Annotated in this window: 53 protein-coding genes, 1 tRNA gene, 1 pseudogene and 1 other annotated feature (2 of these 56 only partly in view); of the genes and pseudogenes, 26 read left to right on the plus strand and 29 right to left on the minus strand. The window is 49.7% G+C overall.

Annotation, left to right across the window (positions count from 1 at the left end; translation table 11 throughout):
- The 4 genes from H6F90_RS22340 to H6F90_RS22355 all read right to left on the minus strand — a co-directional run.
- A protein-coding gene (locus H6F90_RS22340) for an MBOAT family protein (RefSeq protein WP_190554363.1) crosses the window boundary here: on the minus strand, positions 1 to 843 show its 5' portion. The gene continues 621 nt to the left of window position 1, outside the view; only the first 843 of its 1,464 coding nucleotides appear in the window; its start codon is at positions 841 to 843; its stop codon lies off the left edge, out of view.
- A gap of 141 nt (positions 844 to 984) precedes the next feature.
- Complete coding sequence (locus H6F90_RS22345; RefSeq protein WP_190554364.1) at positions 985 to 1,413, minus strand: acyl carrier protein; 429 nt, start codon at positions 1,411 to 1,413, stop codon at positions 985 to 987.
- Positions 1,382 to 3,190, minus strand: a complete 1,809-nt coding sequence (locus H6F90_RS22350) for an acyl-CoA dehydrogenase family protein (protein ID WP_190554365.1) — start codon at positions 3,188 to 3,190, stop codon at positions 1,382 to 1,384. Before H6F90_RS22350 ends, H6F90_RS22345 begins: the two co-directional genes overlap by 32 nt.
- A gap of 61 nt (positions 3,191 to 3,251) precedes the next feature.
- Positions 3,252 to 5,084, minus strand: coding sequence for a fatty acyl-AMP ligase (locus tag H6F90_RS22355; protein ID WP_190554366.1), 1,833 nt, complete (start codon positions 5,082 to 5,084; stop codon positions 3,252 to 3,254).
- A gap of 988 nt (positions 5,085 to 6,072) precedes the next feature.
- On the opposite strand from H6F90_RS22355, the gene H6F90_RS22360 reads away from it, so the two are divergent.
- From H6F90_RS22360 to H6F90_RS22375, 4 genes are all read left to right on the plus strand, one after another.
- Positions 6,073 to 7,683, plus strand: a complete 1,611-nt coding sequence (locus H6F90_RS22360; protein WP_190554367.1) for a dolichol-phosphate mannosyltransferase — start codon at positions 6,073 to 6,075, stop codon at positions 7,681 to 7,683.
- A 25-nt stretch (positions 7,684 to 7,708) separates the two neighbouring features.
- Positions 7,709 to 9,475, plus strand: coding sequence for a glycosyltransferase family 39 protein (locus H6F90_RS22365; RefSeq protein ID WP_190554368.1), 1,767 nt, complete (start codon positions 7,709 to 7,711; stop codon positions 9,473 to 9,475).
- Positions 9,476 to 9,485: 10 nt separating this feature from the next.
- On the plus strand, positions 9,486 to 10,712 hold the full coding sequence (locus tag H6F90_RS22370) for a glycosyltransferase (protein ID WP_190554369.1): 1,227 nt from the start codon (positions 9,486 to 9,488) through the stop codon (positions 10,710 to 10,712).
- 186 nt (positions 10,713 to 10,898) lie between these two features.
- On the plus strand, positions 10,899 to 12,683 hold the full coding sequence (locus tag H6F90_RS22375; protein WP_190554370.1) for a glycosyltransferase: 1,785 nt from the start codon (positions 10,899 to 10,901) through the stop codon (positions 12,681 to 12,683).
- A gap of 10 nt (positions 12,684 to 12,693) precedes the next feature.
- Here H6F90_RS22375 and H6F90_RS22380 read toward each other — a convergent pair whose 3' ends face one another.
- Positions 12,694 to 13,305 (minus strand): adenylate/guanylate cyclase domain-containing protein, encoded by a 612-nt coding sequence (locus H6F90_RS22380; protein WP_190554371.1) that lies wholly within the window; start codon positions 13,303 to 13,305, stop codon positions 12,694 to 12,696.
- A 54-nt stretch (positions 13,306 to 13,359) separates the two neighbouring features.
- Entirely contained in the window at positions 13,360 to 13,689 is a 330-nt protein-coding gene (gene trxA / locus H6F90_RS22385) for a thioredoxin (RefSeq protein ID WP_190554372.1), read from the minus strand.
- A 215-nt stretch (positions 13,690 to 13,904) separates the two neighbouring features.
- On the opposite strand from trxA, the gene fabG reads away from it, so the two are divergent.
- Both fabG and H6F90_RS22395 read left to right on the plus strand, forming a co-directional pair.
- Positions 13,905 to 14,675: a 3-oxoacyl-[acyl-carrier-protein] reductase gene (fabG, locus tag H6F90_RS22390; RefSeq protein ID WP_190554373.1), complete on the plus strand. Its 771-nt coding sequence runs from the start codon at positions 13,905 to 13,907 to the stop codon at positions 14,673 to 14,675.
- A 242-nt stretch (positions 14,676 to 14,917) separates the two neighbouring features.
- Entirely contained in the window at positions 14,918 to 15,505 is a 588-nt protein-coding gene (locus tag H6F90_RS22395) for a rhomboid family intramembrane serine protease (protein WP_190431204.1), read from the plus strand.
- Positions 15,506 to 15,593: 88 nt separating this feature from the next.
- On the opposite strand, the gene H6F90_RS30850 is transcribed toward H6F90_RS22395, so the two are convergent.
- A complete protein-coding gene (locus tag H6F90_RS30850; RefSeq protein WP_242024593.1) occupies positions 15,594 to 16,586 on the minus strand; it encodes a YsnF/AvaK domain-containing protein in 993 nt (330 codons plus the stop codon).
- A gap of 430 nt (positions 16,587 to 17,016) precedes the next feature.
- Here H6F90_RS30850 and H6F90_RS22405 point away from each other — a divergent pair, with 430 nt between their 5' ends.
- Both H6F90_RS22405 and H6F90_RS22410 read left to right on the plus strand, forming a co-directional pair.
- Positions 17,017 to 17,340, plus strand: coding sequence for a hypothetical protein (locus H6F90_RS22405; RefSeq protein ID WP_190554374.1), 324 nt, complete (start codon positions 17,017 to 17,019; stop codon positions 17,338 to 17,340).
- A 21-nt stretch (positions 17,341 to 17,361) separates the two neighbouring features.
- The gene (locus tag H6F90_RS22410; protein WP_190554375.1) at positions 17,362 to 17,901 is read left to right on the plus strand and encodes a GIY-YIG nuclease family protein; all 540 of its coding nucleotides are present in this window, start codon (positions 17,362 to 17,364) and stop codon (positions 17,899 to 17,901) included.
- Positions 17,902 to 18,030: 129 nt separating this feature from the next.
- Here H6F90_RS22410 and rplL read toward each other — a convergent pair whose 3' ends face one another.
- From rplL to H6F90_RS22465, 11 genes are all read right to left on the minus strand, one after another.
- A complete protein-coding gene (gene rplL / locus H6F90_RS22415; protein ID WP_190431207.1) occupies positions 18,031 to 18,420 on the minus strand; it encodes a 50S ribosomal protein L7/L12 in 390 nt (129 codons plus the stop codon).
- A gap of 95 nt (positions 18,421 to 18,515) precedes the next feature.
- A complete protein-coding gene (gene rplJ / locus H6F90_RS22420) occupies positions 18,516 to 19,052 on the minus strand; it encodes a 50S ribosomal protein L10 (protein ID WP_190554376.1) in 537 nt (178 codons plus the stop codon).
- Positions 19,053 to 19,121: 69 nt separating this feature from the next.
- Positions 19,122 to 19,274: a sequence feature (ribosomal protein L10 leader region), on the minus strand.
- Positions 19,275 to 19,338: 64 nt separating this feature from the next.
- Positions 19,339 to 20,055: a 50S ribosomal protein L1 gene (gene rplA, locus H6F90_RS22425; RefSeq protein ID WP_190431209.1), complete on the minus strand. Its 717-nt coding sequence runs from the start codon at positions 20,053 to 20,055 to the stop codon at positions 19,339 to 19,341.
- Positions 20,056 to 20,123: 68 nt separating this feature from the next.
- Complete coding sequence (gene rplK, locus H6F90_RS22430) at positions 20,124 to 20,549, minus strand: 50S ribosomal protein L11 (protein ID WP_190431210.1); 426 nt, start codon at positions 20,547 to 20,549, stop codon at positions 20,124 to 20,126.
- Between the two features lie 7 nt (positions 20,550 to 20,556).
- Entirely contained in the window at positions 20,557 to 21,150 is a 594-nt protein-coding gene (gene nusG, locus H6F90_RS22435) for a transcription termination/antitermination protein NusG (RefSeq protein WP_242016747.1), read from the minus strand.
- A 50-nt stretch (positions 21,151 to 21,200) separates the two neighbouring features.
- On the minus strand, positions 21,201 to 21,422 hold the full coding sequence (gene secE, locus H6F90_RS22440; RefSeq protein ID WP_190431212.1) for a preprotein translocase subunit SecE: 222 nt from the start codon (positions 21,420 to 21,422) through the stop codon (positions 21,201 to 21,203).
- 235 nt (positions 21,423 to 21,657) lie between these two features.
- Positions 21,658 to 21,730, minus strand: a tRNA-Trp gene (locus H6F90_RS22445).
- A gap of 92 nt (positions 21,731 to 21,822) precedes the next feature.
- Entirely contained in the window at positions 21,823 to 22,185 is a 363-nt protein-coding gene (gene rplS / locus H6F90_RS22450) for a 50S ribosomal protein L19 (protein ID WP_190431213.1), read from the minus strand.
- Positions 22,186 to 22,268: 83 nt separating this feature from the next.
- Positions 22,269 to 23,126 carry a metal ABC transporter permease gene (locus H6F90_RS22455; protein ID WP_190431214.1) on the minus strand — a complete coding sequence of 286 codons (858 nt, stop codon included), beginning with the start codon at positions 23,124 to 23,126 and terminating at the stop codon, positions 22,269 to 22,271.
- A gap of 27 nt (positions 23,127 to 23,153) precedes the next feature.
- A complete protein-coding gene (locus H6F90_RS22460) occupies positions 23,154 to 23,990 on the minus strand; it encodes a metal ABC transporter ATP-binding protein (RefSeq protein WP_190431215.1) in 837 nt (278 codons plus the stop codon).
- 21 nt (positions 23,991 to 24,011) lie between these two features.
- A complete protein-coding gene (locus tag H6F90_RS22465; RefSeq protein WP_190554377.1) occupies positions 24,012 to 25,082 on the minus strand; it encodes a metal ABC transporter substrate-binding protein in 1,071 nt (356 codons plus the stop codon).
- Between the two features lie 417 nt (positions 25,083 to 25,499).
- On the opposite strand from H6F90_RS22465, the gene H6F90_RS22470 reads away from it, so the two are divergent.
- Complete coding sequence (locus tag H6F90_RS22470) at positions 25,500 to 28,334, plus strand: pitrilysin family protein (RefSeq protein WP_190554378.1); 2,835 nt, start codon at positions 25,500 to 25,502, stop codon at positions 28,332 to 28,334.
- Complete coding sequence (gene map, locus H6F90_RS22475) at positions 28,309 to 29,250, plus strand: type I methionyl aminopeptidase (protein ID WP_370588072.1); 942 nt, start codon at positions 28,309 to 28,311, stop codon at positions 29,248 to 29,250. The genes H6F90_RS22470 and map overlap by 26 nt, the downstream gene beginning before the upstream one ends.
- Before the next feature lie 286 nt (positions 29,251 to 29,536).
- Here the strand turns inward: map and H6F90_RS31625 are convergent.
- Positions 29,537 to 29,630: pseudogene (locus H6F90_RS31625) on the minus strand (S-layer homology domain-containing protein); the annotation flags it as partial.
- Between the two features lie 388 nt (positions 29,631 to 30,018).
- Here H6F90_RS31625 and H6F90_RS22485 point away from each other — a divergent pair.
- Positions 30,019 to 30,501, plus strand: a complete 483-nt coding sequence (locus tag H6F90_RS22485; RefSeq protein WP_190554379.1) for a hypothetical protein — start codon at positions 30,019 to 30,021, stop codon at positions 30,499 to 30,501.
- A gap of 96 nt (positions 30,502 to 30,597) precedes the next feature.
- On the opposite strand, the gene H6F90_RS22490 is transcribed toward H6F90_RS22485, so the two are convergent.
- Positions 30,598 to 30,819, minus strand: coding sequence for a hypothetical protein (locus tag H6F90_RS22490; RefSeq protein ID WP_190554441.1), 222 nt, complete (start codon positions 30,817 to 30,819; stop codon positions 30,598 to 30,600).
- On the opposite strand from H6F90_RS22490, the gene dusA reads away from it, so the two are divergent.
- Positions 30,818 to 31,801: a tRNA dihydrouridine(20/20a) synthase DusA gene (dusA, locus tag H6F90_RS22495; RefSeq protein WP_242024596.1), complete on the plus strand. Its 984-nt coding sequence runs from the start codon at positions 30,818 to 30,820 to the stop codon at positions 31,799 to 31,801. The two genes, H6F90_RS22490 and dusA, sit on opposite strands and share 2 nt — an antisense overlap.
- Before the next feature lies 1 nt (position 31,802).
- Here dusA and H6F90_RS22500 read toward each other — a convergent pair whose 3' ends face one another.
- Positions 31,803 to 32,567, minus strand: coding sequence for an alternative oxidase (locus tag H6F90_RS22500; protein ID WP_190554381.1), 765 nt, complete (start codon positions 32,565 to 32,567; stop codon positions 31,803 to 31,805).
- Between the two features lie 368 nt (positions 32,568 to 32,935).
- On the opposite strand from H6F90_RS22500, the gene H6F90_RS22505 reads away from it, so the two are divergent.
- Both H6F90_RS22505 and H6F90_RS22510 read left to right on the plus strand, forming a co-directional pair.
- Positions 32,936 to 34,198: an HhoA/HhoB/HtrA family serine endopeptidase gene (locus H6F90_RS22505; RefSeq protein WP_190554382.1), complete on the plus strand. Its 1,263-nt coding sequence runs from the start codon at positions 32,936 to 32,938 to the stop codon at positions 34,196 to 34,198.
- Positions 34,199 to 34,347: 149 nt separating this feature from the next.
- On the plus strand, positions 34,348 to 35,337 hold the full coding sequence (locus tag H6F90_RS22510) for an AEC family transporter (protein WP_190554383.1): 990 nt from the start codon (positions 34,348 to 34,350) through the stop codon (positions 35,335 to 35,337).
- 20 nt (positions 35,338 to 35,357) lie between these two features.
- Here H6F90_RS22510 and H6F90_RS22515 read toward each other — a convergent pair whose 3' ends face one another.
- A complete protein-coding gene (locus H6F90_RS22515) occupies positions 35,358 to 36,710 on the minus strand; it encodes an efflux RND transporter periplasmic adaptor subunit (RefSeq protein ID WP_190554384.1) in 1,353 nt (450 codons plus the stop codon).
- A gap of 347 nt (positions 36,711 to 37,057) precedes the next feature.
- Between H6F90_RS22515 and H6F90_RS22520 the strand changes: the two genes are divergently transcribed.
- On the plus strand, positions 37,058 to 38,188 hold the full coding sequence (locus tag H6F90_RS22520; RefSeq protein WP_190554385.1) for an EndoU domain-containing protein: 1,131 nt from the start codon (positions 37,058 to 37,060) through the stop codon (positions 38,186 to 38,188).
- Between the two features lie 250 nt (positions 38,189 to 38,438).
- On the opposite strand, the gene H6F90_RS22525 is transcribed toward H6F90_RS22520, so the two are convergent.
- The 3 genes from H6F90_RS22525 to H6F90_RS22535 all read right to left on the minus strand — a co-directional run bounded on the left by H6F90_RS22525 (position 38,439) and on the right by H6F90_RS22535 (position 42,191).
- Positions 38,439 to 39,944 carry a M16 family metallopeptidase gene (locus H6F90_RS22525; RefSeq protein ID WP_370588073.1) on the minus strand — a complete coding sequence of 502 codons (1,506 nt, stop codon included), beginning with the start codon at positions 39,942 to 39,944 and terminating at the stop codon, positions 38,439 to 38,441.
- A gap of 66 nt (positions 39,945 to 40,010) precedes the next feature.
- The gene (locus tag H6F90_RS22530) at positions 40,011 to 41,639 is read right to left on the minus strand and encodes an insulinase family protein (protein WP_190554386.1); all 1,629 of its coding nucleotides are present in this window, start codon (positions 41,637 to 41,639) and stop codon (positions 40,011 to 40,013) included.
- A gap of 258 nt (positions 41,640 to 41,897) precedes the next feature.
- Positions 41,898 to 42,191, minus strand: a complete 294-nt coding sequence (locus tag H6F90_RS22535; protein WP_190554387.1) for a hypothetical protein — start codon at positions 42,189 to 42,191, stop codon at positions 41,898 to 41,900.
- A gap of 322 nt (positions 42,192 to 42,513) precedes the next feature.
- Between H6F90_RS22535 and H6F90_RS22540 the strand changes: the two genes are divergently transcribed.
- From H6F90_RS22540 to plsY, 4 genes are read left to right on the plus strand one after another with little or no spacing between them, the layout of a single operon-like run.
- On the plus strand, positions 42,514 to 43,311 hold the full coding sequence (locus H6F90_RS22540) for an MlaE family lipid ABC transporter permease subunit (protein ID WP_190431231.1): 798 nt from the start codon (positions 42,514 to 42,516) through the stop codon (positions 43,309 to 43,311).
- Between the two features lie 50 nt (positions 43,312 to 43,361).
- Positions 43,362 to 43,760, plus strand: coding sequence for a DUF3119 family protein (locus H6F90_RS22545; RefSeq protein ID WP_190554388.1), 399 nt, complete (start codon positions 43,362 to 43,364; stop codon positions 43,758 to 43,760).
- Positions 43,761 to 43,785: 25 nt separating this feature from the next.
- Positions 43,786 to 44,862, plus strand: a complete 1,077-nt coding sequence (locus tag H6F90_RS22550; protein WP_190554389.1) for a DUF3086 domain-containing protein — start codon at positions 43,786 to 43,788, stop codon at positions 44,860 to 44,862.
- Positions 44,863 to 44,905: 43 nt separating this feature from the next.
- Complete coding sequence (gene plsY, locus H6F90_RS22555; RefSeq protein WP_190554390.1) at positions 44,906 to 45,601, plus strand: glycerol-3-phosphate 1-O-acyltransferase PlsY; 696 nt, start codon at positions 44,906 to 44,908, stop codon at positions 45,599 to 45,601.
- Here plsY and H6F90_RS22560 read toward each other — a convergent pair.
- The 4 genes from H6F90_RS22560 to crtO all read right to left on the minus strand — a co-directional run bounded on the left by H6F90_RS22560 (position 45,598) and on the right by crtO (position 49,543).
- Entirely contained in the window at positions 45,598 to 45,894 is a 297-nt protein-coding gene (locus H6F90_RS22560; RefSeq protein ID WP_190431235.1) for a hypothetical protein, read from the minus strand. The two genes, plsY and H6F90_RS22560, sit on opposite strands and share 4 nt — an antisense overlap.
- Positions 45,895 to 46,069: 175 nt before the next feature.
- Positions 46,070 to 46,441: a hypothetical protein gene (locus tag H6F90_RS22565; protein WP_190431236.1), complete on the minus strand. Its 372-nt coding sequence runs from the start codon at positions 46,439 to 46,441 to the stop codon at positions 46,070 to 46,072.
- A gap of 108 nt (positions 46,442 to 46,549) precedes the next feature.
- Positions 46,550 to 47,683: a saccharopine dehydrogenase family protein gene (locus tag H6F90_RS22570; RefSeq protein ID WP_190554391.1), complete on the minus strand. Its 1,134-nt coding sequence runs from the start codon at positions 47,681 to 47,683 to the stop codon at positions 46,550 to 46,552.
- A gap of 165 nt (positions 47,684 to 47,848) precedes the next feature.
- Positions 47,849 to 49,543 (minus strand): beta-carotene ketolase CrtO, encoded by a 1,695-nt coding sequence (gene crtO / locus H6F90_RS22575; RefSeq protein ID WP_190431238.1) that lies wholly within the window; start codon positions 49,541 to 49,543, stop codon positions 47,849 to 47,851.
- Between the two features lie 654 nt (positions 49,544 to 50,197).
- Between crtO and H6F90_RS22580 the strand changes: the two genes are divergently transcribed.
- The 7 genes from H6F90_RS22580 to H6F90_RS22610 form a co-directional block, all read left to right on the plus strand.
- Positions 50,198 to 51,241: a hemerythrin domain-containing protein gene (locus tag H6F90_RS22580; RefSeq protein ID WP_190554392.1), complete on the plus strand. Its 1,044-nt coding sequence runs from the start codon at positions 50,198 to 50,200 to the stop codon at positions 51,239 to 51,241.
- A 123-nt stretch (positions 51,242 to 51,364) separates the two neighbouring features.
- Positions 51,365 to 51,841: a hemerythrin domain-containing protein gene (locus H6F90_RS22585; RefSeq protein WP_190554393.1), complete on the plus strand. Its 477-nt coding sequence runs from the start codon at positions 51,365 to 51,367 to the stop codon at positions 51,839 to 51,841.
- A gap of 200 nt (positions 51,842 to 52,041) precedes the next feature.
- Positions 52,042 to 52,410 (plus strand): VOC family protein, encoded by a 369-nt coding sequence (locus H6F90_RS22590; protein ID WP_242024594.1) that lies wholly within the window; start codon positions 52,042 to 52,044, stop codon positions 52,408 to 52,410.
- A gap of 288 nt (positions 52,411 to 52,698) precedes the next feature.
- Positions 52,699 to 53,442 (plus strand): Crp/Fnr family transcriptional regulator, encoded by a 744-nt coding sequence (locus H6F90_RS22595; RefSeq protein WP_190554394.1) that lies wholly within the window; start codon positions 52,699 to 52,701, stop codon positions 53,440 to 53,442.
- 178 nt (positions 53,443 to 53,620) lie between these two features.
- Positions 53,621 to 54,610: a hypothetical protein gene (locus H6F90_RS22600; protein ID WP_190554395.1), complete on the plus strand. Its 990-nt coding sequence runs from the start codon at positions 53,621 to 53,623 to the stop codon at positions 54,608 to 54,610.
- 40 nt (positions 54,611 to 54,650) lie between these two features.
- Positions 54,651 to 54,878 (plus strand): hypothetical protein, encoded by a 228-nt coding sequence (locus tag H6F90_RS22605; RefSeq protein WP_190554396.1) that lies wholly within the window; start codon positions 54,651 to 54,653, stop codon positions 54,876 to 54,878.
- Between the two features lies 1 nt (position 54,879).
- Positions 54,880 to 56,432 carry the 5' portion of a polyamine aminopropyltransferase gene (locus tag H6F90_RS22610; RefSeq protein WP_190554397.1) on the plus strand. 67 nt of this gene lie beyond the right edge of the window, so 1,553 of the gene's 1,620 nt are visible here — the first part of the coding sequence; its start codon is at positions 54,880 to 54,882; its stop codon lies off the right edge, out of view.

Below are 56,432 nucleotides of genomic sequence, written 5' to 3' on the forward strand. Positions count from 1 at the left end.
GGTATAAGGAGCCAGGAAATTGGTAGTGAGCTTGACTCCTACAAACTTGGCCAGACCCAAGGCCATAAAGCTGTAGCCAGCGAAGTCAAAATAAATCCTCAAAGTAAAGAGATAAGCCGAAAACCAGACTAGCCAAGCATTACCTGTCTCTTCTAGGTCGATATAGGGAGAGATGTTATCGGCAAGGACAAATTTCATGAATAGGCCAAGGGAGAGCCAACGTAGACCTGCCTCAAAGTTATCCAGCGTGAATTTAAAGCGAAACGCTTCAATTTGGGGGAAGAAATCGGCTCGGCGTTCAATCGGACCTGCAACAACTTGGGGAAAGAAGGAGACAAAGTTGACATAATCAACGATTCCAATGGGGCGCTTCTTCTTGCTGGTAAAAGAGTCAACCACAAAGGCAACCATCTGAAAGGTATAGAAGGAGAGACCCGGTGGAATCGCTCCCATGCCTGGAATTCCACCTTGCGCCTGCCAACTAGTAGCAACCCCCGGTAATAGTAGCCCTAGGACATCCTCTACAAAGAAGTTGAGGTACTTGAAGTAAGCAAGGATGGCAATATCGATCGCGACTAAACTAGTGGCAATCATCTTGGCTTCCCATCCTTGGCGACGTAGCATCAGCCGTACCAGGATGTAGTTAAAAATAAGTTCGCAGGCAAAGATGATAAAGCTAGAGCGCGAGGCATTGACAAACAGGAACAATGACATCGCCGCTAAGCCAACACTGTCAAAAGAACCTCGCCACAGGTTGAAGTATTGGCCAATCCAGCGAACCGTGAAAAAAGGAATACTAAAAAGTATTAATACCCACCAGAAGGAGAACTCTGAGAAGTTCAATTAACCCATCCTCCCCAAGCTGCAATTTATCCGTTCCCAACCTTGACCAAGCTTGATTCAGCGATTGATCAGTAGAACCTGAGAGAGCCTCAATCACGCTTGATTTTCATCAGCCACCCATTCAGGCTCTCTGGTCGTCAATTAGCTACCACTGATGCGGTTCCACAAACCACCCCAACCAGAAGACTTCTCGGCTTTTTCTGGAGGCGCGTTGAGGGCTGGCTCGGCTTTAGCGGTGTTCAGTGCTGTGGCTACATCAAACTCCTGCACCAAGAAGGTTGCGGCTTTTTCAACAGTGGGGTAATCCCATAGCAAGGTAGAAGGAAGTTCCAGATCTAGCCAGTCTTCTAACTCTCCTACCAGCGTGACCGCATCAATAGAGTCTAGACCATAGCGGGTGAGCGGCTCTTGCACCTTAATGTTTTTGGGATCAAGAGATAGCTGCTTGGCCAATTGGCTGACTAGCCACTGTTGAATCGCTTCAGTTGGAGAAGTCTCGATCGCTTGGCTGTCGTCTGAAATAGGACTCAAAACTTCGCTAGGCTTGTAGCTGGAGTTCTGAAGTTGCATCGGTTTGATCCCCTTGTACTTTGGATGTTGCTAACTGAAAAGGAACAATAGAGAAGAGTTTGTCTTCTTGGTAGAGCCGTAGTAGCTCTTGCGCGATCGCTTCATCGTTAATCCGAGAAGCAAGACTGTGAGCAGGGCGGAATTTCAGCGCCAAGCGTCTGAGACAAAGCGCTAGCCATTCTCCCTGAGCAAAAAAGGTACCGAGATGATGGCGGTTGTGGAGCCACATCTGCACACAAGCGGCACCTGCATGTAAGGCGCAATAATGTTTTGCTAGGTCAAATAGTTCTGGCGATTGGTCATGCCCAAACTCAAACGTAGAATGCTCCAAGCTGTGGTCGAGGGTATTGAGTTCCTCTAACAGGAGATGCGTGAAACCTCCGATTTGCTCTAATACCGCTGGTGTGAGATCAGCATCTGTCTCCAAGGTTTGTAGTTGTGTCAGCGCTAGCTCCAGACCTTGTAAGACATCATCTGCACCCCGACTAAACAGCTCCAGTTTGCGACCGTCAAAGGTAGGCACTGGCTGATCTAAGGAGAAACAAGTAGCTAGGCGAGCTTGCAGTGCTTCTAAGTTTTTACCGCGTTGGCGCGATCGCTGTTTTGCTAGTTGGCGTAATTGCAGCAGCAGTGCATGTAAGTTTACGACCGTACTGCCGTCAAAAACGCTGATGATGGCGTTGTCTCTGACCACTTTTTGGAAGATGCCCCAATCATGAGCATCCCGCATGTAGTAGCGCGCCCCTAGTACTACGGAAACATCCGCTACCATGCTCTCTAGCTGCGTCGTGACAAAGTATTTCACGACTGCTGACCAAACGCTAAACTGCTCAGGCACCACATGGAAGCCTCTAGCAGCACCGATAGTGGCGCAATCGCAGATCAAGATATCTAGAAAAGTATCCACCAGAGTTCGCCGAGGCTGCGGCATGTCAAAAACTGTTTTGCCATACAGCTGGCGGTTCAGAGCGAAGTTGAGTGTGGTTCTCAGCGCAGTATCTGCGGCTCCTTGGGAGAAAGCGGCGCAGAGAGCCCGAGTCACCTGAAATCCTTTCAGCGCCCATTCTAAACCTGCACCTTCGGCCCCGATGCGGCTGGAATCTGGGATAAAGCAGTCCTTGAAACCAATACCGCTCATGTCAGAACCACGAATGCCGTGGGTCAGGATCTTGGGCAGGTTGTAGTAGGAGTTGGGATCGAGTTGGCTTTTCTCCACCATGAACAGCGATAAACTGCGGGCTCCACCGGATTCATCGGTTTTAGCCAAGACGAAGGAAATGCCGGAGATGGTCGCTCGGTTGATCGGCCACTTCTCCCCATTCAGGAGATAACCGCCTGGAACCTCAGTAGCGCGTACATCACTGCCGACCAAATCACTGCCGTGGGCGCGTTCTGAGTAGGCGAGGCACATCGCGCCGTTGTGGTCTTTGATAAAGCTGGCTAACCGTTGCTTTTGTTCCTCAGTGCCTGCCATCCAAACCAGATAGGACCAGAACAAGGTAGTGAAGCTAATGGAGGTCGTGAGATCCCGTCGAGACATGACGCGAACGAACGCGACAAACTCCTCAAAAGAGGTGAACTCGCCGCCGCATTCGGTTGGGATGTAGTAATGATTGAGTTTCCAGTTGTAGAGCCAGTTGAGCAGAGCTTCAGGAAATTCTTCTTGCTCGTCTAGCGCTACAACCTGTTGAAAAGACATCACGCTATCTGGATTGCCAGGATCTCCGAGATCTCGTTCCAGGGCTTCCGCGACCCAGTATTGTTTGAGTGAATGCATGACATTCTCCTTGGAGCGATCGCAATGTGAGCAGAGGCTACAGTAGAGCCGTAGCCAGGATTTAGTGAGTGGTTTGAATGCGCTGAAGGAGAGAGTTGACATCTCCTTGCAAATGGCGGAAGTTAGACCGAATTTGGGGATTCTCGCTCCAGTCTGCTAAGACTTCTAGTTCTCCAGCCAAGAAGCTAGACCGACAAGCTTGGCGTTGAATCTTGCCGCTGGAAGTTTTGAGGATATTGCCTGGTTTGACGAGGACAACCGCATAAACTTGCAGCTCATGTTGCTCCGCGATCGCCTGCCGAATTTCAGCAATGACTTCATCGGCATCCAGGTTTTGAGCTTGCCGCTCAACTTCTTGCACTACAACCAGCCGTTCTTCTCCCTCCAACTGGACGGAGAAGGCTGCACCATAGTCAGGGCGCAGAGCTGGGCTTACTTCTTGCACGGTCCACTCAATGTCTTGGGGATAGTGATTTGTACCTCGGATGATGATCAGGTCTTTGATGCGACCCGTGATGAATAACTCCCCATTTTGCATAAACCCTAAGTCGCCGGTGCGGAGGAAGGGGCCTTCTCCGGTGTCCTGCAAGTAAGCCTGGAAGGTCGCTTTGGTTTCGTCGGGACGTTGCCAGTAGCCTTGAGCAACACCGGGATCTGAGACCCAGATTTCGCCGACTTCGTCCGCTGCACAACGAGTTAGGGTTTGGGGATTGGCGATCGCCACTTGAGTCTCACAGACTAAACGCCCACAACTGGCGATCGTCCGGACTCCTTCTGTTTGGGTCGGTGGTGCCAGCACGATGCGATTTTTCTCGATCGCGGTAGCCTCAACCGTACAGATGACAGGCGATGTCTTAACAGGACTGGTGGAAACGAGCAATGTGGCTTCCGCTAGTCCGTAAGCGGGCGCAAACGCATGCCACTGAAAACCGCAGGGAGAAAATGTTTCATAAAAACTTTCCATGACTCTGGGATTAATCGGTTCGGCAGCGTTGCCTGCTCCCTGCCAACTGCTGAGGTCTAGTGTTTCTAGTTGAGTGGAAGTGACTCGCCGCACACATTGGTCGTAGGCAAAGTTGGGGCCTTGGCTATGGGTGGCTCCATACCGTGAGATGGCTTGCAACCATCGGACAGGCTGTTTAATAAAGGCAAACGGCGACATCACATAACAAGGCGTGCCGTTGTAGAGCGGCTGGGTCAACCCTTCCACCAAACCGTAATCATGGAAATAGGGCATCCAAGTGACGGTCACACTCTCCGGGGTATATCCACAAGCTCTTTGCAGATATGCCGAGTGAAACATGAGATTCTTGTGGCTGATCATCACCCCTTTGGGTGTAGAAGTCGAGCCAGAAGTATATTGCAGATACGCGAGTGTGTCGCTTTCAACTTCGGGATCTCGCCACTGCTCTGCCAAGGTGAGATCAACCTGCTCGGTGTCGATCCACCGCATACTTTGAAACTCAGGAAACTCCAACCCTGCATTAGCCAAGATGTCGAGGATACGACTAGTCGTCAGCACCACCGAAGCTTGAGCATCTTTGACGATCGCTCGTAATCGTGGCAGTGTGCGCTTAAGGCGGCTACCGTCCGGAGGCGGAACGGGGATGGCAATTACGCCTGCGTAGAGACACCCACAAAAGGCTGCGATTACTTCTAAGCCTTGAGGATAGAGCAGTAAAGCTCGTTCTCCCTGAGCTTGGTGCTGTTGTAGCAATGCTCCGATGGCGCGGGCTTGGCGATCCAGTTCGGCATAAGTGAGGGTAGGTCCTGCCGTTTTGCCATCAATCAAAAATGTGTAAGCCTGACCTTCGGGCTGTTGTTGCGATCGCCAACGCAATAACTCGATTAGTGTAGAAAACTCAACGATGGGTTGAGAAAGACATTGGGTCATCTCTAGACTCCGCAAGGATAGAAACCAACTCTAGGGAGTTCCTCGGTGACGCTCTGGCCAAAGTTGGAATTTTAAGCTTTTTATTATGTGAATTTACTTAAGCCTTACAGTGAACAAGACCTAAGTTGCTTCTCTAAGTAGATACTGAACTTACGTGCAGATACTGGCATACCAAAACTAGCGATCGCCAGTCTTTTAGATTAGATTTATCAAAAAAAAATTTTTTCATACTTCTAAAGAGTGAGATATTGCCTCAGTGAATCCTCCAAAATGCTGGTTTTGGGGCAATCTGAGTTCAACCAGAAATCAAATTTTGCTTAAAAGAAATATAAAGTTTCTGTATAGTTACCGAATTTTGTGGTCGAAAGTACAGTTAACTCTGCTAAATACATGCTCAGAGTAGATAACGAATCCTCGGTAATTACGTAAACATTTCTTAATCAAACAGTGCCGATCACCTGAGATGGGTATCTTCTCAGCCTGGCGATCGCCCACTTGAGCCTAAAATCGCTTAGGAAAAGCCCTGCTCTAGCTAGTAATACGGCTTTTAGTGGCTAATCAGCTCACCTGGCTGGAGCTAAATCTCTATTTAATTTTCAAGTTGCAGTAAAAGTACTTAGGTTTTTAGCTTAACCATGAAGCCTGTCTGAAGCGCGCCTTTCCGGCTGTTGTCACTACAACAAAATTGCACTTCCAGCCAGCAATTAAACAAGTACTTAGCACAGCAGCCGTAAATTCACTAGGTTCTCTATCCATCGATAAAGACCGAGGAAAGAGATGTTGAGCGGCAAAGCAGCCTAAGTGATTCCAGTCCTGCCTTTCCGGTCAAGGTGCAGTTTTAACGAACCTCAAACTTGCTAACTGAGATCAGCTATGTCTACCAGCGATAGATACCCCAGTGTGATCAGCTCTATTTCGCAAAACATGAGTTTTCTGATTTACCAGCAAACCGAACCCTAACGCTAAGGCCCCCTTAGGTAAGGCAACCATGAAAATCCCGCGCTTTAATCTCCCACTCACAATCATTTTTATCGGTATTTTATTTTCTTTATGCCTGCAAGCTCTGGTACCCAACGATGTCTTTTACAGCGGCGATGGTGGGCTTAAAGCTTTATTGGCACAGCAGTTTAGCGCTGGAAAGCTCCACTTTGATCTCCGCTTACCAGCAAATAATTGGATAAAGAACCTTTGGGATGGTGGACTGTATCCTTTTCGGCCTCCTTTTGTCTACAACGTAGAAAGCCGTTACTTTATTACATTTCCTTTCACATTTCCTCTGATTACTGCGCCTTTTCACGCTTTGTTTGGGTTTAGAGGTCTTTACGTCATTCCTTTGCTGTCCACTTGGGCTTTATGGTTGAGCTTTTATTCAGCTTGTCGGCGATTGAAACTGGGTAGAACAATTACGGCGATCGCTCTAGTGCTTCTGATTTTTGCTGCACCACTTTCTTTATATAGCGGCATGTACTGGGAACATACTTTAGCAGTTGCCTTAGCCTTTCAGGGTTTGGCTATAGCATTAGTTCCACCTGCTCAAGGTCTCTCTACTAGAGATGCAATTGTTAGCGGTAGTCTAATTGGTTTATCTGTATGGTTTCGGCCTGAATTTTTGTGTTTGGTTGGCATCACATTTTTTTGGTTATGTGCAACTCAGATCAAAGGGCTACAAGATCTTAAAATCATCTCAGACAAAGCTGCTGCTTTTGCCGTAAGCATGCTTTTAATGACGGCATTGTTTTTCAGCCTTAACTTGCTTATCTACCAACATCCTTTAGGAATCCATTCGGTTCAAATTGTCGAAGAGTTCTCGCTAAAAGAACGGCTAACAGAGGCATTCAGTAATTTCAAACAACTACTATTTAGCCTGTCCTATTACTTCCCAATTGTTTTCTTTTCATTAATCTACGTCTGCTTAGCCTTAGTCAACGGTAAATTAAAACTGACTGGCAAAATGCAGGTAATTTTGCTAGTTAGCACTTTGTTTGTCTTGGCAGTGCCTCTGATCGTGCCCGCAGGCGCAGGTGGCAAACAGTGGGGGCCGCGTTTTTTATTAATCACGGTGCCACTCGTTTCTTTACTAGCAGCAATGCAGCTCAAGCTACTTTTGCAAACTTATCAACGAAAACTACAGTTGGCATTATTAGGATTATTTGCTGTATTTTTGACCACTGGTCTGTATATCAACAGTTATTTGGGAGCCGTTGATTTAGCTCGTAATTACCAAGTAATTTTGCCCGCGGTTAAGGGGTTGCGATCGCAACCTGATCCAATGATTGCTATGTCTCATGAGTATGTCGCTCAAGCCCTAGCTCCATCTTTACCCGATAAAACATTTTTCTTGACTGAGGACAGCCAAGCAGTGAAGCATCTGGGTGGAACGCTGTTAACTCAGGGATATAAAAAGTTTTTGTATGTTTGCTACCCCCATCGCGACTGCAATACTCCTCAAACTAGCCCGGATAATTTAAAGTTTTCGCAAGCAAATCAGCGATTTACGCTACAGTTCTCGGATTTGGGTAAGTTGGGTAAGTATCCCATCTATGAAGTGTCGATCATGCAGAGTTCTAGCGACGCAGACGCTCCATCTAACCAAGTTTGAAATGAGGCATAGATAGCCCAAGCTTATGTATAAGCACTTTAAAGTTCTTGGATTTAAGTTTGTTGTTTCCCTAGAAACTCTGCTGATCCTGGCGATCGCGATTGGTGTTTTGCTCCGTTTGATTAACTTAGGTAGCCGCGAGTTTTGGTACGACGAAGTCTTGTCGCTGCTTTTGTCAACCGGGCAAAAAACTGCTTATCGTGGACCCAAGGATTTACCTGTTGTCTTAGCCCAATACACTCCTTTACTGGACTTACCACCAGAAGCTACAGTCAAGGATGTTGTGAAAACAGTGGTCAACCTCCTGAAAGGTCTTGCAGGCGGAGAGCCCCATCCCCCCCTCTTTTTCCTGGCTCAACATGTATGGCTCCGTCTCTTTGGGAATGGAGTGGCAGCAGTGCGGAGCTTGGGGGCTTTACTCAGCGTGGGAGCGATCGCCAGTTCCTATGGTTTAGGACGAGTGCTGTTAGGCCATCGTGCTGGCTTGCTCCTGGCGGCACTCCTAGCGACTAATCCTTTTTATCTCTTTCACTCCCTTAACGTGCGGATGTATGGTCCGCTAGTGCTCTGGTCCGTGTTAAGTGCCTGGGCTCTGCTAGAAATCATTGGTTTCAAGCAGCAGAAAGCCAACAATGTTCAACAAAAAGGCCAAAAGACCCAAGAAATTCTTTGGAGCCTCATCTTCATTGGTTCTGTAACGGCTGGACTGATGACGTTTTACCTTTTTGCCTACTGGGTAGTAGCTCTGGCGGTCGTGGTGCTCTATTTAGACTGGCGGCGATGGTGGCATCATGGGCTGCGCTTTGGATCGAGTGTGTTGTTGACCGTTCCTTGGGTGCTGTGGGGAACTAAACAGCAACTCCGAAACGCAGACTTAGGGCGCTTTGATGCTCCAGCGGGCTTTTTAGGAGCGGCGATCGCCCATTTGGGAGATGTTGTTAATACCCTAGGGACGCATCTGCTCTTGGGAGACTGGGTGACTAGCCTGCCGCAAACCATCATCACAACTGCGGGTGTAGCCGTAATCGGGCTGCTGTTAGTCGCAGTGCCCAGGCTCTGGAAGCAGAGTGAAAGGCGAACCTTAGGAGTCGCTTTGATTTTAGGAATTTTTCCCTTGCTGCTAGCCCTGGGTTTGGACGTTGTCACAGGCAAGTTTACTTTGGGGTTTGGTTGGGGAAGGAGTATGATTGTCATCCTGCCCGGATGTTTACTGTTGCTCGCAGTGGGCTTAGAACAGGCATCTGTGAGCTGGCGTCAATCGATAGCTGCGGCTGTTTTGCTGTTGTATATCGGCATTAATGTTGGCGACTTTACCCTCAGACCACGCTCGATGTTTCATGAGTTGTCAGAGATCATCACCGCTACATCTCAGGCAGGGACTAGCAATCCGACATCTACTTTAATTGTGATGAACTCTCAGGCCTGGGGCCATGTAATGCGTTTGGCATACTACATTCCTCCTGAAGCACCTGTGACGCTATTAGCGCGAGAGAGCAGTGATTTAGCACCATCCCTAGAAAAGGTTCTGGAGGGACAAAGTATTTCAGAAAAAAGCTGTAAGGAATTCTCATCATCTAACTGTTCGGCTTCAACTCCAACTGCATACGATCGCGTGCTCTGGTTAGAGAGTGCGAAACCCGTGTGGTCTCCTAGCACCACCGAAGCTGAAAAACAGCAAGTGCAACAGGTGCTGGATCAGCACTACAACCCAGTCCAAACTCAGCGTTTAACTGGCACGATGCTTTTGGATAATTTGACTGTCCGTCTTTATACCCGTTCTCCTGCAACCTGAGGCTTCTTAGATGAGTACTGATCCATCCCGTCCCCTTTTAGCTCCACCTTCTGGCTCCTTAACAATTAGTGAACCCAAGGTTGATTCTGCCCTCCAACTGGATGCTCCTGAAGCATCTCCTTCTTCTAGCGTTTATTTATCCCTGGTGATCCCCACCTTCAATGAGAGTGAGAACATTGAAGCCATGATTGAGCTGCTGAGCAAGCTTCTGGATCAGGCGCTTCCAGGTAACTACGAATTGATTGTGGTGGATGACGATAGCCCAGACTATACCTGGAAAATTGCGCAGGAGATGGTGAGTCAATATCCGCAACTCCGAGTCATGCGACGACAACAGGAGCGGGGACTTTCCACTGCTGTGATTCGGGGCTGGCAAGTGGCTAGAGGAGAAGTGCTTGGGGTCATCGATGGCGATCTCCAGCATCCCCCAGAGGTTTTGTTGCAGTTGGTCGCCGAGACGCAGCAGGGGGCAGATTTGGCCACAGCGAGCCGCCATGTCGAAGGAGGTGGCGTGAGTAGCTGGAGCGTGGTGCGGCGGTTTCTATCGCGTGGCGCTCAATTAATTGGATTGATCATTTTGCCAGGGGTGATTGGTCGAGTTTCAGACCCGATGAGCGGCTACTTCTTGGTGCGACGGAGCGCGATCGCGGGCAAGACATTGAGTCCTGTGGGCTACAAAATTTTGATTGAAGTGTTGGGCCGAGGTAACATTGGCCGAGTTGCCGAAGTCGGTTATGTGTTCCAGGAACGCCAAAGCGGCGAGAGCAAGGTGACTTGGAAGCAGTATGTCGAATATCTCCGTCATCTAGTTCGTTTACGTTTAGCCTTGTCGCCCTTTGGGCGATTTATCCGCTTTGGCTTTGTGGGGCTAACAGGCTTGTTTGTGGATATGTCGGTGTTCTATTTGCTGCGGGAAGGTTTACAACTAGGACTAACCAGAAGCAACATCATTTCCGTGGAGTTGGCAATTCTTAATAACTTTCTCTGGAATGATGCCTGGACCTTTAGCGATATTTCTAGTCGGCAACAAGGATGGCGGCAACGTGCCAAGCGCTTGCTGAAGTTTAATGTGATTTGCTTGATGGGTTTGATCCTCAATACTCTTATTGTCAACTTTTTGTTCAATGCCTTGGGCATGAACCAATACGTTGCCAAACTGATCGCGATCGCAGTGGTACTGTTCTGGAACTTCTGGATCAACCTGAAATTGAGCTGGCGAGTCACCGAAGTTAAATAGAAGTTAAATAAGAGATAGACAGCGGCAGCAAAAGCGTTTTGTAAACAGGCGCTCAACCTAAATTTGTGCGAGACTGATCGACTTGGAGGAGAGTACGCAGATGAGTTGCCGAAATTGAGCGTGGCAATTCATAATCTGGGTGACTGACCTTTGATTCTGGAAAGCGCTTGCTTTGGGTGCTAGCACTTGAAAACTTTGCTTCACAGCCGCTGGCTGTATCTCCTACTGCTGTTGTTTTGGCTAGTGATTGGCCTAGGGTTGCGTTTCCTTTGCCTTGACTTGAAGTCAGTCTGGACTGATGAATTTGCCACTTTGGTCTTCAGCTTAGGGCACAGTTTTCGGACGATTCCTCTAAATCAAGCGATCGCCCTAGACACGCTCCTGCAACCTCTACAGCTAGAACCACAAACAGGAGTCGCTGTGGTACTGGAGCATTTGACGCAGGAGAGTACCCATCCTCCGCTCTATTTTGTGCTAGCTCATTGGTGGCTGCAATGGTTTCCGTCTCAGGAAGGTTTGGTGTCTATTTGGGCGGCGCGATCGCTACCTGCTATCTTGGGAGCGCTCTCGATCCCCGCGATGTTTGGCTTAGGCTGGTTAGCATTTGGATCTCGCTTAGTTGGGCACTTGGCAGCCGCTGCTATGGCTGTTTCTCCTTATGGCATCTATCTAGCCCAAGAAGCGCGTCACTATACCTTAGCTGTGTTGTGGGTGATTGCTTCACTCAGTTGCTTGGTTGCCACTGTGCGATCGCTACGGGCGCATAAACCTTTACCCGTCCTAATTGGACTGGGTTGGGTTGCAGTCAATGCTCTAGGGATGGCAACCCATTACTTCTTTGTTCTAACTTTATTAGCCGAGGCTTTGGTATTACTAGGGTTTTGGCTTTTGACTGCTTGGGCATACCCCTTCAAAAAGCATGAGCAGACGTCTCAGTGGCCAGCGTTCAAACTTTGGGGGCGAATTTATGCGGTGACCGCTGGAACCATAGCTGGTATCGTAGCTTGGCTACCCGCTTGGCAAGGGGTTTATGGCAACCAGCTGACTGATTGGATCTATAGCGGCAGTCGGGCTGGACTCGGTTGGTTCGATCCACTGCTACAGGCTTTGGTGGGATGGATCACCATGTTGGTCTTTTTACCCGTTCAAGCACCGAATCCCGTGGTGGTGATTGTTTCTGGCCTGGGTATGCTGCTCTTTTTGGTCTGGTCAGTGCCCTTAATTTATCGAGGGTTAAAGCAGCAATGGCAGCACTTCCAGAGCCGATTAGCGCTGCAAGTATTGGGTGGCTTTGTTCTGAGTGCGATCGCCCTATTTTTTGCGATCGCTTACGGTTTAGAAACCGAGATTAACAGCGCCTTTCGTTTCAACTTTGTTTATTTTCCTGCCGTCATTGCCTTGTTGGGAGCCAGCCTCGCCGCTTTTTGGTCTGGGTCTGTCGTGTCTCAACCGAGGGCATCTACAGCAAGAATAGTCGGTGGTTTCTTGAAATGGTGGCAACCCAACGGTAAAACGGTGGTGCTCGTTATTTGGCTGGTTGGTCTGCTGAGTGGCCTAACCGTTGCGACAGGATGGGGTTATCAAAAAACGCATCGGCCTGATGTAGTGGTGCAGCATCTCCAGCAGGCAGCTCAATCTCCTACCTTGATTGCGATCGCCCATGCGACTCACGGACAAACAGGCAGGCTGATGGGTCTGGCTTGGGAACTAAAACACCAGCAGACCGCAGGGGCATTAGCCAATCCGCTCTTTTTGCTGGCCCACCAAGATCAAAATCCGTTATCTAGTGCGATCGCACTTCAGCAAGCTTTAAGCCAATTGCCTCGACCGCTGGATCTATGGTTGCTGAACTTCCCTAATCCAGACGAGACACAGAGTTTAGCTTCCCTACTGGCGGCAGAGCGCTGTGTGGCCGATCCGCAGCACAAACATCGCACTGATGGCTACCGATATCGTTTGTACCGTTGTTAAACAATTGGGATCACTTGGTAAACTGCACCTGATAGGCCATTAGCTCTAACCCAGACACAGAAAGGTTGATCGCTTCACAAGCCCAAGTGCTGGCTTGCAACTGCTGAAACGCCGACTCCGTAAGTAAAATCTCATTAGTTCGGGCCAGGTCTTCCCCTAGCTTGGAAGCTAAGTTCATCTCGTTGCCGTACAGATCTGCTCCTGCTACCAGCAACACTTCCCCGTAGCCAATGCCAATGCTAGCGTACAAATCCATTGCATCTGGTAGGCCAGAATTGACAGCCGCTAGGCTTTTTAGGATATCTACCGCAGCGCTCACCGCAGCATCAACAGTCGGAAAAATCGCAAATAAGTTATCAGCTTCTTGTTTGATTACAGTCCCTCGGTCCTGTTCGACTAGAGGCGTTGCGATCGCGCCCAAGCGATGGATCATGGCTAGGAAGTGGGTAATGCCATGCCGAATTGTGAGTCGAGAAAAGCCCGACATATCCAGTACCAAAATTGCGTGAGTTTCGGCAAAAATGGTGTGAATTTGAGCATCAATTTCAGCTGCCTTTTCGGGATGCTCGTTGCGAACTTGAAGCAGGCGGTGCAATTCAGCTTTGGTATTTTGAGGGTGCATAGAGTCAGGAGAGATATGGCGATCGCGACTACTTTAGCAACCCTCGCATCCTGTCTAAGACTTTCCGGAAACTAATGGCTGTAAACGTTGCACAATCTGTGTCGCCTGCATCACGCCTTCCATGCGATCGATCGGTTGCCCACCCTTAAATAAGACCAGCGTGGGCAGCGCATGAATTTGGTATTGCGAGGCTAATTCAGGGTAGGTTTCGGTGTTGATTTTTACGACGCGCAGTTTCTCTTTCATCTGAGCATTTACTTGCTCTAGAATCGGACCCATGACCTGGCAGGGACCACACCAAGGCGCATAGAAATCTACGAGTGTGGGTAACTCAGAACCAGATAACAATTCTTGAAAATTACTGAACTGTTTTTTGGTAGCCATAATATACAACCCAGTTGCTGATCATTGCTTTGATCCTAGTGCAAATCTTTTGTGGCTCATCTGTCCTCGGTTAAGGGGTATCTCAGCTAAGGGGCGGTACACAGGTAATGAATCATTACCAAATTTAGGACTACTCGTTAAGCAACGGAGTGGGGACGTAAATGGCCTAAGATGATTGAGCAATTGGCCACTGAGTTTGAAAAGAGGAATTAGGTATGGAGGCGTTGCAAGAGACTGCATCGAAACGATTGCCAGGACAAGTCGCGATCGTCACTGGAGCATCTAGAGGCATTGGTCGCTCTATTGCGTTGGCGCTTGCGGCTGAAGGAGCCAATGTTGTAGTCAACTACGCCAGTTCTAGTACTGCGGCAGACCAAGTTGTAGCTGATATTACTGCGATGGGCAGTAACGCGATTGCGCTACAAGCCGATGTCTCCAAAGCGGATCAGGTCGATGCCTTGTTCAGCGCTGTGATGGAAAAGTGGGGCCGCATTGATGTTCTGGTCAACAATGCTGGGATTACGCGCGATACCTTACTGTTGCGGATGAAGCCAGAGGACTGGCAATCTGTGATCGATCTCAACCTGACTGGTGTGTTTCTCTGCACCAGAGCGGCCAGCAAAATTATGCTGAAGCAACGCTCTGGCCGCATTGTCAATATCACGTCTGTGGCAGGACAAATGGGCAATCCAGGCCAAGCAAACTACAGTGCAGCTAAAGCTGGGGTGATTGGTTTTACCAAGACTGTCGCCAAGGAATTAGCGAGCCGGGGGGTAACAGTTAATGCTGTGGCTCCCGGTTTCATTGCCACCGATATGACCAGTGGCTTGAACAACACAGACGAAATTCTGAAGTTTATCCCCCTAGGCCGCTACGGACAGCCAGAAGAAGTCGCTGGCTTGGTGAAGTTTCTAGCCGCTGACCCCGCCGCCGCCTACATCACCGGACAAGTGATGAATGTCGATGGTGGCATGGTAATGGCTTAAGGGCCTCGGGAAACTGTAGGGGCAATCTCTTGTGGTTGCCCTCCACTATTGGCTATTGGCTCACTATTAGCTCAAAGCGACTTATCAACATCTGCACATACATGAAGGCAATATCGCAGTTACTTGATAAATCCTGAAGCGGACTCTAGAAAAAATTAGTCTCAGCAAGCTAGAACTGTAGAACAAGACCATGATGGTTTAAGGCGCAAATTTCCTAATTGGGACACTGCTGAGGCAAAGCAATGAGGAATGACGACAGAAAGGCGATCGCCCGTGAACTCAGAAACCATACTCTGATTCTGGGCGGCTTTATTATCTGTATTTGGTTGCTAGAAATTGTTGATTCGTTTGTTTTAGGCAATGCGCTTAACGTCTTTGGCATTCGCCCTCGAAGTATTAGTGGCCTGCGTGGCATCCTATTTGCGCCGTTTCTACATGGCGGCTTAGGGCATTTAATGGCCAATACCATCCCTTTTCTAGTGTTGGGATGGTTCGTGATGCTCCGAGAAGTCAGCGACTTCTTCATCGTTAGTCTGATTACAATTCTGGCAAGTGGCTTAGGCGTGTGGTTATTTGGCTCCCCTAACTCAATTCATATTGGGGCTAGTGGTTTAATTTTTGGCTACTTTGGCTTTTTATTATTACGGGGCTACTTTGAAAGAAGTGCGGTAGGGATCGCCTTTTCACTTCTAGTGGGCACTCTCTACGGCAGCTTGATCTGGGGAGTTTTGCCCGTGAGTAATGGCATTTCGTGGGAGGGCCATTTATTTGGTTTCCTCGGTGGAGTCTTAGCAGCTCGTCTTCTAGCGCGACGCAAAAAACCTATCTAATAAAAAGGGTGAGCCAGGGATTAGACTCACCCTTTTTACTATTAGCTAAACTGTCCTGGCTGCAATGCAGCCTTCACGAGGCGCTGAGTTAGATGCGAGGATTAGAGCGATCGATAATTCCACGACCTTGGTCGTCAATATCGAGTTCTTCGCGGCGAATTTGCTCTTCCGCCTGCACGGTATCGCGCTCTACTTCTTTGCGGATCTTGACTTCTTCCCGCAGCACTGCTTCCTTATGGATGTCAGCTTGCTCTTCGTAAATCTCGACTCGAGCCACTTCTCCTTCGCGGAAATCAGCTTCTCCAGCGGGAACAGCAGTTCCTGCATTTGTGGGAGTCGTGCGTTCTACAACGATCCGCTCTTTCTCAACTGGAACTTGAACTCGGGTAGTTTCGGTTTCTACACGCTTGCCCACGTTAACTTCCCCAGTTTTGACGCGGGTCTTATCAGCAATCAATCTCTCTTCGTACAGATTCACTTGCTGAGTGTTTTGGGCAGACAGATTCCGGTCAGTTAGATTGCTGCCCGAAATGTCGCGATCGCCACTGTCAGAGCCTTTCACTTTACTTTCAACTTTGTCCCACGCATCACGAGCAGCATGCTTGGCTTTATCCCAACCTAGGCCTGCATTACCCTGACGGGTTTCATAGTGGTTCCGTAAGTCTGGCTCAATCTCGTCAAACTTTCTCCCGGTGTTGGCATGCAGACCATATCCCTCATAGCCAGTCTGGTAGGCTGGCTTATAATCGTCATACGTGTGGCCTGGTTCCACATAAGGCCGAGAGTTGTAATTGTTGCGCCAGTAGTCATCTTCTACAGTAGGGTCAACGGATTCAGCTGCACTCTTACCAACTAGACCCCCTGCGACTGCTCCGACTGCACTACCAATGACTGCACCTACTGGGCCGCCAATCACACCGCCCACAACTGCACCTACTGTCCCAATTCCAGCGGCACCAATGCCAGTTCCTACCGGGTGAGCACCAGGTTGACCAGAGAGCGGGTCACGATTTGCATCGGGCTCATGGGTATCGCTTTTTTGATTCAAATCATGGTTTTTATTTTTGTCTAAATCAGCCATATTTTTCCTCCTGTTTTCTTATGGTTGGCAAACAACAGACCTAAACTCTGTTTTACTGCCACCTTCCCAGCCTAGGCGGTGGTTTTGGCAGGGCTTTATACCTCAAGTAAGACTTAGGGGATTTTGATAAATTTTTATGGCTTAAGTTAGATCTAAATCCACTCGATGTAACCTGATCGAGCCAGAAAATCTCCAGCTATAGGTACTTTTCAGCAGAGTGATTTGAGAAGGGAATAGATAAAGAAACTTTACGATTTTTAATCTTGAGAGTTTGGATACCTTTGAGGATAGCAATATCAGAATTTCATAGCCTCAAGCAAATTTACAACTTAGGCTTTTTATCCCTGAAGTAGCCTCAATTCTGTAGAGTGATAAAAGGCGATCGCTAGCCTTATTCTGTAGTTAAACGTTTATTAATTCTTTGTTAATCATGGGTCTAAAAGTTCTTGAACATTTCGATGGCAGCTTTGAACTGGAGCCAGCTGCTCAAGAGAGTTTATTTAACCTATTGCAAAGTGAAGCTTTTTTGCAGCAAGTTTCGCAACAGTCGCAGTGCCAACAAGTAGAATTTACGAAATTATTATTTCAACCTGTGCCTTATAGCACTTCAACTCCTAAAGGAATGCCCCACGAATTTGAAAAGTATCATGGGTCTGAGGACTATGTGATTGTGAATGTGCCTCCTAATTTTATGTTTAACGCTAAAGTTTTTCGGCCTAGCCGCTTATGTGCGGTTTATCACAAACTTGGATAAAACTATCTCTTTGAGCAGAGTATGACTTCCACAACTAATATCCCTGTTCTCGCCGATCTAGAATATATTGCCTACATCGATGATGCGGGTCAAGTGAATGACCAGTATCAAGGCAGAGTAGGTGTCTATGCCATTTTTAACCAAGCGAAAATTCTACAGTTTATTGGTTATTCTCGTGATATTTATCTCAGTCTTCAGCAACATTTAGTGCGTCGCCCGCAATCGTGTTACTGGTTCAAAGTTCAGATGAGCGATCGCCCTAATCGTACCGCTTTAGAAACCATCCGAGATGCCTGGATTGCAGAAAATGGTACTACGCCTATTGGTAATGCTGAGGAGCAGACTCTCTGGAATCAGCCAATTGATGCCAAGCTAACTATGACCGAGGAAGAACAGATTGATTACCGTGAAGCTGACGAAATAACTCAAGTAAAGTTACTTAAGCGTGTAGCCAGACGCGTCGAAGAACAAGTCTTAGCAGAATTACAAGCCAGAGGCGTGCAAATGCAGATTCGCTTTAACCCTAAATTAAAAGAAACAGGTTTGTTAGATCTCAAATAGTTAGATCCGAATTTTCAAGAAAGCTAAAGGTGTAGCGATCGCCCCTCATCAGGAAAATCCCAAAAAAAAGGAGCCTAAATAAACTAGGCTCCTTTTTAATTGAGACAACTCAAATAGCAGTCATACTGCTTACTTGATGCTTGCCTTAGCACCTGCTTCTTCGAGTTGCTTCTTCACATCTTCAGCATCAGCCTTAGCCACGTTTTCTTTAACGGGCTTAGGTGCAGCTTCAACGAGGTCTTTCGCTTCTTTCAAGCCTAAGCCTGTCAGAGAGCGGACCACTTTCAGAACCGCAATCTTCTTGTCAGCAGGAACTTCTTCAAGACTGACGGTGAACTCGGTTTGCTCTTCTACTTCTTCCGCAGCAGCAGCGCCGGGGCCAGCCATCATCATCATGCCACCAGCGGGAGCAGCAGCGCTAACACCAAAAGCTTCCTCGATTTGCTTCACCAAGTCAGCTGCTTCTAACAAGGTCAGAGACTTTAGTTGTTCCAGAATTTGGTCAGTTGTAGCAGACATGAGTTAACTCCTAGAAATTTTTTGCGTAAACCGTTGGGCTAGGAAAGTTAGAACTTGGTAAACATCCAAAATCTAAAATCCAGAAACAAAAAGCATTAAGCAGCTTGTTGGTCGTCTTTCTCAGACACAGCCTTGATGGCACGAGCCAGAGAGCCAGGAACTTCGTTGATCCCGACAGCCAGCTTGGTGGCGACACCATTGATTGCCCCAGCAATCTGAGCAATAAGCTGTTCTTTGGACGGTAAGTCACCGATCGCTTTGACATCCTCAGCACTGAGGACACGACCTTCCATCACACCGCCGCGAAGCTCAGTCTTCTTCGTGGCTTTTTGAAAATCTTGGTAGGCCTTGATGGCACCGCCAATGTCGTCCTTCACTAGCAAGAAGGCAGAAGACTGAGATGCAAGTTCAGTCATCGGTTGCCAGGTTTCATCCCCGTCAACCGCAATCCGCATCAGCGTATTCTTAGTTACTGTGCATGTCGCGCCTTTTGGACGTAAACGTCGCCGTAGATCAGTAATCTCAGCAACACTCAGGCCCTTATAGTCGATCACGAACGCAAGTTGGGCCTCGCTCAACTGTTGTTTGAGGTCCGCCACAATGGCCTTCTTATCTTCTAGCGTTCTACCCATACTTGATATCACCTCCTTAAAAAAACGCAGAATGCCAAACTTTAACCCGTCCCCTCATCAAGACAAACGTAAGCCAGAAAAAAACCCGGACGTTGAGCCGGGTTAAACACTACAGTGGTTGGTCTTCAAAAACTAGACTGACCAATTACTAGTAGAGTTAAAACCTCGGCAGGAGATTAAGCAATTTGCGCCTGCTGTCTCTGGCTTTGTTGATTCAATTGGGAACTTGTGGGTAAAACTTGTTGCTCCTCCACTCTGGAGAATTTGTTTTGATGCAAGACTAACCTTAAGCTACGTCAGTCAGCTTCAAGTCTCGGAGAGCATTGATGTCTACTTCAATTGAAGGTCCCATCGTTGCAGAAACAAAAACTGATCGCCAGTAACGACCCTTAGCACCAGAAGGACGGTTGCGGTCAATCGTCTCTTGCAGGGCTTTTAAGTTAGTCAGCAAATCTTCGGTTGAAAAGTCAGACTTACCAAAGAGAACGTGGACAATTCCCGTCCGGTCAGCTCTGAATTCCAGTTTCCCAGCTTTGAATTCTCCGATGGCCTGGCCTAAATCAAAGGTAACTGTACCACCTTTAGGAGAAGGCATCAAACCCCGGGGACCAAGCAAGCGACCTAATTTAGCCACTTGAGGCATCATGTCAGGCGTTGCAATCAAGACATCAAAGTCCATCATGCCCTTTTGAATCTCGTCAATCAACTCTTCCGAGCCAGCGATATTAGCGCCAGAGTTGTTGGCTTCAGCTACCTTTTCACCACGGGCAATGACCGCAACCCGAACCGCTTGTCCAGTGCCTTTGGGTAAAGCCACAGTGGTTCTCAGTTGCTGATCAGTGTATTTGGGATCAATCCCAAGACGAATGTGTGCTTCTGCTGATTCTGTAAACTTCGCAGTTGCTGTCTCTTTCAAGAGGTTGAGCGCTTCTAACGGCTCATACGCTCTTTCTTCTACTTTTTTGTTCAGCTCTTGGAGCCGACGCGATACCTTTCTTACCATTTTCTTCTCCTGGGGTGTTTAACGAAGCGCTGCTTCTCCCCCGTAATTAATTGTTTAATACTCGATTTCTAGTCGCCGACCGTAATACCCATGTTACGTGCAGTGCCTTCCACAATTCTCATGGCAGCATCAACATCGTTAGCATTTAAGTCGGGCAGCTTCGTTTGAGCAATCTCTCTCAATTGAGAGCGGGTGATCGAACCAACTTTTTTAGTATTGGGTTGACCAGAACCCCGGTCTACACCTGCGGCTTTGCGAATAAGCACAGAAGCAGGAGGGGTTTTGAGGATGAAGGTGAAACTGCGATCCTCATAAACAGAGATTTCTACAGGAACCACTAGGCCTGCTTGGTCCGCAGTTCTAGCATTGTATTCCTTACAGAACATCATGATGTTGACACCATGCTGACCGAGCGCAGGGCCGATCGGGGGTGCAGGGTTCGCCTTGCCTGCGTTAATGGCCAACTTAATGACCGTAACTACTTTTTTTGCCATTTATCTTCTAGCTCTGTTTTTGAACCTGATTAAACTCCAGTTCGACAGGAGTGTCTCGCCCAAAGATGGAAAGCAAGGCTTTAAGCTTGCTCCGCTCTGGACTCACTTCAATCACTTCCCCTTCAAAGTCTTTGAAAGGACCTGAGAGCACCAGAATTTTATCTCCGGTTGCCATGTCAATCTTGATGACTGGCTTTTGTTCTTGCGCGCGCTTGAAAATACGTTCCACTTCTGCCGCACCCAGTGGCATGGGCTTCACGTGGCCTCGTCCGCGTCCATAGCGACGCTTTTGCTCAGCGCCGACAAAGTTAATCACATTCGGGGTGTTCTTGACAACCTGCCAAGTTTCATCGTCCATGACCATGCGAATTAACACATAGCCAGGGAAGACTTTTTCTTCCGAATTTTGCCGACTGCCATCTTTCCGAATCTTGACAGCAGGAGTTTGAGGAATTTCGACCTGGACAATTCGCTCAGCGACATCCATCGTTTGGACTCGCTGTTCCAGGTTGGTTTTTACCCGCTTTTCACAACCGGAAGCGACCTGAACGGCATACCAATGAGAAGCATTCGGATCAAATGACTCTTCATTGGTTTCCATGTTCGCTTCTGGTGCGATGGAATTGTATGATTCATCCGATGCAGAAGTCATCAAAACACCTTTCCTGCGACCCAGTCGAAGAAGTTGTCCACCAAGTAGATGAGGGTTGCAGATAGGGTCACCATCAGCAGTACTGCTAAGGATTCACTGACGAGCTGTTGACGACTTGGCCAAACAACCTTATCTAGCTCTTCTTTGGATTCTTTGAAGAAACCAACTGCATCAAATCCTGAACTTTTCTCTTGTGTTTCTACTTCGTCTTTTTTGGCCACAATTGCCTAATCCCCTATCAGTGCAGCTATGAGCGGTTTCCCGCTTAAAGTTGGGCAACCCTGCTCAAGAAATCTGCAAGCAAGTATGCACTGTTGCTTCGCCCAAAGTAGGAACTCAATTACAATGCTCGGTGGATCGCCCAAACAACAATTCTACCCGAAAGCAGGTGGTTTTAGCCCCCGTTCACCCGTTAAGGAGTTACTTCCGAGTAGAACCGTCATGGTAATCATCCAGCGCGCCCTGGAGGACTCGAACCCCCGACATCAGGTTTTGGAGACCTGCGTTCTACCAACTGAACTAAGAGCGCCCAAGTTGAGCTCAGGCTCAACGCTCAGCTTTTGCATTGTAATTCTAAAGCTGCGTTGCGTCAACCTTAGAGCGGTGGCGGCTGAGCTTGATTTAGAGGGCGCGATCGAAGCGCTGTTTAATGCGAGTTGCCTTACCAACGCGACCGCGTAAGTAGTATAGCTTAGCGCGGCGCACCTTGCCTCGACGAATCACCTTGATACTATCAATGCGAGGAGAGTTTACTAGAAACACTCGCTCTACACCCACGCCTTGGAAGACGCGACGTACGGTAATCGTTTCGTTGATGCCACCATTGCGCTTAGCAATGACTACACCTTCATAGGGCTGAGTCCGCTCTTTTCCTCCCTCTTGAATGATGACGCCCACCTTAACGGTGTCGCCCACATAAATGTCAGGGAGATTCGTCTTTAACTGCTCCGCTTCTATTGAGCGGATAACTTCCTGCGCGTTCATAGGTTTTCAAAAAACTCACAGTCTCCAATAGTAACTCGAAGAGGGGCTTTCGGTCTAGCTTTTTGTTTTTAGAATTGCTTTGCTTACTGCAATTTTTCCGCATGCAGCGGTGAGGGTAAATAACGTTTTTGGCGCTGTTGGTAACGGGTCCACCCCAGAACGAGACTAAAAACTAGGGTAGAGAGCAAGACGACGCTGGCTCCAGAAGCAATGTCAAAGTAGTAGCTAATATAGATGCCGACAAAGGCGATCGCAGCCCCTAACCCGCCAGAGAGCAGCATCATGGTGCCAAAGCGATTGCTTAAAAGGCGAGCGATCGAAGCAGGAATCACGACGGCTGAAATGATTAAAGTTACCCCCAACACTTGTAAAGTCGCCACTAATAACGTTGCCATCATCAGGGCAAACAGCGTATCCATTGCAAAAACTGGGACGCCATGCACCTTTGCTACTTCCCGGTCAAAGCACCAAAATAGCAGGGGTCGGTAGAAGATGAAAACTAGACTGAGCAAGAGCACCGTCACGGCTGTTACGACCCAGAGGTCTGTAGGCGTAATGCCCAGTACATTACCGAAAAGAGCAGCTTCAAAACTCTGAGTGAAGCTGCGATAGGTACTGATAACGGCAACGCCCAAGGCAAAGCTAGCGGTGGTAACGATACCGATCGCGGCATCAGAGTAGATTTTGCGGCCCGTGAGGTATTGAATCAGCAGGGCAGTGCCAAACCCCCAGATTCCGGAGCCAATGTAGAAGTTAAAGCCTAGAACATAAGTAATTACAGCACCTCCCAAAATGGCGTGAGATAAACCGTGGGCGATGTAACTCATACGTCGGGTGGTGATATAGACTCCCATGACACCGCACAACAGCCCTGCCATCATCCCGACCCACATGGCTCGACCAAAGAACTCGTATTGAAAAGGTTTGAGCAGGAACTCCATAGTCAGTCCAGACGTTGGGGCAAGAAATTAGACAGATTTAGAAGGTAGAGATTTGTAGAGGGCGGGAGGCAGGTTGGCTTGCATTTCGTGCAGCAAGGAGGTGGCTCCACTGGCAACCAAAATCCGATCATTTTGCCGAAATACCACCATTTCACCTCGGAAGGTTCTCCCCAAGCTTTCGGGCGTGAAAACGTCTTTGGGTGGGCCTTGGCAGATCAGGCCGTGGTTGAAGCAGATCACCCAAGGCAGGTGCGTGGCAACCGAATTGAGGTCGTGGGTAGAAATCAAGATGGCTAAGCCCTGTTGTCCCAACTCGGCTAACAAGTGTAGTAGCTCGTGTTGCACATGCAAGTCCGAACTGCTGGTTGGCTCATCGAGTAAAACGATTTCGGGATCGCCCACGAGCGCTCGTGCTAGAAACACTCGTTGCTGCTGTCCGCCGGATAGTTCACCGATGGGTTGACGCGCTACGTGCTCAATGCCAACTCGGCTGAGTAGTTCTCTGGCCTTGGCGCGATCGCAAGCAGAGGGCCAAGGCCAAATCTTTTGTTGTCGATAACGCCCCATCATCACCACTTCTTCTGCGGTGACAGGGAAACCCCAATCTACTGTCTCTACCTGAGGAACATAGCCCACCTTAATGGGAGAAGTTCCTGGTTTTAAACGGCGTCCCCGATACCAAACTTCTCCTGACCAAGGACGCAGCAATCCCACAATCGTCTTGAGCAAAGTACTTTTACCACTGCCTGAAGGGCCCACCAATCCTGAAAACTGGCCTGGGTACAAAGTGAAACTGACATCTGTAAAAATGGTTTGGCTTTGATAGCCACAGGCAAGATGTTTTACTTCCAGCAAAGGTTGCATGCTTTCTACCTTATGGCTTGCTTATGGCTTGGCTTTAGCGGTGGCGGTTGGTCCGACAATGTTGGCCGTTTCTAGGCTATCTACCAGGCTCGGATCACCGCCTAAGTTCTTCGCTAGGATACGGAGGTTTTCGACCATCATGCCGATGTAGGTGTGTTCAGGATTGGTATTTTCCATCGCATTGGCCGAGCCTTCACCAGGTAGGTCATCATCACTGGTATTGTCGGTTTTGACATTGGCTTCGCGGGCAATCTGCTCTTCCACTTTGCTAGGAAATACTTCCGACCCAAAGATAGCAGGGACTTGGGTAGCTCGAATTTGATCGATCAACTTAGCGACATCCTGAGCGGAAGGTTCGTTGAAGTCGGAGGGTTGAATGGCACCAATTATGTAAACCCCATATTCACGGGCCCAGTACGCCCAAGAATCGTGATAGGTCAAGAGTTTGCGATTTTCGGGCGGAATGCTGGCGACCACTTTTCGGGTGACTTGGTCGAGCTGGTCTAAGCGTTGTAGATAGCTTTTCAGGTTGGCGGCGTAGTAGTCAGCTCCAGCGGGGTCTAGAGCGGTGAGTTGATCAGCAGCTTGCTGAGCATAGGCCGCTGCATATTTGGGGTTGACCCAGAGGTGTGGATTGGGCTTGCCGCCTGCTTTAGGGAAGCTGGCATCAAAGATCCACTGGTCTTGTGTGATGGTGTTGGTACCCACTTCGTAGATTTTCGTCTCTTTGGGCTTAGCAGCCTCAGCCAACTCTAAGGTAGGGACTTCTAGCTGTAAACCATTCGCAATAATTAAGTCAGCTTGCTTAATCAGTTCACCATCGGAGGGACGAGGTTCAAAGGTATGAGAGTTGGTTCCTTCTGGAACAATACCTCTAACATCAGCGCGATCGCCTGCAATATTGCTGACGATGTTCGTCAAAGGAGCCACCGTGGTGATCACAATTGGCTTATCTTGAGACTGGCGATCGCTCGACTGGCTAGATTGAGCAGAGGAGTTGGCAGGGGCTGAACTAGGAGAAGTGGCAGTCTGAGTTGGGTTGCAGCCTAGCAGTAGCAAACTCAGCAGTGGCAGAACGACAAAGGGCTTCATCCTGACTTTCCTTCACGGGGGGCATAGAGAATTAGAGCTTTAGCTTGCTTAAACAAGCAATGCCCCGCTGGGGCATCTGAGCGCTAATTTTTCGCTTTTTAAGAATAAATTTGCTTTTGTTTTGCCTAAAATCTCTCTAAAGAAAGACCTTAGGTGAAGAGATCCAAGCAATGTTATTTTTTTGTGTCAAGTTAGTCACAATGGCCTGACTTCCCCTTGGTTTGAGTTATGAGGAAAAGCGCGGCGAGGAAGAGCGCAGCGATGGGGAAAAGCGATCGCAATTGCCTGATTAAACGGCCTCAGGCTGAGTATAGGAGAAGTGAACTAGAGTAGATGTCAGGCTCACGCAGCCCTACCTAGCTGAATTTTCAGTTAAGGCGATTCGTAATTAGTGCAATTATTGCATCGTGATTTCTCATGTCATTGTCAGCTTTTGTGCGTCGCGCTACCGGGCCTGCTTTACTCGCCCTTTGCTTAACCACTGTTTTATTGATTTCAAGTGAAACTGCCGCTACCTTGGCACTTCCCAGCGTTTCTGCCACTCCTAATGCTAAGACTAAGCCTGATATGAAGTCGTCTTCTAGTGTCATGCCTGCTGCTTCCTTGACTCAAGGGGTAAGAAAAACTGTCCTAGATAACGGTTTAACGGTTTTAACTAAAGAACTGCACACCGCTCCTGTTGTCAGCGTGCAAGTGTGGTATCGGGTTGGTTCGCGGGATGAACAAGCTGGTCTCAATGGGATTTCCCATCTGCTGGAGCACCTCATGTTCAAAGGAACTAACAATCGCCCGATTCAGTTTGGGCGTTTGTTTAGCGCGCTCGGCAGTCAGTCTAATGCGTTTACCTCCTATGACCAGACGGCCTATTTTGGGACTGTAGAGCGAGACAAGCTACAAGCGCTGCTAGTTCTAGAAGCAGACCGGATGAAGAATGCGCTGATTAATCCTGAACAGCTCAGGAGTGAAAAGCGGGTAGTAGTTTCGGAGTTGCAAGGCTATGAGAATGAACCAGGTTATCGCTTAGAGCGAGCAGTGCGGAGAGCTGCATTTCCTCAAGAGGCTTATGGTTTGACGATTGGCGGCACTAAAGCGGATGTGGAGAGCTTTACAGTTGAGCAGGTGCGAGACTACTACCGCAAATACTACAGTCCCAGCAATGCCACGCTAGTAATTGTGGGAGATTTTGACACAGAACCCACCTTGCAAGCCGTCAAATCAGCGTTTGGGCAAATTCCGAGTCAGGAGAAGCTGGGAACCGCAAAACCCGCACCAGCGATCGCCTCAACTACGCCAAAACCTGCCGCTACTCAAGCACCGATTATGCTGCGAGAGCCTGGAAGTGCATCCCTGCTGCAAGCGGTTTATCCATTACCTAATTTGAGCCACCCAGATGTGCCTGCACTCCAAGTCATGGATTACATTTTGACCGGAGGCCGTAGCTCTCGTCTGTACCAAGCTTTGGTGGAGTCAGGTCTAGCTAGTGAAGCGGGTGGCTATGCTGCTAACTTACTCAGCTCTGGCTGGTATAGCTTGTCTGTGACCGCAGCTCCTGGTAAAAAGCTGAACCAAATTGATCGAGTTTTGCAGCGATCGCTTGCCAACCTCCGAGACAAACCTGTGAGTGAGGCAGAACTCCAGCGGGCCAAAAACCAGTTGCGCGCTTCCCGGCTGCTGCAAAACCGTGATGTCACGAGTCAGGCGATGCAGTTGGCTGATGACCAAAGCGTCGCGGGAGATTACCGTTATAGCGATCGCTTGTTGGCCGCGATCGCCCAAGTCAGTGCAGCGGATGTGCAGCGTGTCGCCAAGACTTATTTCCAGCCAGCCAGCCGTACCGTTGGCTTCTTTGAACCGACTCAACTCCAAGCAGACGCCGGAGCGACTGGAGCGGGGACGACCCAAACGACCGAAAATCTTGGTGCGGGCAAACCCGTTGATCCGGCGGAACTAGGGCGATATCTACCCCCCCTAGAGACAACGACCTCCCAGAACAGCCAAGCCTTGCCAGAAGCGATTACGCTGGAAAATGGCTTACGCATCCTCTTGCTACCAGACACCAGTACGCCAACGGTTACGCTGAGTGGTCACATTGCCGCTGGCACCGAGTACGACTCCAATGAGAAAGCAGGACTGGCCGACTTGACTGCTGAAAACGTGATGAACGGCACCAAAACCAAAGATGCCTTGACGTTGGCTGAAACTCTAGAAGATCGCGGAGCTGACTTGGCCTTTGACACCAATCGCGAAGGGGTGACGATTGATGGCGATGGCCTAGCAACCGATCTGCCCTTGCTGGTCCAAACTTTGGCTGATGTCGTACAAAACGCTTCCTTCCCTGCCGATGAGGTGAAGTTAAGTCGGCAGCGAGCTTTGAGCGACTTACAAGAGCAATTAGATGATCCCCGCTCCCTGGGTCGTCGCCAATTTCAGCAGGCAATTTATCCAGCGAATCATCCCTTCCACAGCTTCCCTACCCCTGAAAGCCTGAAACAGATTACCCGCGACGATGTAGTGCAGTTTTATCGCACGCATTATCGACCGGACAAAACCGTTTTGGCTTTAGTCGGGAACTTTGACCCTGCACAGGTGCGATCGCTCCTGAAGCAACAACTAGGAACTTGGCAAGCGGCTGGGCAAGCTCCGAAACTCAATTTCCCAACCGTAGCTGCTCCCGAAAAACCGACTTATTTAGCGGCTCCTTTGCCCGGAAAAACCCAATCAGTCACTTACTTGGGCTACCAAGGGATCGATCGCCAAGATCCCCGCTATTACGCAGCTTTAGTGCTAAATGAGATTTTGGGAGGTAGTACGCTTTCTAGCCGACTCGGAACAGAAATTCGCGATCGCCAAGGACTCACCTACGGCATTTATAGCTATTTCCAGGCTGGCACCTCGGCAGGACCATTCTTGATCTCAATGCAAACTGCACCCGAAGACTCGCAGCAGGCGATCGATAGCACGTTGGCTTTGCTGAAGCAGATGCGTGAGCAGGGAGTCAGTGCATCTGAAGTCGCGATCGCGAAGCAATCTTTAGCCAGTGGCTATCCGGTGGAACTGGCTGACCCTGAGATTCTCTCTGAGCAAATTCTGCTGAATGAGGTTTACGGTCTCAAGCGGGAAGAGTTGCAGCAGTTTAGCGACAAGATTCAAGCCGTGAGCATTGAACAAGTAAACCAAGCCATCCAAGAATTGCTGCAACCGGATCGCTTAGTGGTACTAACCGCAGGTGCACCAGCCGCAGCCGCCCGCTAAAGAATTAGGGCAGCGATCGCTCTGCTGTCCTAGAGCAAATTGGGTTAACTTAGATCTAAAGATCAGCTCCTATCAGTACTCCTCGATCTCCATGAACATCCTCAGCAATTTGATTCCTCAAGCGTCTCAGCCACCCCGTGTTAAGCAACGTCGGGGAATCGAGATTAAGTCTCCGCGCGAAATTGAGATTATGCGGGAGTCAGCCAAAATTGTCGCGACCGTGTTGAAAGAAATCTCCCAAATTATTCAACCGGGGATGACAACTGCTGACTTGGATGCTCATGCAGAAAAGCGGATTCGCGAAATGGGAGCTACACCCAGCTTTAAGGGCTATCATGGCTTCCCTGCCTCCATTTGCTCCAGCATCAACAACGAAGTGGTGCATGGAATTCCCAACGCCAAAAAGGTGATTCGCACTGGAGATGTGGTCAAGATTGACACCGGAGCTTACTTCCAAGGCTTTCATGGCGACTCTTGCATCACCATTGGTGTGGGAGAAGTGACCCCGGACGCAGCTAAGTTAATCCGAGTGGCTGAAGAAGCCCTTTACAAGGGCATTGAGCAGGTCAAAGCGGGCAAATACCTGCTGGACTTGGCGGGTGCGGTGCAAGACCACGTTGAGGCGAATGGTTTTGTGATCGTAGAAGACTACACCGGACATGGCGTAGGTCGTAACCTGCACGAAGAGCCTTCTGTATTTAATTTCCGCACTCGCCAAATGCCCAACGTAAAGCTGCGAGCAGGCATGACCCTGGCGATCGAACCGATTCTGAATGCTGGCTCCAAAGTTACCCGCACTTTGCAAGACCGTTGGACGGTGGTGACGGTAGATAACGCCCTTTCGGCTCAGTTTGAGCACACCGTTTTGGTGACCGAAGACGGCTACGAAATCCTCACCGATCGCACCAAAGTCTAAAACTTCAGACGAATCTTTAGACGAACCAATAGAAAAGCGATCGCTTGCCACTAGGGTTCTGGAGGGCGATCGCTCTTTTATGGCTCTATAACCTGATGAGTCTATAGCTTGGGGCCGTGTCTCAGTGGTTGACGAGGCCGAGTCATGGTCTTGGTAGAAATACCATCAACGCGACTCGATAAATCTTTGACCTGAGCATTTAGCTCCCGCTGCCGTTCAATCAATGCTCTAAAGTCGGCCTTGGTCGCTAAGTTAGCGCGGTTTGTCGGAATCTGCTGCTCGATATTATTCAGACAAGCATTTAAGCCAGCCGCAAATTCGTAACGAGTCACCGGGCGATCGCCGCGAAAGGTGCCATCCGGATATCCAGAAATGCAGCCAGATTGAGGTTGTGGATTGCTGCTAGGAGTATTTTTAGGCGCAGTTTGAGCCAGAGTTTGGCTGGGCAAGGAGGCGATCGCTGTTACTCCAAAGGCGATCGCCATTCCCAAAGAAGACTTGATTGCCTGACCAACAAACGCAACTCTAGACATCGCTGCTGCTCCTTGCCACTAATTCCACCTTATCTGATCAGAATTTGATTGGAGGCCGAGAGTTCCCATCATCTTGTCGTGGTCGGAAACCACTGGCCCTAGTCCCGCATTTATACTGGCCTTTTCCGTTGTGCTTTGTGCTTAAGTGCTGAAGATACGTAGATGCCGCGAGGCCGTCTTTGCGCCTCAGCAGTTCCATGAGTCAGTCGTACTTTAGTTCCTGTCAGAATTGATCATGTTAAATACTTTTGCCCAGCACCTCAAGCTTGCTACTACTGATGTTGAAGCTTTGCTAGCCTGCAACTTGTCCGAGTTGTTGGCAAACCCCGCAGTTCAACAAAAGCTAGCTAGCCTGAATGTTGAGCTACTACGGCAAACCTTACCCACTGCAGGTCAAGTCTTAGCAGAGAACCTGCCCCCGTTCTATATCTGGTTGAAAACAGAGCTAGATGTGAAGCGGGTGCCAGATAGCCCTGACCATGCCACTCGCTGGGTTGTCAACTTCCTCAACAACCAAGAGAGCTTAACCCGCTTAGTCGAACTGCACCAACCCGTGCCCCGTCCCGCAATGGAACGCTCCATCCCACGGTTAGTCAGCTTATTTGATGATGTAGAAGACACCAGCGTTCGCCAAGAATGGCAAACCGCGATCGCCGCCCTATGCTTAGTATTAGCCGTAGGAGCCCGCGAAGCAGACAAAGCCGTTGCTACAGCTTAAACAACTCGCTAAACCTCCCTATCTTCCCCCTAAATCCCCAATACTGGGGGACTTTGAGTAGGTTTCTTCAGTATTAGGGGAGACTGGATTCAGAAACTAGAACAAAGCCTTACCTTTCTGGAGGAGGTCTGGAGGACGCAGCCGTCCTTCAGCGGGGGTTTGGGGGCAAGTGCCCCCAAGGGTTCGGCTCTTCAGCAGAGATGAAAAACTAGGGGCAATATCCCTCAAACCAATGACCGCTTTCAGCACAGCACCCGTAACCAACTCATCCCCCCGCGATCGCGCCCCCATCGGCAACCCCCTCAGCGTGGCCCCCATGATGGATCGCACCGATCGCCACTTCCGCTATTTCATGCGGCAAATCACCCAGCGAACCCTGCTGTACACCGAAATGGTGACGAGTTCTGCCATTTTGCACGGCGATCGCGAACGATTACTAGCGTTTTCTCCGGCAGAAAAACCCTTAGCGTTGCAAGTGGGCGGAGATAACCCCAAAGATCTCGCCATCTGTGCCCAAATTGCCGCCGACCTAGGTTACGACGAAATCAACCTCAACGTCGGTTGCCCTAGCGATCGCGTCCAGAATGGTAACTTTGGTGCTTGCCTGATGGCCCAACCGGAACGAGTGGCCGATTGTGTCGCTGCCATGATGCAGGCATCCAGCATTCCAGTCTCCGTCAAGCACCGCATCGGCATTGATGAGCGCGATCGCTACGAAGATATGGTGGAGTTCGTCCAAACGGTTGCTGCCGCAGGTTGTGAGCGCTTCACCGTCCATGCTCGCAAAGCTTGGTTGCAAGGACTCAGTCCCAAAGAAAACCGAGATATTCCCCCCCTCCGCTACGCAGACGTGCATCGACTGAAGCGAGAATTTCCTTACCTATTCATTGAGATCAACGGCGGCTTCACCAACTTGGCGCAGGTCCAAGAGCAGTTGCGATCGGTAGATGCAGTAATGATTGGCCGTGCCGCTTACGATCAGCCTTATCTGTTTGCCCAGAGCGATCGCCTCATCTACGGTGAGGAAACCACCCCTCCCACTCCTCAGGAAGTCGCTGAAGCGATGTTGCCCTACATTGATTCCTGGACGGCTCAAGGTCTGAAACTCCACAAAATTACCCGTCACATGCTGCAACTGTTTGCGGGGCAACCAGGAAGCCGAATTTGGAAACGACATCTCACAGAAAATTCTTGTCTCACAGGTGCTGGCTCTGAAGTCGTCCGTGAAGCTTTAGCGCTGGTATCCAAAGGCGCAACCGCTAGGATGCTTGCAGAGGTCAGCCATTCAGGTAGCGATTGATCTACCCAATCTCGACAGGTTCAGCCGGGGAGTCTTTCACGAGCTGCTGTGTCGTTTCTGCGATCGCCACCTGCGTAGCTTCTGGTAAAGCAAGCTTCTCAGCACTGTGCGGGCTTTGGAAGGTTGCTTGAGCGTCGGTTTGCCGGCAAGCAATCATGGTTTTGACATGCTCTAGCTCATCATCTCGCACTGCCACAAACACATCATAGAGCGTCTCAATTTGGGGACGGCGCTGCTCCAAACCCAGCGACATTTGAAACTCATCAAACAGGTACATATCACCTTCCAAGTAGTACTTGGTGGCAACTTCAGGTGCGGGCTCGGCCTTGAGAGCCGCCTCATGTTTTTGTAGAAAGGTGTCGTAAGTCTGGTAGGCATGTTCTTCCACCAACTGCATAAAGTGATAAGCGGTTCGTGGTGAAATCATATAGACAGGCACCAGAATCCAGTAGTAGACAAACGCCCCTGCTCGCGCTAGCAATCGATCGAGCCAAAAGCGATCGCCTCCCAGTGCTTCCGCAATCAAGAGATGGTGCAACTCATTCCAAGCTTCAGCGAAGTGAATTTTCAGCCAATCCGATTTGCGCCACCAGCCCATCGTTTCGTACAAATGCAGCACCGACAGATAAGCAAAATAGGGCACCCGCGCCACTGTTTCCAGTACGAAAAAGCGACGGTAGACCTGTACTGACAAATCAGGGCCATCGTCCTCTCTATAGAAGGTATTCAACACAGCGACCAGCAAGTTGACCAGCAGGCGAATCATAAAGCGAAATTTCTACAGCTTCTTCTATGAAACTGATGGAACCGTAACTCGCATCAATATTAGGAAGGAACTCAGGCTGTCATGCAATAGTTTTGGTATTTCCGGATACAGAGCGCCGATAGGCCGTGAAATATTCAAGTTTTACGGGTGGAAAAATTAGAATACGAGGGTAGATGCTTGGCCGTTGCCGTCATCATCCCTAGCCCCAAAATAGGTAAAAATTATGCTGCTACCAGAGCATAATTAACGTTGGGGTTGTAACAGCGTTTGCTGCGTTAGGGGTGTCATGGTCACACCGAGTGTTTTGTCATATCTTGATTTTGTTTTTGCAGTTCTAATAAGCGATCGAAGAATCTGGAGGAATTGTGATGTCGTCCTCGGAGCAACGCTTTTTTCCGCTTCGTCAAATTAGTAGCTACGCCCTGGTGATTGTGTTGAGCGTTGCTTTGACTTTGGCTGTGCTGTGGACTTTTCCCTCAGCTTGGCTTCCCAAGGTTTCAGCGCTGATCAATCAAGCCACGCAGATCAGCCCTGCTACCGTGGAAGCTCCTGCTCCTGCGATCGCCCCCGATGTCGTCCCCAATATCGCGCCTAGCCAGGAAACCAGCCGTAATTTCGTGGCTGCTGCTGTGAATCAAGTTGGGCCAGCAGTAGTACGGATCGACACCGATCGCACAATTACCACTCGTCCAGCAGACCCCTATTTTGATGATCCTTTCTTTAGCCCCTTCTTTGGCGATGGCTACTCACGCGCCCCACAGGAATACCACCAACGCGGTCAAGGTTCTGGCTTCATCATCGATCGCAATGGCATTCTCTTGACCAATGCCCATGTGGTGAGTGGAGCAGATACGGTGAGCGTGACCCTCAAAGATGGCCGTACCTTTAAGGGAGAAGTGCGCGGCATTGATGAACCCTCTGACTTAGCAGTGGTGAAAATCAACGGTCAAAATCTGCCTGTGGCTCCGTTGGGTAACTCTAGCGATGTGCAGGTGGGAGATTGGGCGATCGCCGTCGGCAACCCCTTAGGGCTGGATAACACCGTCACCTTGGGCATCATCAGCACCCTCAACCGCTCCAGCGCCCAAGTTGGCATTCCAGACAAACGCCTCGACTTTATCCAAACGGATACAGCCATTAACCCCGGAAACTCTGGCGGACCGTTGCTAAGCGATCGCGGTGAAGTGATTGGAATTAACACCGCCATCCGCGCCGATGCTCAAGGCATTGGTTTTGCCATTCCCATCGATAAAGCCAAAGCGATCAAAGATGTGTTGATTCGCGGCGGCAAGGTACCCCATCCCTATATTGGAGTGCGCTTGCTCACCCTTACCCCAGCACTGGCGCAAGAATCTAACAGCAACCCCAACTCTCCTTTTACGGTTCCAGAAGTGAATGGCGTTTTGGTGATGCAGGTAATGCCCAATAGCCCAGCGGCAGCAGCAGGTTTGCGTCGGGGTGATGTCATTACTGCTGTGGATGGTCAATCGGTCAAAACTGCTGAGCAATTGCAGCGATCGGTCGAAAAAAGTCGGGTCAATCAGCCTTTACAGTTGCAATTACAGCGAGGTGAACAAACTCAGCAACTATCCATCCGACCAGGAGATTTGCAAGATGCGCCTCGTTCCTAAATAAAATGACCTTGAAACCTAAGCCCCAACCCCTTCCCTGGCTGACAAGGGGAGAGAAATTCAAAGTTCCTCTCTGGAGCGGCGAGGGGTTTTGGGAGAGGTCAGTCTGGTAACCAACTACGGTTCAATAGCCCTACCGAGTCCTTTTTATGCTGGATACCCTGTTCCGTGCTTACACTCCGTTGCTTATTTGGCCAGGGTTAGGGCTATTGCTCCTCCGGTTCGTGCCTGAGCGATTTCCTCAGTTGTTGGGGCAAGCCTTGTATTGGGTGGGGGTGCCTTTACAGTTACTGGTGCTCGGACGGCAAACTGAGTGGTCCGATCGCGTCGGCTTCATTCCAGCGGTAGCAGTTGGGGTGTTGTTGCTGAGCTTGGGGTTATCCTTAATTTTTTGGTGGATTGCACAAAGGCAATCTAGGTCTATAGAAATTACTGCTGACTCACTTCCGAGTCCAGTTACCTCAACCTCTAGCAGTGCCACTGTATCTCCCAGAGCGACGCTCGGTAGTTTTATTTTGGCGGCGATGTTGGGGAATACGGGTTTTGTCGGCTTGGCTCTGGCTCAAGTGCTGTTTGGTATTGACGATTTAGGCTGGGCAGTCCTATTTAGCGTCACTAGCAACGTAGCGGGCAACTATGGCATTGCTGTGTTTATTGCAAGCTACTTTGGCCACAGCGCGACTAAGAATCATTGGTGGATTCAGCTGCGGGATGTAGTAACCGTTCCGAGCACTTGGGCTTTTTTCTTAGGATTTAGCACCCGTTCAATTGTGCTGCCTGAGGCGATCGCGACTGGCCTGGATCAAGCGGTTTGGGTCGTGATGGCTAGTGCTTTGTTACTCGTCGGGTTACGTCTCGGTTCTATTAAAGGCTGGCGCAGTCTCCAACGTGCTATCTTGCCTACCCTACTAAAAGTTTTGATTGTGCCTGGCTTGGTGGGACTAGGGGCAACATGCTTTGGTGTAACAGGGGTGCCTCGATTGGTTTTGGTGCTGATGTCGGGTACACCCACAGGGTTGTCAGTGCTGATTTTGGCGGAGGTTTATAATCTCGATCGCGAGTTGCTCACAGGTAGTATTGCTCTCAGCTTTATCGGGTTGTTGTTAGTGCTACCACTCTGGCTGACCTGGTTTAGCTAGCACTCGTTAGTTATTTCTTATTAATTATTTTTCTGGTCGCCTTTAGTTTTGGTGAAGTCTTCTAGCTTCTTGTTTTCTGGTAACTCGACAAACACTTTTTCACCTGTTTCTAACCCTTGCAAAACCTGAGTTTGGTTGCCAATCGTAGGGCCAATGGTGACAGGCTTAAAGATGGGCTGATTCTTGGCATCGGTCACTAAGACCCCAGTTTGGCCTTCCTGAGTCACGATCGCGACTGTCGGAACGACCAATGCTTGATCCAACTGTTTGCCTAAAAAGGTGAGATCAACATTCATGCCCGATCGCAGCTTGTCTTTCCCCGTCACCAAAGCGACCCGGACCTGGAAAGAAGTCACGTTTTGCTCCTTAACCGCCGCAGGGGCAATCAAGCGGACTTTGCCCTGAAACACTTGATCAGGAAAGGCATCGGCCACAATCTCCACACCCTGACCTTCTGACACTTGGTTAATATCTACTTCGGGCACTTCAGCGAGCACTTCTAGGCCACTGGCGAGAGCGACGACGGAGGTAGAGGTGGCGGAGGAGTTAGTCGAAGCGGAGGTAGTAGGGGTGACAAACGCTCCTGCTGTGGCGTACTTCTGTGTAATGATTCCGGCGAAAGGGGCACGCACAGCCGTATCGTCGATCTGAGTTTGCACCGCTTGGACTCGGCCTTCTGCTTCCCGGACTCGCGCCTCGGCCACGGCAATATCTTCTGGACGTGAGCCGTTTTGCAAATCTTCTAGACGTCTTCTCGCTTCTCGCACGCCTGCTTGGGCTTGTTCGACACTGGCTCTAGCTCGGTCGGCTTCACTAATCACTTCGTCCAGGCGATCGCGAGAAATGGCTCCCTCTGCGGCTAAACTTTCGTTGCGGCGGACGCGATCGCTAGCCAGAGCTAGTCGAGCTTCAGCTTCACGCACTTGGGCTTCGGCTTGGGCCACGCTGGCTTGTACCTGACCAATCGCAGCAGTCGTATTGCCAACGCGAGCCTTGGCTAGATTAGCTTGAGCTTGAGATAAATTTGCCTGAGCCTGAGTTAGCTCTGCTTGAAAGGTGCTGCTATCCATTCGGGCAACCACCTCATTTGCTTCCACGCGATCGCCTTGCTCGACATAAAGCTCTTTGACAATCCCGGCTGCTTTGGGGCTGAGATTGACGCTTTGGATGGGGACTAGCGTGCCGTTAGCAGTAATGCGAACCCGCAAATTTTCAGCTTGTACAGGCACAGTCAACTCGGAAATATCTTCTCGAGGGGCTGCGGCTCGGTTCACGAGGAATGCAGTTCCGGACACACCCAGTACTCCAGCCACAATTAGCCCCAAGATCCAGGGGGTCGGTTTCTCAACTTTGCCAATTATGGGCAGTTGCATGGAAATGCTCCTAGGAAGTAGCCGCTCGAAATAACCACAAAGACAAGGTCGCGCCCAGCATAGAGAAGGCACGAAATCAAAAGGTGCAATATCCCAATACGCCAGGGCGCAATATTACAAAGTGTGACATATCTTAGCCTGGCATTGATGGGGCCTTACTTCATCCTACTAAAGGGAGTAAAGCCGCAGGCTCAGGCTAGCGATCGCCCTGTTGCTCACCCCAGGTGGTGAGTTAACCCATTTAATTCTTGAGCTAGTTTAAGCATGCTTCCGGAAGAACCGGAGAGATGGAAAATGGTGAGCAGAAAATTCTTGCGCGTGTTCGTCTACTTAACTGAAATTTATTTATGAAACGACAGATCAATCAACTTCCCTTTACCGCTAGTCTGACGCTTGGAGCTGTCTTGTTGAGTCTGGCTATCAGCAATCTGGCGATCGCTCCAGCCCAAGCTCAAGTGCTGCAATCCGGAACTCTAATTATCACTCAGACCTGCCCAGCCACCAGAGCCATCAATGGCCCCAACCCAGGCAATATCAGAGTCGCGAAGAATCAGCGCTATCAAGTAATTGGATTTAATAGCGCCGAGCGGCGATTTGTCTTAATCAAAGTCCCTAATGCTAATCCTGAGCGCCGTTGGGTTAGTGCTAACTGCGGCACCTTCCAAGCAGGTTCGGCTGCTAACGGCAATATCCCAAATAGCAATGCCCCAAATGGCAGTACTAGTGAGACGAGAACTCGTCCCTCCAATCCTAGCAGCACAGCCCTGCTTCCCTTCTTTGATCAATCCAACAACTTAGAAGTACATCGCTTTCCCGCAGGTCGCCCCGCCGATATTACGCCACCAGCACCTAGCTTGACCGCCTTTGACCAAGCCGTGTTGCAAACCTGTGGCCCCATTGGCAGTACAGTCAATGCCAACCGCTTCAAGCAGCTAATGGCTAATCATCCTGAGGTGCTGCGTCAAATTCAAACCGCTGTGGGGGGTGAACTTCTGCCTGGACGGAACACGCAAGCAGAATTTCTCGATGATCTCACAGCAGCCTGGTCAGATCGGGGTGGGTTCGAACACATCTTTTGCGGGGAGCTAGAAGGCCCACAGAAAATTGGTGGGCTACACTTTGTCGGTCGCTACTTACAATTGCAAAACGAGAAGATTGGGGGCCGCTTAGGTAACAATCTCAACCGTGAAGAAGTAGAGCCTGGCGTGCTTTATACCTTAGGAGTGGTGGTTAAGCGAGGCAACCAAACCTGGACCGATACGATCAAAGGCTACCCGCTAATCAGCGATGCTCAAGAGATGTTATTAGACGCAACGAAAGCCTTCAAAGCCCGGGGCAACGCTCAGGGAGCCTGCTTATATCGGGTTCAAGACCAGCCTACGGGCAAATCCTACCAAGCCGTGTTTGTCAAAGATCGCAATGCCATTGTTACCTTTTATCCCGATGCCACACCCAGCGGCAGACCTTGCCGTAGCTAAGGTGCATCTTTAGGGCGAGGAGAAGTCATAAAAGCTTGTAGGGGTTTAGCATTTGAGCCAAATTGGGGAGCCAAAAACTTTAACGAGTGATCCAAATGCTAAACCCTTTGAGGGCGATCGCAGTCAACAGTCCTCATCAACTCCTTTGGGCTGGGTAAAGCATTCAGTTTTGAGTTGATGGTCTTTGCTTCTAGCTCGACGGCTGAATGCTTTACCCCTTTCCCCCTACCGACACCTCTATTGCAGGCTGCTAGCTTCTTGCAGCTTTGGGTTCTGGGATGGTGATGTCTATGGGAGTGACTTTGACCTTGGGGCCGAGGCTTGTTAATGGTGGCGCGATCGCTTTGGCATTGCCCACCACTAGCGTCAAAATATTCTCTGGTTTGAGATATTTTTGAGCCACTCGCTGCACATCAGAACTGGTGGTTGCTTCCACGCCGCGCTGATAGCGGAAGATAAAGTCCGCTGGGTAGCCGTAGTACTCATAGCGCATTAATCGCGAGAGAGTTTGTTCTGGATCTTGGAAGTTGAACACAAACGAGTTGAGCACCGAGTCCTTGGCATAAGCGAGTTCCTGGGTGGAAACAGGAGTGGTGCGAATGCGCTCAATTTCTGCCATAACCGACCGGATAAAGGGCACGGTGGCATCCGATCGCGTTTGTCCCCCTGCTAGGAATACGCCCGGATAATCGTAGCGAGCGCTCCAAGCTGAATAGACCGAATAAGCTAAGCCCTGGCGCGATCGCACCTGATTGAACAAGCGTCCACCAAAGCCATTCAGCACGCCATCCATCACGGTTAGGGCTGGATAGTCAGGGCTATTGAGTTGGCCGCCCAAGTGCCCCACTTGCACATAACTTTGGGTTAATTGCGGTTGATCGACTAGGAAGACCCCGCCCTGATTAGCTTGGGTAACCGTTGGTAAAGTCGGCTTAATCGGTTGCGTAGCTTGCCAATCACCAAACTTGGCCTGAATCAGCGATCGCATTTGTTTGCTGTCAAAGTCACCGACAACCCCCAAAATCATGTTGTTGGGGTGGAAGTAATTTTGGTAAAAGCTCAACACATCATCCCGCGAAATATTGTCGAGGGTGGCGTATTCCACAATCCGAGCGTAGGGGCTGGTTTCTCCATACAGCAACTGTTCAAACTCTCGACCCGCGATGTCGTCGGGAGTATCATTGCGTCGAGCAATTCCGCCTCTGGTTTGAGTTTTAGCGAGGTCTAGTTTGTCTTGGGCAAAGGTGGGCTGACGCAGAACCTCAGTAAATAAACCAAATACTTCTCCCAAGTCTTCTGCCAAGGCATCAAAACTGGCACTGCCTGAGGTGGCGCTGATCCCTGTCTCTACAGAGGCAGCGAGTTGTTCTAAGCGTCGGTTCAGGGCATCGGCGGGATGCTGTTGAGTGCCTCCAGTGCGAAGGACAGTCCCAGTCAATCCGGCTAAACCTACTTTATCGCTCGGTTCTAGGCGATCGCCTGTGCGAAATAGAGCCGTCCCACTGACGAGGGGCAACTCATGGTCTTCCATCAAGTACACAATGATGCCGTTTTTGAGTTGAAAGCGGCTGTACTGAGGAATTTGAACTTCTGGTAGAGGAGGGAAGTTTAATTCGGTGTAGTGTTTGGCGGTGAGGGCTGAGGCAGGCGCAGGCCTCAATGCTAGAAGGAGCAGCGTGAGGAAAGCGAATCCTACGGCCAAACGACGCACAAATTTTCTGCCAAGGCTGCCTTTAGGCAACTGAAACTGCCGCACGATCAATCGAGCCTCCTGTGGCTATGGATAAAACTGAACATAAGACGAAGAACGGCCATCAGGTAGTTATGAAGTTTGAGGTAACAGCCGTCCGATGGTGCGGTTTTCGGGGCGGAAGGTTTCCCGAGCCACTCGTTGAATATCAGCAGGCGTGACTGCCGCGATCGCATCCAATTCTTCAAACAAATTTCGCCAACTACCCGTTTTGACTTCGTATTCCAACAGTAGGCTGGCCATGCCAGAGTTAGAGGTGAGCGATCGCAGTAAACCAGCCCGTGACTGGGTTTTGACGCGATCGAGTTCTTCCGCAGAGACGGGTTCTGTTTTCAGCCGTTCAATTTCAGAGCGCAAGCTGATTGCCACCTCATCAACAGTATGGTTGGGGGCAGTCAGGGCATAAAACAGCATCAAGCTGGGATATTTGTCGCCGGGAAAACCGCTAAATCCTTGAGCCGAGAGCGCAATCTGCTGCTTTTCTACCAATGACTTATAAAGCCTCGAAGTGCGTCCGTCACTCAAGATGCTACCAATCATCTGATAAACCACATGATCGGGATGGTTCATCGCGGGTTGGTGATAACCCTCTAGATACCAAGGCTGTGAGAGTAGCCGCACCGTCACTTCTTTGGTTTTGGTTTGGGGTGGCTCCACGACCGTTAGCTTAGGTGGCGCAGAGCGAGCTTTGTAGCGGCCAAAGTAAGTTTGGGCTAGGCGTTTGACTTCTGACGGGTTCACATCCCCCACCACGGCAATGGTCAGGTTGTTGGGGACATAATAGGTGTCAAAAAATTGGGCAATATCTTGGCGTGTCAGGTTTTTGAGATCTTCCGGGTAACCAATGACAGGCCGACGGTAGGGATGCTTGTCGTAGGCAGCATCTAGAAAAGTTTCGATCATTTGGCCGATCGGTGAGTTGTCCACCCGCATCCGCCGCTCTTCCAAAATCACGTCTTTTTCTTTGTAGAACTCACGAAACACGGGTTCTAAAAAGCGCTCCGACTCCAGCGACATCCACAGTTCTAGCTTGTTAGCTGGAAAACTGTAGAAGTAACGGGTGGCATCTGAAGAGGTGGTGGCGTTGAGGCCCACGCCTCCGGCTTGCTCGACAATACGGCCATATTCGTTCTGTTGAACGTAGCTGACTGCTTCAGCCTCCGCCTTCTCAAAAGCTTGCTTGAGCTGCGCCACTTTAGCTGAATTTTTTGCAACTTCAGCGGCTTTGATTTGTTTGGCTAAGGTATCTAGGCGATCGAGTACTGCTTTTTCTGCCCGATAGTTCTTGCTGCCAATGCGTTGTGTACCTTTGAAGGCCAAATGTTCTAGAAAGTGGGCGACTCCAGTTTTGCCATCTGGTTCGTCGGCTCCTCCTACATCGGCATAGGTGAGGAACGAAACCACCGGGGCTTGGTGCCGCTCCAGCACGATAAACTTCAAGCCATTCTCAAGCCGAAACTCAGTCACCCGATCCATGACTCGATCCAGATACGGCTGAATAGAGGGAGCAGGTACAGGAGTCTTCGCCTCAGTTTGCGGGGTGGCCGCAAAGGCTCCACTAGGTAGCATGGCGCAGCTCAGCAGGAGGCTAGCCAAACCGATCGCGATCGCTTGTGGCCACTGGCGCGGTCCTAACCGTGGGATCGGCTGTGGTTTGACGAGCGATGTCAAAACTCGAAAAATTTGATTGAACTGAATCATGAACTTTGAAGCGAACAGCACTGATCTACAGGATAAAGACTGCTCAGCCATCTCGTTCGTTTCCGCTGCATCTCGGCCCAAAAATCAGTTTCGGTTTTTACGGATACAGTTGCGATCGCCGTGAAAAGATTTGATAACTTACAACGCCGAATCCCGTAACTTCAGCGAGATCGAGCGAAGCTAGAAATAGCAATTAGGTTTGCGTGACGTTCCGCCCAGCCATTTGGCTGGGCTTTCTGCTGGCTAGCATCACAGAGCTTAATGGTTGCGGAGATTTTGGTAGCGGTAGAAGTTAAAGGTGTCGAATAAGCCGCCAACTAGACCGCAGACGAAGCCAATAATCACGAGACCTTGAAATGGCTGCCCACTGCCGAATGTAGCCAAAAACTGTAAAACTTGCTTAACTCCCGTTGCCCCGACCGACTCTAACAAGGGGACGAAGCCTAGTAAAGAGAGACTTACTAAAATAGCTCCCACTAAGATCAGAGGAGCAGTGAAGCTCAAAACGCTTGTCAGCAGTAGCGAACGGAGAAAAGGGGTTAAAATACTCATGCAGGGAAGCATACTCCGGTGGGACTGACAATGAGTATGGGGTAAGCATACTTACTGGTTTCTACAATAATCGCGATCGCTCTAATTAAAAGTAGATTTCAAAAATCTTAAATCTTCATTAAAAAGGTTGTTGAAGAACTGTGGCTGATCCCGCCATTTGATTGAGGCGATCGCTCAGAAACTTAACAGTGCTTCATTAGATTGAGTGGGGTTTCACCTTTCAAGCAAGCATGTTCTGACCGTAGTTCTCGAATCATGATCTACCCGAATCAGGATCTATCGGCTTATTCTGGATAAGGTTGTTGCCTGTTACATCCTCCCATTGAGCGAAACGACACCCGGTTCCAATTTTGGTTTATGGACTCAGCGATTGCTGGCAGCGGTTCTGCTAGGTGGACAAGTTCTTATCCATCTCCTAGCAGGTAAGATTCACCGTCGCAACACCCTCGATCAGATGGCAGTGGCGGGTCCAGATTCTCTGATGATCGCCCTCGTTACAGCCGCTTTTGTCGGCATGGTGTTCACGATTCAGGTAGCACGTGAGTTTATTACCTTCGGAGCGAGTAATGCTGTCGGAGGCGTCCTAGCCTTATCTCTGGCTCGCGAACTAGCGCCAGTTCTGACTGCGGTGGTCTTGGCAGGGCGAGTGGGTTCTGCGTTTGCGGCGGAAATCGGGACGATGCAGGTGACTGAGCAGATTGATGCGCTTTACGTCCTCAAAACTGACCCGATTGATTACTTAGTTATTCCGCGCGTGATTGCCTGCTGCTTAATGCTGCCAATTTTGACTCTGATGTCTTTTGTGACTGGCATGGCAGGTGGCTTATTGATTGCGACGAATCTCTATGACCTCTCGCAGTCCACCTTTCTCAACTCAGCCCGGAATTTTTTAGATGTGGGCGATTTACTGAGTTCTGTGATTAAGTCAGTTGTGTTTGGGGCGCTGATTGCAGTCATTGGTACGAGTTGGGGCCTGACTACTACAGGCGGTGCTAAAGGGGTAGGGCAATCTACAACTACCGCAGTGGTGACAGCGCTATTAGCAATCTTTATCTCTAACTTTTTTCTGTCCTGGCTGCTGTTTCGGGGCACAGGTAGTGCAGTGCTGGAAGGGTTGTAAAGCCGCAACCCCTTAGAATAGTAGTGCACTCAACAAGAGGGTTAGCACCTGTGACTGCCACTCCTGCTTCCAGCCAATCCACTTCTGTCGTGGAGCTATCGCCTAGCTACGTTTTGCCTGTGGTTCTGGTTTTGGGTGCGGTGCCGCTTTTGCTCGTTCAAGTTTGGGTTGGCTTGGCGATCGCGCTATTTGGCCTATTCTTGCTGTTCCAAGCCGCAACACTGCGCCTACGTTTCACTTCTACCGATTTAGACATTTATCGTGGTGAGACATTAATTCGCCGTTTCGCCTACCAAGATTGGCAAAACTGGCAGATCTTTTGGCCCCAGGTGCCCATTTTGTTTTACTTCAAGGAGGTGCAGAGTATTCATTTTTTGCCCATCTTGTTTGACCCTAAAATGCTGCAAACTTGTTTAGAACAACATTGCCCCAAAGCGAATTCCAACTAAGAAATATAGTTTGTGATAATTTCCTATGAACTCAGACGAACTTCCAACGCCAGAACCCACCTTTGAAGTCAAGCTATCTCCGCAGCCGTTGAACTTTGGGGACGCGATCGCCGAGATAGGGCCGAATGGTACCGCAGACCCAGCCCAAAGAGTGGCTGAGTTGGAGCGTCGAGAGCAAACGTTACAACAAGAGATCCAAGCTCTGCAAGCAACCTTAAAGCAGCAACAAGACGAACTGGCGGAAACCCAGGCTACGATGGGGCGCTTGGTGCAAGAAGGGCTGCGGGAATTAGAACAGCGCAAGCAGACGCTACAAATTGCCGTAGAGCAGCTGGAGCGGCGGCAAGAGCGTGTTCGGACCGAAATGCGAACCACCTTTGCGGGCGTGTCTCAAGACCTAGCAATTCGGGTGCAAGGATTCAAAGATTATTTAGTGGGTAGCCTGCAAGACTTAGTCAATGCAGCTGAAGAACTGGAACTCGTACCTGAAGCAGAAGAAGCTCCAGTAGCAGTGGTGACGGAAACAAAGTCAGCAGAGCGCCAAGCTGCCCCCAATCCGCAGTTCGCGGAGCAATCTTTTCAAGACCAAACCAAGCAAATTCGCAGCTTACTCGATCGCTATCGCAACTCACCCGACTACTATGGGCCACCGTGGCAGTTGCGACGCACCTTTGAGCCGGTCCATGCTGAGCGGGTGTCCAACTGGTTCTTTACCCAAGGGGGGCGAGGAGCGCTACGCACAATGGGGAGCCGCTTACAAAATATTTTGGTTTCTGCTGCCATTGTTTCCATTTTGCGCCGCCTTTACGGCAATCGCGTCCGCACTTTGATCCTGGCTAATACCCCGGAACGATTGGGCGAGTGGCGACGTGGCTTGCAAGATTGCTTAGGCATCTCTCGTGCTGACTTTGGCCCAGAGCAGGGCATTGTGCTATTTGAAGCGCCAGATCCGCTGATCCAAAAAGCCGATCGCTTGGTCCAAGAAAATCAATTGCCGCTGATCATTGTGGATGACACAGAAGACCAAATTAGCTTGTCTCTATTGCAGTTTTCCCTGTGGTTGGCTTTTGCACCGGACCCTCAAATGCCAAGATTTTTCTAGAGACTGAATGAGTTTGCAATCTGACGGGTGAGGGGAAAGAGGCATGGCACTTTGGCTAGCGGTAAACGCAATTCTGTTAGGGGTGGCTTATCTTTTGGGGTCAGTTCCACCAGGGTACTTAGCAGGTCGCTTACTCAAAGGCATTGATATTCGGGAGCATGGTTCTGGCTCTACAGGAGCCACTAACGTTTTACGCACGTTGGGTAAAGGGCCAGCGATCGCAGTCCTACTTATAGATATCTTGAAGGGAGTTCTCGCGATCGCCTTGGTGCGTTGGTGCTATTCCCTAGCACTGACCCAAGCACTCGCAACAGCAGCAGGCAGCGTCGCAAGTGGCTCAGCCTTGGATTGGATGGTGACACTAGCGGGTCTGGCGGCGCTACTGGGACATAGCAAATCAATTTGGCTCAAGTTCACAGGTGGTAAATCAGTAGCGACTGGCTTAGGGGTGTTGCTGGCACTGTCTTGGCAAGTCGGTTTGTCCACCTTCGCCGTTTTTGGTGTGGTGATGGCAGTCTCGCGCATTGTTTCGCTCAGCTCTATTACAGCGGCGATCGCGGTGTTGGTGTTTATGGTGCTGCTTGGCCAACCTTTGCCTTACCAGTTGTTTGCGATCGCGGGTGGCTTGTATGTAGTGCTGCGGCACCGCGCTAATATTCAGCGACTATTGGCAGGGACCGAACCTAGAATTGGGCAGAAACTAGCTTCAGAAACGGAGCAAGGGTTGGAGAGCAACTAGTTATTGTAACGACCCCATTTGAGTAAGGCAGTCACGATATAAAGCACGATCGCGGAGCCAATAATGGCAGGGATAATTGGCACACCTTCAATCCGCCACTCTAAAAATCCGAAGCTGAGATTGTATTGCCGCTTCAAGAGGTTGGTGGTCCACTCACCTAGCCATACCCCTGCCAGCCCGATGATGAGCAAACCGAAGATCTTGCCGGGGATTTGGCGAGGAATCAGCATGTTACCCACGCCAGCACACACCATTGCAATGACAAGTTGTACAAACAAACGAGAGATATCCATTCCAGCCTCTCTGGTAACTTCTGATAAATATGTGTATCTAAGCTACCACTGGCCATCCTGAAACTAGAAAAAGTAGCCAAAATGTAGAAGAGGCACCTTTGGCAGGCACCTCCTCTAAACTTAAAACGCTATCCTATAACCGAAAAACGACCACCGAAAAGGGAAATGAACGCGATTACTTCTGACCCGTTACTTTGCTAACTAGGTTGCGAGTACGATCAATTTTCTTCTCTAAGCCACTAGTTTCGGGCACGGCTTCTTGGTCAGGCTTGATCTCCCTAGTGTAGGGATCTTTCATCTTAGTTGGGTCTTGGCCTTCTTGTTGGCGGCGTTGATATTCCTCTTCCCGGATGCCTGTGCCAGCGCGGATACTATAGGCCCGGTCTATCTTCTCTTCAGGGGTCAAAGTGTTGCTGGTGCTGGCAGAAGCGTAGCTAGGTTGCTGTAAAAAGGCTAATGAGCCACCTAGACTAATTAACGTAATCAATCCCAAAACTAGGACTTGTTGCAGTAGGGCTTTCCCTAACTTCAAGAAAATTCCTGGCATTAAAATTCCCTCATAATCTATTAACTCAGGCTGAAAGGCATCCTACAAGCCAGCGATCGCACTGCCTTCTGTCAGAGGGAACATTCTGGCTACACAAAGCATCTTGCCCTATGCTTTTGGGCTATTGGATTGGATAGGTTCCCAGGACTGGTGAATCTTCAACCCTCTACTTTCCATGATCTGTTCAAATAAGTCGGTGGGTAGGGCTTGTTCTACAGGCCAAACGCCTGGTTTCTTGAGTTTGCCCGCCAACATCAGCTCAGCTAAAGTCCCTGTGCCGTATCCTGCTGCGATCGCCGTATTTTCGTGAACTAAAGTAGAGCAACAACGCACCGCCTCGCCTGCTTTTTGACCCGTGACTTCAGAGCGAATAGCGACACCGATGCCACTAAAGCGATCGGTAAAATCGGTCATGCGATGGCTGACCTGAGACAAAAACTCAATCACTGCCGAATTCCGCAGCCAGCTAGAAGGCCACCAGTGGGCAACGCTCCAAGTGAGATAGTTATAAAAATCTGGGACAGTCCCAAACTTCGTCACTACAGTCTTCACTTCGGGAAAGGTGTCGGGCAGCGTAAAGGCTTCGGGCATGTCAAACCAGTAAACTCCAGTTCGCCCGTAAGGTGCTGGAAACTGAATGGCTTCGCGATCGCTATAGGGCTTGATCTGCTGCCATTGCTGATCTCTCCACACCTCAAAGGGACGGCGCAGACCTAAAAACGTGGTTCGCATCACCGTAATGCCAGCCCCTCCCGATCCACCCACCACATAGCTCAAGTGGATACGCTCCGGTTGGTCTAACTGCTCGACATCCCGGCGCACCATGCTGTTGGAAATACCTGGAAAAATTCCAGTATTCACGATCGCGGTCACGCCTGCGGCTGCGGCTTCTGCCTTGTAATCCACCGCTTTGCAGGTAAAGGAGCGATGATCACTCACATCGAGATAATCTACGCCCAGCTCAATACAGGTTTTGAGTACACTGGCATCGCGATAGGGAAAAGGCCCCGCACAGTGGATGACCAATTGGGATTGGCCGATCGCCTCTCGGACTCTATCTGATTCTGCTAAGTCAAGCGCTAGAAACTGAACCTGCGGACCTAAGCGATCGCCAACCGCTTGTCCAGCGATCGCATCTCGCCCAGTAATCGTAATCTGAGCTTGTGTATGAGCTGCAATATCTGCTGCCACACTGCTGCCGATCCGCCCACTGCCACCGAGAATTAAAATTTGCTCCGTCATCAACCCAACACAAATCAACTCAGCAAAGGGACACAGCCCCGTCTTTATAGTTCACCAGCTTCACCGAGTTTCTACCTCAGTAGTGGGAACGACCTTTTTCTCTACTTAAAGACTGAACTATCGAATTTCCCCTTCTCTCTGAGAGAAGGGGCGAGGGATAAGGTCTTAAGACATCCGAAACACTGATTTCGCGACTGACTTGAGAGAATTACCCGCATCAGAGATAGCTGATGCGAACGGTTGTTGAGCGTGGATGAAGACACGGGCACAGTTACGCCCAGGCATCCCAGAAATAGATCCACCCGGATGCGTCCCTGCTCCAGTCAGGAACAGCCCATCAATCGGTGTCTTGTAGTTTGCCAGCTCTGGAAGCGGGCGGAAGAACACCATTTGATCGAGGGTCATGTCGATGTGATAGTAGTTGCCCTTGTAAGAGCCTAAGCGCTCTCCTAATTCAGCAGGGCTTTCTACCCGACGGGCAATGACAGAGTGTTTCAGATTGGGAGAGTAGTCTGCCAGTTTTTCCACACAGCGATCGGCCACTTTATTTTTTAGCTCATCCGTCCACCCGGTACCGCGTAGCCCAGTGCCTTCTGCACCATGAATTTGGTAAGGGGCAAAGAACTCGATCCAGACTGTGTGTTTGCCCTCAGGAGCTAGTGAGGGGTCGAGCATTGAGGGCATGACCACATACATGGATGGGTCAGAATCGGGGATATTGCCCACGCTCGCTTCACTGTGAGCCATTTCTACATGCCTGACGGAATCGGCAATCAAAATCGAACCGATCGAGTATTCATCTTGATGGTTATAGCGCTCAAACCGTAATGGCTCCGAGAGAGCAAGGTCAATCTTGAGAATCGTTTCGTTGTTGTTGACAATCCGCCGCTCCAGACGCTCACGCAATTCCGGATCAGCACTATCCACATCGGAGTGATCCATACATTGCAGGAACAGCCGCTTCGCATCAATGTTGGAAATCACGCCTTTGGTAGCTCTGTACTCGGTACCACCCGCCACCCGAACGCCCACCGCTTTCCCATCATCAATCAAGACTTTTTCTACATGCTGATCGGTCAGGACTTTACCGCCCAAGCTAGTCACTAAATTCAACAGAGCTTTGACTAAGGCCCCAGTGCCGCCTTTGGGCCGAGCCATACCGGGGTTGTGGCGCATTGCCATCATGATCGCGCCTACCGCATTAGTTTTTTGGGAAACGGGGGTACCCAACTCGGCAGCTAATCGAGCCAGAGGAGCCTTCAAAAACTCAGAATCAAACCACTCGTTGAGAATGTCTTCTGCGCTGGTGAGCATCGTGCGGATAAAGTCCAGCGTCTTGTTGGTAGAGCCAATGACAGAAAATAGGTCTTTCATCTTTTTGATGTCGTAGTTGCCGACGATATCAATGATGGATTTGGGTGGCGCATTGAAAATCGGTACCATCGAGCCAATCACCCGCTGCCAGAAATCTGTGTACTCCGCATACTTCTGGGCATCCCGTTCACTGTAGCGAGCAATCTCTGCACAAGTCTTTTCAACCGAGCGATGGCCTAAAAAGTACTTACCGTCAGGGTGAGGACAGAATACGACCGGATCGCAGTAGAGGTACTCCAAGCCATATTTTTCTAGTTCCAGTTCCTCTACAACCGGACCTAAGTGGATAAATTCATGGTCGATCGCGCAGAGATTGAACTGAAAACCAGGAGCTTCTTTAGGTAAAGCTTCTTCCGTGGTTGCTGCGCCACCTGGCACAGACCGCTTTTCCAATAGGAGAACGCTATAGCCCGCTTTGAGTAGGTAAGCAGCACAGACCAAACCATTGTGGCCTGCACCAATAATGACAACGTCGTATGTTTCCATGAAATGAAGCTCCGAAGGCGTAATCCTAAATCAATCAAGTAGGTGGGATAACAGCTCAGGTTTAGACTCAGTTTTGGACCCAGTTTTGGGCTAACTTATGGGCTTAGGTTTGGCGATCGCGCTAGTTTAGTCTCGCCCATCAGCCTTTGCTAACTTTTGGCCTCAGCACCAAATCGAAAATCGCATAGAGCTAAGCCACAAACCGCACCAGCCGTCTTTAGACGGAAGTGCACGATCTAAACAGACTCTAAGAAGCTGTTAGGAGAAAACTAATTAAGTTAATCAAAAAATAACTTTTTATAGTTTATGAATTTTAGCCTGACAAGAAGTATCAGCAAAAGAATATAGATTTTTCGAAGTGATTCTATACCTTTAGGTGGATGACGGAAATAATTGGATTTATCAAATCTTTGAATATTTCTTGAATATTAATAAAAACTAGCTTTAGATTGCTGCTGACCTGAAAATTTATAACTTTAGTTATTCTTCCAATTCTAACTAGATCTGCTAACCTTTGTGCAACACCAAATCAAAGGTTTCTTCCTACTGAAACAGCCTTTTTTATCAGCCGGGAGAAGGATGAACCTGGCTAACCGCCTGAGTAATCTCAGAGATAGTTCCGATCCTAATGATTACTAGCAGGAGAGTTTAGAAATGGTAACAACGCTTGACGATACAAAGCGGATGATGATTGGTACCAAGCTAGCTGATATTAAAGCTCTTCAAGAGCTGGTCATCGCTAATGAGCAAAGATTCATCAGCGAAATCAATGACCAAGATATTCGTCATCGTTTCCAAGAGATGCTCAAAGATGACCAGAAGAACATGGGCGTCTTGGAAACCGTAATTGTGCAGTACGGTATCAAGTCTGAGCCTAAGCAAACCATCCGTCAGTTCGTTGACAAGTTACAAGAATTGATGGGCGGTTCTGAGCTAAGCATTTTTGAGAAAGTGTTCCAGCATGAACTACTTAAGCATCAACTAGTGATGAGCGGAGTGGTCGTTCACAAAGCGGCTCAGAAAGTCGGCGCTGATGTTGAACTCGCCATCACTCCCCTCAACACCGTTAACTTTGAAAACCGGGCGCACCAAGAGCAACTCAAGGGCGTACTAGAAGTGCTAGGTGTGCGTGAACTCACCGGACAAGAAGCGGATCAAGGTCTGTGGGCACGGGTACAAGATGCCGTTGCTGCTCTCTCTGGTGTAGCTGGCAGCGTGATCACTCAGAACTCAGATAAGTCTGACCTGAACATCCAGGATGTGATCCGTTTAGACCACAACAAGACCAACACTCTGTTTACCGAAATCCTCGGCTCCAACGATCCTCAAAAGATCCAAGAGTACTTTGGTCAGCTCTACAAAGACTTGAGCGTTCATGCTGAAGCAGAAGAGCGGGTAGTTTATCCTGCTGTGCGTCCCTTCTACGGTCAGAATGACACTCAGGAGCTATACGACGAGCAAGCTGAGATGAAGCGCAAGCTTGAAGAAATCAAGGCTCTCAGCCCTGCTTCTTCCGAGTTTAAGGACAAAGTGCGTCAGTTGATGGAAGCGGTGGGTGACCACATCCGTCAAGAAGAGAGCACCATGTTTGCGGCAATTCGCAACAACCTCAGCAGCGATCAGTCTGAGCAATTGGCGACTCAGTTTAAGTCTGCTAAGAGCCAACTTCAAGATCAAATGTCTGCTTCTAAGAAGTAGTTATTAACTGCATTTGAATCATTATCTGTTTAGCAAACCTCAATAACCTCAATGTTCCCACCACTACAGTGGTGGGAATTTTCTAAGTTTTGCAAAGTAGCAACATCCAAGGAGTTGCAAGCGATGGCTAAAGACAAGAACCAAAACATTCTGGATTTAATTGCTACTGACCACCGCAAAGTTGAGCAGGTCTTTTCTCAAATTGAGAGTGCGTCTAATCTAGAGCAGTTATATCGATACTTCAACCAGCTCTATAAGGAAATCAATTTGCATGCGCGGGCGGAAGAACTCGTTTTCTACCCTGGGCTGAGAGAGTACGAAGATACAGATGCAATGATTGCAGAAGCAGAATCGGAGCATGAAGAGGCGGCTGCACTTTTAGAAGAAATTAAAGCCCTTAGCCCTGACTCAGCCGAGTTCAAAGAAAAAATTGCTGAACTGAAGAAAGCCATTCTGCACCACGTGCAGGAAGAAGAGTCAGAAGTGTTTGAGACTGCGCGAGATGGCATGGATGAGCAGCAACTCAAACAGCTAGGCCAAGAGTTTCAGGAAGCCAAAACTAAACTCGAAGATGAGGTCGTAGAAGCCGCTTCTCTCTAAAGCTGCGAGGCAACTGGGCGATCGCCTAGTTAAACCGCCAATTGAGTTGATTATCCAAGTTAAAATTCCAGCAAAGACAGTTTTCAGCAGGTTGGTAATATCCCCTTATAGGGTTCGATCGCCGTATGAAGCGTTGAGTGCAACGCCTCGTGCGGTTTAATTTTTTGAAAAAACGAGCAGGTTGGGTAGGGGATAAGAAAATGATGCGTTGCCAAACTGCTTGGGTCACGATCGCTGCCACTGATTTCGAGCGCTTGCTGGAGTTTTATCGCCAATTCTTGCAGCAAGACCCTCAGCTTCTCTTGCCAAATGCCTATGCTGAGTTTTGGCTTCCGGGGTTAAAGTTAGGGATTTTTAAGCCGAAAACTAGCCATCAACCAGAGTTTCAAGCTCCAAAACATAGTGCTATGAGTTTATGTTTGGAGGTGGAAGATTTAGATACAGCGATCAGTCATCTAGAAGCGATCGCTGCTCCTCCCCTAGGTGAAATCATTGTGGCTACTCATGGGCGTGAAATCTACGCTTACGACCCGGAAGGGAATCGTTTGATTTTGCATCAAACTATTTAGATAATAGATGAAACCGAGACTAGGCAAGGCTTAAAGAAAGCAGATGTAGTAGGCGATCGCGGCCGTTAATCACTATAGAACTGTATAGGCGATCACACAGAGGGTAATATTACCAGGGCCAGTTTTGCTACGGTGATAGTTAGATTAAGAGTGATTACTATGTGCTTCACCAACGCCATTTACTTCGATCAAAGTTAATCGCTTGAATGACATCTTGAATTGAAATGATTCAAGGCTCTAAGCTTGGCTGTCCTTGGCGTCCTGTCACCCTACAACCTCACACAGAAGATGGACTCAACATCGACTCGTCTGCCAAAAGGCCAGCAAATTCAAAATCGCTTGCTGGCTAAATTACCCAGTGAAGAGCTAGAGCTTCTACGTCCGCATCTAGAAGAGGTTGAGCTGACTCATGGTCAACCCCTGATTCTGCCCTATGAGCCGATTCCCTACGTCTACTTTCCGACTACGGCACTCGCTTCTTTAGTGACGGTGTTGGAGGATGGGGCAACTGTAGAGTCTGGTTCGGTTGGCTGTGAAGGCGTTGTGGGTTTGCCTGTCTTCTTAGATGCTGGCATCACTCCGATGCAGAACATGGTCCAGATTCCCGGGCAGGGCATCCGAGTTAGGTCAGACATTGCCAAAGCGGCCTTCGATCGCCGGGGAGACTTCTATAGCTTGATTCACCGCTATATCCATACTCTCCTAGTTGTCGCGTCGCAGTCCGCTGCTTGTAACCGCCATCACGCCATAAAAATGCGGCTCAGTCGCTGGCTGCTGATGAGTAGCGATGGGGTAGGTTCAGAGGAGTTGGCTTTAACTCAGGAGTTTCTAGCAACGATGCTAGGAGTGAGACGCTCTGGCGTGACAGAAGCAGCTCTACAGCTACAGCAGGAGCAGTTGATTTCCTATGGTCGCGGCAAGATCCGGATTCTAGATCGGAAAAGATTAGAGGCATCATCTTGTGAGTGCTACCAAATGGTTAAGAATGAATTCGCTCGCCTGTTGAGTTTGGCAAGCGATCGCTCACGTTAGCTAGTTGCTAACCGCGTCCTCTACCTCGGCGCTAAAACACTGCGGAAACAGGGCGGCTGCAAATGTATTGGCATTATTAGCAGGAAGCATTCCGGCTGGGAACTCTAAATTTTATTAGAGTGCTTTAGCGTGGAGTGCTTTAGTAGCCTTGTGAATTACTGTAAGTTGAGGGAAGCCTATGCCCGTACAAGTGCAAACCCAGCGAGCGGGCCGCTTTATGGACCCTTGGCCTTACTTAACCTTGGCTACAGCGGTAGTAATGTTGCTGGCGTTAATCAATGCTGGTTTTGTAGGCAAGACGTTGCTCGCCACGAGTTTGAATGTAGACCCAGAAGAAGCGACAGAACTCCAACCCATTCAGGTTGAAAAAACACCGATCGGCGCATTGCGAATCGACACCGAAGCTACGATTCCAGACAACCAGTGGGTCACCTACGAAATTCAACTGCGCGATCGCCAAGGCAATCTACTCGCCAGCGGGATTAAGCAAGCCTGGAGTGAGTCAGGCACTTGGAACGAGGAAGGCGAATCGGGCACTTGGCAAGAATCCGATTTAACGGGTGGTTTGGATGTGCGCCCTAACCAATCCGAACCCATGACGATCGCCATTCAAGTTTTGGACTATACCAGCACTTCCGGGCAAGAAATTGATCAACCTGTGCCGATCACAGTCACGGTGCAGAATGGGGTGGTAGATAGCCGTTATCTCTGGGCTGGGTTGATCGGCACCGCTAGTTTAGCCCTGTTGTCGTTAGTCGCTGTTCCGCTTACAGGCGCTCAGGTCATCGAAAAGACCATCCCGGATAGTGATGTGGGCGATCGCGCAGTGATGGGTGGGAGCGATCGCTTAGTGCGGGTCACGGTGGACATTACCTCCGACGAAACTTCTCCGAAAGCATTGCAAGTCGATTTGTTCGTTAAAGACCAGAATGGTGAGCAGATCTATACCAATTCGTTTCCGGTCACGCTCAGCTTGTCCAAAGAAAACGGCAAAGTAGATGAAGGGACTGGCACCCTCACCGTGTTCTTTCTGTTAGAGCCGCGCAGTTCCTATGGCTTCTACGCCGAGGTGGTTCCCGACGGCCCCATTGATAAAACCACGCTAGTAGTACGGGACGGAGCCAAAACCTTAGGCTTGCCTAAAGTGATTCATCTGAAGACGGCTTGATCTAGTTCTTGTTGATATTTTTACAACTTAGAGATTATCTATGACTCCTGCATTTGCGATCGCGGCTCTTCTGGTTACAGGTATTACTCTCACCGCTGGGTACACCCAGAGTTCCTCGTTGCACCTCCGGGAAGAACGGCAATCGATGTATTGGCCCCGCTACGGCACCAGTTTATCGGGTCGCTACCACAACCGCCTTTGGCTGGCTAACCCGGAACGGAACAGTTACGGGGAGTTTCGTGGGGGTGGACCCGGAGCAGGCAAGTAACATGACATCTGTAGGGCAAGCGACCATGCAGGCTGGTGAGCCAGAAAACCTCAGTCTAAGTCGGCGGCAGCGGCATTTGTTGTTAGCGGCGACGGCGATTTCTTCCAGTTGCGGATTAGCGATTGAACTGCTGCTGGGCACTTTAGCGAGCTACCTGGTTGGCAATCAAGCGCTTGCTTATGGGGTGGCCGTGGGTGGCTTTTTGGCCGCGATGGGAGTTGGGTCTTATTTGAGCCGATTTATTGCAGTTCCTGAGTCAGGCAATGAACTAGTCGGCGTTCAGTCAGAGAGCGATCGCCTGCGACAGGAGCAGCAGCAACTCCTAACCGCTTTTGCCCAGATTGAACTCGCGATCGCCCCCCTGAGTGCCCTGTTGCCATTAGGACTCTTCATTTTATTCGTAGTCAACGGGCCTGTCTGGATTGGGTTGTTTCTGGTGACGTTGCTGTTGGGCACCCTGGCAGGTTTAGAAGTGCCGCTGCTGACTCGAATCTTAGAGCAAGAAGCAGGGGTGCGAGATGCCCTCTCTGGCGTACTGGCTTTGGATTACTTGGGTGCACTAGTGGGGTCGTTGGCACTGCCTGTGGTTTTGTTACCCACCGTAGGGATGTTTCCTTCGGCGGCGCTGATTGGGGCGTTGCCTGCTCTCGTGGTGTTTGCCCTCGGTCGGACGTTTCCCCAACTACGACGCTGGCGGCGCTGGGGGCTAGTGGTTTGTTTTGGCCTCTTTGCCTTGGCTCCGCTAACTGTGTCATTGGGCGATCGCCTGGAAAACACGCTCTACAATGCCCCAGTGATCAGCCGTATTCAGTCGCCTTACCAGCGAATTGTGCTGACTCGCCAAGCAGGAGACGTGCGCTTATTTCTGGATGGCGATTTGCAGTTCTCCACCTTAGATGAGTATCGCTATCACGAAGCTCTGGTGCATCCCGCCATGAGTGCCAATCGCGATCGCCGTCGGGTATTACTCATGGGCGCAGGGGATGGTTTGGCGTTGCGGGAAGTGCTGAAATGGCCCGAAGTAGAGCGGGTGTTGTTGATTGACCTAGATGCAGCAGTGATTAATTTGGCGCGACGACATCCTTTTCTCGTGCAAGCCAATGCTCATGCCTTGGATGATCCGCGTGTAGAAGTTAGACAGGCAGATGCTTTCTTAACCGTACCGACGCTGCCTGAAACTTTTGATGTGATCATTGCAGACTTTCCAGACCCCGACCGAGATACGCTGGCTAAGCTCTATGCTCAAGGCTTTTATCAACGTTTATTAACCCGCTTAGCGCCTGCTGGAGTATTGGTGACGCAGGCATCGAGTCCATTTTTTGCCCCGCGAGCTTTTGCCTGTGTTGCCGCAACGCTGGAATCAGTTGGTTTATCGGTGCATCCTTACATCACGGATGTCCCCAGCTTCGGGCCTTGGGGCTTTGTCTTGGCAATGCGTGCCCCCTTGCAAGCGGCAACGCTGAAGTTACCTGTTGCCACCAAGTTTTTGACTGAGCCACTGCTGCAACAACTATTCCAACTGCCTAAAGATGTGCAACTTGGCAACGTAGAAAT

The sequence above is a fragment of the Trichocoleus sp. FACHB-591 genome (genome assembly GCF_014695845.1).
GTDB lineage: Bacteria > Cyanobacteriota > Cyanobacteriia > FACHB-46 > FACHB-46 > Trichocoleus.

What these genes read in the sequence shown, in the direction of transcription:
- H6F90_RS22455 (WP_190431214.1), bottom strand. Translation starts at nt 23,126, where the DNA reads ATGGAGTTCCTGCTCAAACCTTTTCAATACGAGTTCTTTGGTCGAGCC.
- H6F90_RS22505 (WP_190554382.1), top strand. Translation starts at nt 32,936, where the DNA reads ATGTCGTCCTCGGAGCAACGCTTTTTTCCGCTTCGTCAAATTAGTAGC.
- H6F90_RS22605 (WP_190554396.1), top strand. Translation starts at nt 54,651, where the DNA reads ATGACTCCTGCATTTGCGATCGCGGCTCTTCTGGTTACAGGTATTACT.
- H6F90_RS22465 (WP_190554377.1), bottom strand. Translation starts at nt 25,082, where the DNA reads ATGAAGCCCTTTGTCGTTCTGCCACTGCTGAGTTTGCTACTGCTAGGC.
- H6F90_RS22350 (WP_190554365.1), bottom strand. Translation starts at nt 3,190, where the DNA reads ATGCATTCACTCAAACAATACTGGGTCGCGGAAGCCCTGGAACGAGAT.
- H6F90_RS22370 (WP_190554369.1), top strand. Translation starts at nt 9,486, where the DNA reads ATGAGTACTGATCCATCCCGTCCCCTTTTAGCTCCACCTTCTGGCTCC.
- H6F90_RS22490 (WP_190554441.1), bottom strand. Translation starts at nt 30,819, where the DNA reads ATGGGGGCCACGCTGAGGGGGTTGCCGATGGGGGCGCGATCGCGGGGG.
- H6F90_RS22560 (WP_190431235.1), bottom strand. Translation starts at nt 45,894, where the DNA reads ATGGATATCTCTCGTTTGTTTGTACAACTTGTCATTGCAATGGTGTGT.
- H6F90_RS22485 (WP_190554379.1), top strand. Translation starts at nt 30,019, where the DNA reads ATGTTAAATACTTTTGCCCAGCACCTCAAGCTTGCTACTACTGATGTT.
- H6F90_RS22580 (WP_190554392.1), top strand. Translation starts at nt 50,198, where the DNA reads ATGGTAACAACGCTTGACGATACAAAGCGGATGATGATTGGTACCAAG.
- H6F90_RS22520 (WP_190554385.1), top strand. Translation starts at nt 37,058, where the DNA reads ATGAAACGACAGATCAATCAACTTCCCTTTACCGCTAGTCTGACGCTT.
- H6F90_RS22470 (WP_190554378.1), top strand. Translation starts at nt 25,500, where the DNA reads ATGTCATTGTCAGCTTTTGTGCGTCGCGCTACCGGGCCTGCTTTACTC.
- H6F90_RS22405 (WP_190554374.1), top strand. Translation starts at nt 17,017, where the DNA reads ATGGGTCTAAAAGTTCTTGAACATTTCGATGGCAGCTTTGAACTGGAG.
- H6F90_RS22590 (WP_242024594.1), top strand. Translation starts at nt 52,042, where the DNA reads ATGATGCGTTGCCAAACTGCTTGGGTCACGATCGCTGCCACTGATTTC.
- H6F90_RS22380 (WP_190554371.1), bottom strand. Translation starts at nt 13,305, where the DNA reads ATGCACCCTCAAAATACCAAAGCTGAATTGCACCGCCTGCTTCAAGTT.
- rplJ (WP_190554376.1), bottom strand. Translation starts at nt 19,052, where the DNA reads ATGGGTAGAACGCTAGAAGATAAGAAGGCCATTGTGGCGGACCTCAAA.
- H6F90_RS22535 (WP_190554387.1), bottom strand. Translation starts at nt 42,191, where the DNA reads ATGAGTATTTTAACCCCTTTTCTCCGTTCGCTACTGCTGACAAGCGTT.
- H6F90_RS22515 (WP_190554384.1), bottom strand. Translation starts at nt 36,710, where the DNA reads ATGCAACTGCCCATAATTGGCAAAGTTGAGAAACCGACCCCCTGGATC.
- H6F90_RS22600 (WP_190554395.1), top strand. Translation starts at nt 53,621, where the DNA reads ATGCCCGTACAAGTGCAAACCCAGCGAGCGGGCCGCTTTATGGACCCT.
- H6F90_RS22530 (WP_190554386.1), bottom strand. Translation starts at nt 41,639, where the DNA reads ATGATTCAGTTCAATCAAATTTTTCGAGTTTTGACATCGCTCGTCAAA.
- H6F90_RS22365 (WP_190554368.1), top strand. Translation starts at nt 7,709, where the DNA reads ATGTATAAGCACTTTAAAGTTCTTGGATTTAAGTTTGTTGTTTCCCTA.
- H6F90_RS22500 (WP_190554381.1), bottom strand. Translation starts at nt 32,567, where the DNA reads ATGATTCGCCTGCTGGTCAACTTGCTGGTCGCTGTGTTGAATACCTTC.
- rplS (WP_190431213.1), bottom strand. Translation starts at nt 22,185, where the DNA reads ATGAACGCGCAGGAAGTTATCCGCTCAATAGAAGCGGAGCAGTTAAAG.
- fabG (WP_190554373.1), top strand. Translation starts at nt 13,905, where the DNA reads ATGGAGGCGTTGCAAGAGACTGCATCGAAACGATTGCCAGGACAAGTC.
- H6F90_RS22355 (WP_190554366.1), bottom strand. Translation starts at nt 5,084, where the DNA reads ATGACCCAATGTCTTTCTCAACCCATCGTTGAGTTTTCTACACTAATC.
- rplL (WP_190431207.1), bottom strand. Translation starts at nt 18,420, where the DNA reads ATGTCTGCTACAACTGACCAAATTCTGGAACAACTAAAGTCTCTGACC.
- plsY (WP_190554390.1), top strand. Translation starts at nt 44,906, where the DNA reads ATGGCACTTTGGCTAGCGGTAAACGCAATTCTGTTAGGGGTGGCTTAT.
- H6F90_RS22585 (WP_190554393.1), top strand. Translation starts at nt 51,365, where the DNA reads ATGGCTAAAGACAAGAACCAAAACATTCTGGATTTAATTGCTACTGAC.
- H6F90_RS22510 (WP_190554383.1), top strand. Translation starts at nt 34,348, where the DNA reads ATGCTGGATACCCTGTTCCGTGCTTACACTCCGTTGCTTATTTGGCCA.
- nusG (WP_242016747.1), bottom strand. Translation starts at nt 21,150, where the DNA reads ATGGAAACCAATGAAGAGTCATTTGATCCGAATGCTTCTCATTGGTAT.
- H6F90_RS22595 (WP_190554394.1), top strand. Translation starts at nt 52,699, where the DNA reads ATGGACTCAACATCGACTCGTCTGCCAAAAGGCCAGCAAATTCAAAAT.
- rplK (WP_190431210.1), bottom strand. Translation starts at nt 20,549, where the DNA reads ATGGCAAAAAAAGTAGTTACGGTCATTAAGTTGGCCATTAACGCAGGC.
- rplA (WP_190431209.1), bottom strand. Translation starts at nt 20,055, where the DNA reads ATGGTAAGAAAGGTATCGCGTCGGCTCCAAGAGCTGAACAAAAAAGTA.
- trxA (WP_190554372.1), bottom strand. Translation starts at nt 13,689, where the DNA reads ATGGCTACCAAAAAACAGTTCAGTAATTTTCAAGAATTGTTATCTGGT.
- H6F90_RS22395 (WP_190431204.1), top strand. Translation starts at nt 14,918, where the DNA reads ATGAGGAATGACGACAGAAAGGCGATCGCCCGTGAACTCAGAAACCAT.
- H6F90_RS22345 (WP_190554364.1), bottom strand. Translation starts at nt 1,413, where the DNA reads ATGCAACTTCAGAACTCCAGCTACAAGCCTAGCGAAGTTTTGAGTCCT.
- dusA (WP_242024596.1), top strand. Translation starts at nt 30,818, where the DNA reads ATGATGGATCGCACCGATCGCCACTTCCGCTATTTCATGCGGCAAATC.
- H6F90_RS22360 (WP_190554367.1), top strand. Translation starts at nt 6,073, where the DNA reads ATGAAAATCCCGCGCTTTAATCTCCCACTCACAATCATTTTTATCGGT.
- H6F90_RS22410 (WP_190554375.1), top strand. Translation starts at nt 17,362, where the DNA reads ATGACTTCCACAACTAATATCCCTGTTCTCGCCGATCTAGAATATATT.
- H6F90_RS30850 (WP_242024593.1), bottom strand. Translation starts at nt 16,586, where the DNA reads ATGGCTGATTTAGACAAAAATAAAAACCATGATTTGAATCAAAAAAGC.
- H6F90_RS22460 (WP_190431215.1), bottom strand. Translation starts at nt 23,990, where the DNA reads ATGCAACCTTTGCTGGAAGTAAAACATCTTGCCTGTGGCTATCAAAGC.
- H6F90_RS22570 (WP_190554391.1), bottom strand. Translation starts at nt 47,683, where the DNA reads ATGACGGAGCAAATTTTAATTCTCGGTGGCAGTGGGCGGATCGGCAGC.
- H6F90_RS22565 (WP_190431236.1), bottom strand. Translation starts at nt 46,441, where the DNA reads ATGCCAGGAATTTTCTTGAAGTTAGGGAAAGCCCTACTGCAACAAGTC.
- crtO (WP_190431238.1), bottom strand. Translation starts at nt 49,543, where the DNA reads ATGGAAACATACGACGTTGTCATTATTGGTGCAGGCCACAATGGTTTG.
- H6F90_RS22550 (WP_190554389.1), top strand. Translation starts at nt 43,786, where the DNA reads ATGAACTCAGACGAACTTCCAACGCCAGAACCCACCTTTGAAGTCAAG.